Source organism: Pantoea conspicua (assembly GCF_002095315.1).
In the GTDB taxonomy this organism is placed as follows: Bacteria; Pseudomonadota; Gammaproteobacteria; order Enterobacterales; family Enterobacteriaceae; genus Pantoea; species Pantoea conspicua.
In genome coordinates this window covers 1-52,156 of the sequence record NZ_MLFN01000027.1, presented here as the reverse complement: position 1 = coordinate 52,156, position 52,156 = coordinate 1, and the positions used below count along the sequence as shown (strand labels likewise).

Annotated in this window: 45 protein-coding genes, 1 tRNA gene and 3 pseudogenes; 11 read left to right on the top strand and 38 right to left on the bottom strand. The window is 56.7% G+C overall.

All coding sequences use genetic code 11. The features are described 5' to 3' along the window. From rpoS to cysG, 13 genes are all read right to left on the bottom strand, one after another. On the bottom strand, positions 1–872 hold an 872-nt coding region (rpoS, locus tag HA41_RS11220; RefSeq protein WP_094120867.1), incomplete at its 3' end, for an RNA polymerase sigma factor RpoS. A 55-nt stretch (positions 873–927) separates the two neighbouring features. Further along, positions 928–2,028: a murein hydrolase activator NlpD gene (nlpD, locus tag HA41_RS11215; protein ID WP_094120866.1), complete on the bottom strand. Its 1,101-nt coding sequence runs from the start codon at positions 2,026–2,028 to the stop codon at positions 928–930. 162 nt (positions 2,029–2,190) lie between these two features. Then, positions 2,191–2,817 (bottom strand): protein-L-isoaspartate(D-aspartate) O-methyltransferase, encoded by a 627-nt coding sequence (locus HA41_RS11210; protein WP_094120865.1) that lies wholly within the window; start codon positions 2,815–2,817, stop codon positions 2,191–2,193. Then, on the bottom strand, positions 2,811–3,572 hold the full coding sequence (gene surE / locus HA41_RS11205) for a 5'/3'-nucleotidase SurE (RefSeq protein ID WP_094120864.1): 762 nt from the start codon (positions 3,570–3,572) through the stop codon (positions 2,811–2,813). Before surE ends, HA41_RS11210 begins: the two co-directional genes overlap by 7 nt. Before the next feature lie 190 nt (positions 3,573–3,762). Further along, positions 3,763–4,803 carry a tRNA pseudouridine(13) synthase TruD gene (truD, locus tag HA41_RS11200; protein WP_208612759.1) on the bottom strand — a complete coding sequence of 347 codons (1,041 nt, stop codon included), beginning with the start codon at positions 4,801–4,803 and terminating at the stop codon, positions 3,763–3,765. Continuing rightward, positions 4,800–5,282, bottom strand: coding sequence for a 2-C-methyl-D-erythritol 2,4-cyclodiphosphate synthase (gene ispF, locus HA41_RS11195; protein ID WP_094120862.1), 483 nt, complete (start codon positions 5,280–5,282; stop codon positions 4,800–4,802). The genes truD and ispF overlap by 4 nt, the downstream gene beginning before the upstream one ends. Beyond that, positions 5,282–5,998 carry a 2-C-methyl-D-erythritol 4-phosphate cytidylyltransferase gene (gene ispD / locus HA41_RS11190; RefSeq protein WP_094120861.1) on the bottom strand — a complete coding sequence of 239 codons (717 nt, stop codon included), beginning with the start codon at positions 5,996–5,998 and terminating at the stop codon, positions 5,282–5,284. Before ispD ends, ispF begins: the two co-directional genes overlap by 1 nt. A gap of 3 nt (positions 5,999–6,001) precedes the next feature. Next, on the bottom strand, positions 6,002–6,319 hold the full coding sequence (ftsB, locus tag HA41_RS11185) for a cell division protein FtsB (RefSeq protein ID WP_010248545.1): 318 nt from the start codon (positions 6,317–6,319) through the stop codon (positions 6,002–6,004). 178 nt (positions 6,320–6,497) lie between these two features. Beyond that, positions 6,498–6,818, bottom strand: coding sequence for a DUF3561 family protein (locus HA41_RS11180; protein WP_094120860.1), 321 nt, complete (start codon positions 6,816–6,818; stop codon positions 6,498–6,500). 54 nt (positions 6,819–6,872) lie between these two features. After that, entirely contained in the window at positions 6,873–7,478 is a 606-nt protein-coding gene (cysC, locus tag HA41_RS11175) for an adenylyl-sulfate kinase (RefSeq protein ID WP_094120859.1), read from the bottom strand. Further along, the gene (gene cysN / locus HA41_RS11170) at positions 7,478–8,905 is read right to left on the bottom strand and encodes a sulfate adenylyltransferase subunit CysN (RefSeq protein ID WP_094120858.1); all 1,428 of its coding nucleotides are present in this window, start codon (positions 8,903–8,905) and stop codon (positions 7,478–7,480) included. Before cysN ends, cysC begins: the two co-directional genes overlap by 1 nt. Positions 8,906–8,916: 11 nt before the next feature. After that, the gene (cysD, locus tag HA41_RS11165) at positions 8,917–9,825 is read right to left on the bottom strand and encodes a sulfate adenylyltransferase subunit CysD (protein WP_094120857.1); all 909 of its coding nucleotides are present in this window, start codon (positions 9,823–9,825) and stop codon (positions 8,917–8,919) included. 9 nt (positions 9,826–9,834) lie between these two features. Beyond that, the gene (cysG, locus tag HA41_RS11160; RefSeq protein WP_094120856.1) at positions 9,835–11,250 is read right to left on the bottom strand and encodes a siroheme synthase CysG; all 1,416 of its coding nucleotides are present in this window, start codon (positions 11,248–11,250) and stop codon (positions 9,835–9,837) included. A gap of 377 nt (positions 11,251–11,627) precedes the next feature. Here cysG and HA41_RS11155 point away from each other — a divergent pair, with 377 nt between their 5' ends. Then, on the top strand, positions 11,628–12,641 hold the full coding sequence (locus HA41_RS11155; protein WP_094120855.1) for an aminopeptidase: 1,014 nt from the start codon (positions 11,628–11,630) through the stop codon (positions 12,639–12,641). Between the two features lie 9 nt (positions 12,642–12,650). Next, on the top strand, positions 12,651–12,935 hold the full coding sequence (locus tag HA41_RS11150) for a YciI family protein (RefSeq protein WP_094120854.1): 285 nt from the start codon (positions 12,651–12,653) through the stop codon (positions 12,933–12,935). Between the two features lie 47 nt (positions 12,936–12,982). On the opposite strand, the gene HA41_RS11145 is transcribed toward HA41_RS11150, so the two are convergent. Genes HA41_RS11145 through cysJ form a run of 3 tightly spaced genes read right to left on the bottom strand, consistent with a single transcriptional unit; the run spans position 12,983 to position 17,246 of the window. Further along, positions 12,983–13,717: a phosphoadenylyl-sulfate reductase gene (locus HA41_RS11145; protein ID WP_094120853.1), complete on the bottom strand. Its 735-nt coding sequence runs from the start codon at positions 13,715–13,717 to the stop codon at positions 12,983–12,985. Continuing rightward, positions 13,714–15,435, bottom strand: a complete 1,722-nt coding sequence (cysI, locus tag HA41_RS11140; RefSeq protein ID WP_094120852.1) for an assimilatory sulfite reductase (NADPH) hemoprotein subunit — start codon at positions 15,433–15,435, stop codon at positions 13,714–13,716. The genes HA41_RS11145 and cysI overlap by 4 nt, the downstream gene beginning before the upstream one ends. Next, entirely contained in the window at positions 15,435–17,246 is a 1,812-nt protein-coding gene (gene cysJ / locus HA41_RS11135; protein WP_094120851.1) for an NADPH-dependent assimilatory sulfite reductase flavoprotein subunit, read from the bottom strand. The genes cysI and cysJ overlap by 1 nt, the downstream gene beginning before the upstream one ends. Positions 17,247–17,545: 299 nt before the next feature. On the opposite strand from cysJ, the pseudogene queD reads away from it, so the two are divergent. Beyond that, a pseudogene (gene queD / locus HA41_RS11130) lies at positions 17,546–17,904 on the top strand (6-carboxytetrahydropterin synthase QueD). 132 nt (positions 17,905–18,036) lie between these two features. Here the strand turns inward: queD and queE are convergent. The 6 genes from queE to rlmD form a co-directional block, all read right to left on the bottom strand. Then, positions 18,037–18,708: a 7-carboxy-7-deazaguanine synthase QueE gene (queE, locus tag HA41_RS11125; RefSeq protein WP_094120868.1), complete on the bottom strand. Its 672-nt coding sequence runs from the start codon at positions 18,706–18,708 to the stop codon at positions 18,037–18,039. A gap of 415 nt (positions 18,709–19,123) precedes the next feature. Then, a complete protein-coding gene (gene eno / locus HA41_RS11120) occupies positions 19,124–20,419 on the bottom strand; it encodes a phosphopyruvate hydratase (RefSeq protein ID WP_094120850.1) in 1,296 nt (431 codons plus the stop codon). 76 nt (positions 20,420–20,495) lie between these two features. After that, entirely contained in the window at positions 20,496–22,133 is a 1,638-nt protein-coding gene (pyrG, locus tag HA41_RS11115; protein WP_094120849.1) for a glutamine hydrolyzing CTP synthase, read from the bottom strand. Positions 22,134–22,362: 229 nt separating this feature from the next. Beyond that, positions 22,363–23,151, bottom strand: coding sequence for a nucleoside triphosphate pyrophosphohydrolase (gene mazG / locus HA41_RS11110; protein ID WP_094120848.1), 789 nt, complete (start codon positions 23,149–23,151; stop codon positions 22,363–22,365). Between the two features lie 114 nt (positions 23,152–23,265). Further along, positions 23,266–25,497, bottom strand: coding sequence for a GTP diphosphokinase (gene relA / locus HA41_RS11105; protein ID WP_094120847.1), 2,232 nt, complete (start codon positions 25,495–25,497; stop codon positions 23,266–23,268). A 20-nt stretch (positions 25,498–25,517) separates the two neighbouring features. Further along, positions 25,518–26,846, bottom strand: a complete 1,329-nt coding sequence (gene rlmD, locus HA41_RS11100; protein WP_094120846.1) for a 23S rRNA (uracil(1939)-C(5))-methyltransferase RlmD — start codon at positions 26,844–26,846, stop codon at positions 25,518–25,520. A 92-nt stretch (positions 26,847–26,938) separates the two neighbouring features. Here rlmD and barA point away from each other — a divergent pair. Continuing rightward, positions 26,939–29,667: pseudogene (barA, locus tag HA41_RS11095) on the top strand (two-component sensor histidine kinase BarA). Between the two features lie 122 nt (positions 29,668–29,789). Here barA and HA41_RS11090 read toward each other — a convergent pair. The 6 genes from HA41_RS11090 to HA41_RS11065 form a co-directional block, all read right to left on the bottom strand. Next, positions 29,790–30,929, bottom strand: coding sequence for a glycerate kinase (locus tag HA41_RS11090; protein WP_094120845.1), 1,140 nt, complete (start codon positions 30,927–30,929; stop codon positions 29,790–29,792). 75 nt (positions 30,930–31,004) lie between these two features. Beyond that, complete coding sequence (gene garR, locus HA41_RS11085; RefSeq protein WP_094120844.1) at positions 31,005–31,889, bottom strand: 2-hydroxy-3-oxopropionate reductase; 885 nt, start codon at positions 31,887–31,889, stop codon at positions 31,005–31,007. 19 nt (positions 31,890–31,908) lie between these two features. Beyond that, positions 31,909–32,679: a 2-dehydro-3-deoxyglucarate aldolase gene (gene garL / locus HA41_RS11080; protein ID WP_094120843.1), complete on the bottom strand. Its 771-nt coding sequence runs from the start codon at positions 32,677–32,679 to the stop codon at positions 31,909–31,911. 47 nt (positions 32,680–32,726) lie between these two features. Continuing rightward, positions 32,727–34,058, bottom strand: coding sequence for a glucarate dehydratase (gudD, locus tag HA41_RS11075; protein ID WP_094120842.1), 1,332 nt, complete (start codon positions 34,056–34,058; stop codon positions 32,727–32,729). A 10-nt stretch (positions 34,059–34,068) separates the two neighbouring features. Then, complete coding sequence (locus tag HA41_RS11070; RefSeq protein WP_094120841.1) at positions 34,069–35,415, bottom strand: enolase C-terminal domain-like protein; 1,347 nt, start codon at positions 35,413–35,415, stop codon at positions 34,069–34,071. An 11-nt stretch (positions 35,416–35,426) separates the two neighbouring features. After that, positions 35,427–36,773: an MFS transporter gene (locus HA41_RS11065; protein WP_094120840.1), complete on the bottom strand. Its 1,347-nt coding sequence runs from the start codon at positions 36,771–36,773 to the stop codon at positions 35,427–35,429. 590 nt (positions 36,774–37,363) lie between these two features. Between HA41_RS11065 and garD the strand changes: the two genes are divergently transcribed. Continuing rightward, positions 37,364–38,923 (top strand): galactarate dehydratase, encoded by a 1,560-nt coding sequence (garD, locus tag HA41_RS11060; protein WP_094120839.1) that lies wholly within the window; start codon positions 37,364–37,366, stop codon positions 38,921–38,923. A 101-nt stretch (positions 38,924–39,024) separates the two neighbouring features. Here garD and HA41_RS11055 read toward each other — a convergent pair whose 3' ends face one another. From HA41_RS11055 to syd, 4 genes are all read right to left on the bottom strand, one after another. Continuing rightward, positions 39,025–39,471 carry a flavodoxin gene (locus HA41_RS11055; protein WP_094120838.1) on the bottom strand — a complete coding sequence of 149 codons (447 nt, stop codon included), beginning with the start codon at positions 39,469–39,471 and terminating at the stop codon, positions 39,025–39,027. Between the two features lie 12 nt (positions 39,472–39,483). Beyond that, positions 39,484–40,263 (bottom strand): tRNA pseudouridine(65) synthase TruC, encoded by a 780-nt coding sequence (gene truC / locus HA41_RS11050; protein WP_094120837.1) that lies wholly within the window; start codon positions 40,261–40,263, stop codon positions 39,484–39,486. Further along, positions 40,263–40,592 carry a YqcC family protein gene (locus tag HA41_RS11045; RefSeq protein WP_094120836.1) on the bottom strand — a complete coding sequence of 110 codons (330 nt, stop codon included), beginning with the start codon at positions 40,590–40,592 and terminating at the stop codon, positions 40,263–40,265. Before HA41_RS11045 ends, truC begins: the two co-directional genes overlap by 1 nt. A gap of 590 nt (positions 40,593–41,182) precedes the next feature. Beyond that, complete coding sequence (gene syd, locus HA41_RS11040; protein WP_094120835.1) at positions 41,183–41,731, bottom strand: SecY-interacting protein; 549 nt, start codon at positions 41,729–41,731, stop codon at positions 41,183–41,185. A gap of 62 nt (positions 41,732–41,793) precedes the next feature. On the opposite strand from syd, the gene queF reads away from it, so the two are divergent. From queF to xni, 3 genes are all read left to right on the top strand, one after another. Continuing rightward, positions 41,794–42,639 (top strand): NADPH-dependent 7-cyano-7-deazaguanine reductase QueF, encoded by an 846-nt coding sequence (queF, locus tag HA41_RS11035; protein ID WP_094120834.1) that lies wholly within the window; start codon positions 41,794–41,796, stop codon positions 42,637–42,639. A 169-nt stretch (positions 42,640–42,808) separates the two neighbouring features. Beyond that, positions 42,809–44,173, top strand: a complete 1,365-nt coding sequence (ppnN, locus tag HA41_RS11030; protein WP_094120833.1) for a nucleotide 5'-monophosphate nucleosidase PpnN — start codon at positions 42,809–42,811, stop codon at positions 44,171–44,173. Positions 44,174–44,207: 34 nt separating this feature from the next. After that, positions 44,208–44,963, top strand: coding sequence for a flap endonuclease Xni (xni, locus tag HA41_RS11025; RefSeq protein ID WP_094120832.1), 756 nt, complete (start codon positions 44,208–44,210; stop codon positions 44,961–44,963). A 24-nt stretch (positions 44,964–44,987) separates the two neighbouring features. Here xni and rlmM read toward each other — a convergent pair whose 3' ends face one another. The 4 genes and pseudogenes from rlmM to HA41_RS11005 form a co-directional block, all read right to left on the bottom strand. Further along, positions 44,988–46,088 carry a 23S rRNA (cytidine(2498)-2'-O)-methyltransferase RlmM gene (gene rlmM, locus HA41_RS11020; RefSeq protein ID WP_094120831.1) on the bottom strand — a complete coding sequence of 367 codons (1,101 nt, stop codon included), beginning with the start codon at positions 46,086–46,088 and terminating at the stop codon, positions 44,988–44,990. Then, positions 46,081–46,476 (bottom strand): DUF423 domain-containing protein, encoded by a 396-nt coding sequence (locus tag HA41_RS11015; protein WP_094120830.1) that lies wholly within the window; start codon positions 46,474–46,476, stop codon positions 46,081–46,083. The genes rlmM and HA41_RS11015 overlap by 8 nt, the downstream gene beginning before the upstream one ends. Before the next feature lie 50 nt (positions 46,477–46,526). Next, positions 46,527–47,445 (bottom strand): annotated as a pseudogene (locus HA41_RS11010) (transcriptional regulator GcvA). A 334-nt stretch (positions 47,446–47,779) separates the two neighbouring features. Next, positions 47,780–48,004, bottom strand: a complete 225-nt coding sequence (locus tag HA41_RS11005) for a YgdI/YgdR family lipoprotein (protein ID WP_094120829.1) — start codon at positions 48,002–48,004, stop codon at positions 47,780–47,782. 209 nt (positions 48,005–48,213) lie between these two features. On the opposite strand from HA41_RS11005, the gene csdA reads away from it, so the two are divergent. Beyond that, positions 48,214–49,422, top strand: a complete 1,209-nt coding sequence (gene csdA, locus HA41_RS11000; RefSeq protein ID WP_094120828.1) for a cysteine desulfurase CsdA — start codon at positions 48,214–48,216, stop codon at positions 49,420–49,422. 1 nt (position 49,423) lies between these two features. Then, positions 49,424–49,879, top strand: a complete 456-nt coding sequence (gene csdE / locus HA41_RS10995) for a cysteine desulfurase sulfur acceptor subunit CsdE (RefSeq protein ID WP_094120827.1) — start codon at positions 49,424–49,426, stop codon at positions 49,877–49,879. Here csdE and tcdA read toward each other — a convergent pair. Both tcdA and mltA read right to left on the bottom strand, forming a co-directional pair. Further along, entirely contained in the window at positions 49,858–50,670 is an 813-nt protein-coding gene (gene tcdA / locus HA41_RS10990; protein WP_094120826.1) for a tRNA cyclic N6-threonylcarbamoyladenosine(37) synthase TcdA, read from the bottom strand. The genes csdE and tcdA overlap by 22 nt on opposite strands. 48 nt (positions 50,671–50,718) lie before the next feature. Further along, a complete protein-coding gene (mltA, locus tag HA41_RS10985) occupies positions 50,719–51,867 on the bottom strand; it encodes a murein transglycosylase A (RefSeq protein ID WP_094120825.1) in 1,149 nt (382 codons plus the stop codon). Between the two features lie 203 nt (positions 51,868–52,070). Between mltA and HA41_RS10980 the strand changes: the two genes are divergently transcribed. Further along, positions 52,071–52,147, top strand: a tRNA-Met gene (locus HA41_RS10980). The last annotated feature ends 9 nt before the right edge of the window (positions 52,148–52,156 follow it).

Sequence of the window (52,156 nt, the reverse complement as noted above, 5' to 3'; positions counted from 1 at the left end):
GCCTCTTCAAGCGTTGCCGCTTCATAGCCTAACAGGCCGAAACGACGTGCCAGCACTTCACGCTGCTTAGCGTTCAGTTCAAACAGCCACTTAACGATGCTCTGTTTCATATCATCGTCTTGCGTGGTGTCTTCCGGTCCGTTGTCTTTTTCATCGGCCAGAATATCCAGCAACGCTTTTTCAGAATCTCCGCCTAATGGCGTATCAACTGAAGTGATGCGTTCGTTGAGACGCAACATACGGCTTACGTCATCAACCGGTTTATCCAGCTGCTCGGCGATCTCTTCCGCGCTTGGCTCGTGGTCAAGCTTGTGGGAGAGTTCACGCGCAGTACGCAGATAAACGTTCAGTTCTTTAACAATATGAATTGGCAGACGAATGGTACGGGTTTGATTCATGATCGCCCGTTCAATAGTCTGACGAATCCACCAGGTGGCGTAAGTTGAGAAACGGAACCCGCGCTCCGGGTCAAACTTCTCAACGGCACGGATCAGGCCGAGGTTACCTTCTTCAATCAGGTCCAGCAGTGCTAAACCACGATTGCTGTAACGACGGGCGATCTTAACCACCAGACGTAAGTTACTTTCGATCATGCGGCGACGGGAAGGGATGTCACCTCGCAATGCACGGCGAGCGAAGAGCACTTCTTCCTCTGCCGTTAACAACGGAGAATAGCCAATCTCCCCGAGATAGAGCTGCGTCGCATCTAATACACGTTGCGTCGCACCCTGTGATAACAACTCTTCTTCCGCTACGTCGTTATCACCAGGTTCGTTTTCGACGAGAGCCTTCTCATCAAAAACCTCTGCTCCATTCTCCTCGAATTCCGCGTTCTCATGTAACTCGTTTACTTTCAGCGTATTCTGGCTCATAAGCGGCTCCTACCCGTGATTCCAGGCAGAACATCAAAAAGTGCGTTCTGCCGGATTATCGCTGCGGTAAATAACGCAACGGGTTTACGGATTTCCCCTTGTAACGAATTTCAAAGTGCAATCTTACTGAACTGGTTCCGGTGCTACCCATGGTTGCGATTTTCTGCCCCGCCTTAACTTCCTGTTGTTCCCGGACCAGCATTGTATCGTTATGGGCGTAGGCACTCAGGTAATCATCATTGTGTTTGATGATGATCAGATTACCGTAACCGCGGAGCGCGTTACCTGCGTACACCACCCTTCCTGAAGCGGTAGCGACCACAGACTGTCCACGCGTTCCGGCGATATCGATACCTTTATTGCCGCCTTCAGCAGCAGAGAAGTTATCGATAATCTTCCCATCGGTCGGCCAACGCCAGCTTCCTACTGGTGTCGAGCTATTGGTTGTGCTGCTAACCGTTGGGGGTGCGGTAACCACTGGAGCTGTTGTCGTTGCAACATTTGCTCCTTTCGAAGGCAATAGTTTACTGCCGCTCGAATTATCCGAATCATCAGAATACGTAATAACAGGTTGCTGTGCAACAGCGGCAGATTTAATTTGTGGCGTAGCCGGGACACCACCCTGCGTTGCATCAGCAACGGTAATGGCATTACCGCCAGTGATCGGCTGACCGGAACCGTTACCAATCTGCAAAGTTTGCCCGACATTCAGGCTGTAAGGCGCCGGAACGTTGTTACGCTGGGCTAAATCGCGGAAATCGTTGCCGGTAATCCAGGCGATGTAAAACAACGTATCGCCACGTTTTACGGTATATGTTTCGCCGGAGTAGCTACCTTTAGGAATATTCTGATAACTGCAGTTGTACACGATTCGGCCATTCTGCGTCTCCACATTATTATTGGCACTAATCATTCCGCCATTGCCAGACGCAGATGCTGCACTTCCGCTTAACATTCCTCCCTGTGAGGGCATCGCAGGGACACCACCAGAGGCGCTTGCTGCGCCACTCTGGCTACTGCTCATGCCGCCGCCATCACCAACGCGGCTAATGGGTGCTTGTGTGTTGTCGCTGGAGCTACAGCCTGCCAGCCAAAAACCTACCAGTGAAAGCGCCGCCAGACGGCGTAACTGAAAAATTGTGCTTCCCGTGCTCATTGATCCCCCGTGATGGCAACCCTGATGTACCTGTTTCACTGTACTTGCCAGCAGAATGCTCTGCGCGGCGCGATAAAATCTGCGTTTTTGTTAATTAAATTGGATAGTAACAATATCAAGTACGTGGTGCTATGAAACAGTTGTGAAGAAATACGAAGCCGGTCAGGCTAGATCGCCCTGAACCAGCGGCACAAACCGTACCGGCTCAATCGTCTCTTCAATAATTTCTTCGCCCTGACGGCGCAGACGTTTCAGTACCTGCTGATCTTCGCCGACCGGCAGCACCATAATGCCGCCTTCTGCCAGTTGCGCTATCAGCGCAATCGGAATTTCTGGCGGGGCCGCGGTAACAATGATGGCGTCGAACGGCCCGCGCGACGGCCAGCCCTGCCAGCCATCGCCATGCCGGGTCGAGACATTGTGCAGATCGAGCTGTTTCAGACGGCGCTTAGCCTGCCACTGCAACCCTTTGATACGTTCAACCGAATAGACGTGATCCACCAGGTGAGCGAGAATTGCCGTCTGGTAGCCAGAACCGGTGCCAATCTCCAGCACCCGGGAATGCGGATTCAGTTCCAGCAGCGCCGTCATTCGCGCCACCATATAAGGTTGTGAAATAGTCTGGCCGGAGCCGATCGGCAGGGCCACATTATCCCAGGCCTTGTGTTCAAAGGCTTCGTCGATAAAACGTTCACGCGGCACATCGCTGATGGCTTTCAGCAGGTTCTCGTCATCAATCCCCTGCTGACGCAGTTGTGACAGCAATGTCTCAATACGCCGATTCACCATGCCAGGTTCACCTCAGCTTTAGCCAGCCACTCATTCAGGACATCCTGGGCGCTGTGTGCGGTCAGGTCGACATGCAGCGCAGTTACCGAGACATAACCCTGATCAACCGCCGCAAAATCGGTATCCGGACCGGCATCCAGTTTTTCCCCCGGCGGCCCAATCCAGTAGAGGGTATTGCCGCGCGGGTCCTGCTGGGCGATAACCTGATCGGCAGGATGCCGGCTGCCACAGCGCGTCACGCGGATGCCTTTCAGCTCGGCCAGCGGCAGGTCTGGTACGTTGATGTTAAGAATGCGGCCGGTGCGCAGCGGTTGCTGCGTCAGCGCCTTGAGAATAGCGCAGGTCACCGCCGCCGCTGTCGCATAATGCTGATAACCATTGAGCGAGACCGCTACCGCAGGCAGACCCAGGTGACGCCCTTCCATTGCCGCCGCCACCGTGCCGGAATAGATCACATCATCACCCAGGTTGGGACCGGCATTGATTCCCGACACCACAATGTCGGGACGGGGCTGCATCAGCGCATTGACGCCGAGATAAACGCAGTCTGTCGGCGTGCCCATCTGCACCGCAATATCCCCATTCTCATGAGTAAAGGTGCGCAGCGGCGTTTCCAGCGTTAATGAGTTCGACGCGCCGCTTCGGTTACGATCGGGCGCAACCACCTGCACCTCAGCAAAGTGCCGCAGGGCTTTCGCCAGCGTTTGAATACCTGGCGCGTGAATGCCGTCATCGTTGCTGAGCAATATCCGCATTTATTCTGACCTTTTTCTATTCGACTGGTCGCCGTGACAGGACCCGTTTAAACAGCATGGCAACAGGTGAAGACCGGACAGCGATTTTTGCATTCTAGCGAGGCATGCAAGGAAGTGGTAGGCGTAAATCATACTACTGCGGGGGTTTGCCGCAACAATACCCACATTCAGGGTAATGTTGCAGCAGGGATTACTCGTCAATATTATCCAGCGCATCAGTCTGGGTCAGCAGCTCTCTGACCACGCTGGTAGCAAAGCTGCCGGCGGGAAGCCAGAAGGCCATCTCCAGCGTCACCTCATCCCACCAGTTCCAGCTCAGATCGCGAGGCACCACCAGCATCGCGCGGCGGGCGGCATCGACGCGCTCGCGCGTGAGCAGGCTAAGCAAGAGAGTGGCATCCGCCAGCGCCTGCTGTTCAAACGCCAGCGCATCCGCCTGCGGTCCGGCCTCGCCACAGCCTGGCAACGGAGCCGTGATGCGCAATTCGTGTTGATCGACGCGGGCCTGCAGTGAGTCGAGCTCCTCAGGCTGAGCGACAAACCAGCTGCCCCGTCCGGTGAGCTGCAGCGCATCGCCGCTCATCACCTGGCTGAGTCCGCCCTGCTGTTGCAGACGCGCACTGGTGACCTGATTAAACAGGGCGCTGCGCGCCGCTGACAGTAGCAGGCTGCGCTTGTTACGATCGCGCATCACAATCTCATTGCGCGCCCATTTCTCCGCCATGATCAGGTTGTTGCCGTTGCGGCCAAAACGCTGTTCACCAAAATAGTTAGGCACGCCGGCATCGCGTATCTGCGCCAGACGGGTTTCCACTGCATCACGATCGCTGATCTGGCGGATCACCAGACGGAACGCATTGCCCGCCAGCGCACCGATGCGCAGCTTACGCTTGTGGCGCACCACCTCAAGGATCTCTATCCCTTCCAGCGCAAAGCCGCGCAGATCCGGCATCGCATTGCCCGGCAGGCGAAAACAGAGCGTCTGCTCGGTCACCGCATGACGATCTTTCATGCCGGCGTAGCTCATATCACGCTGATGTATGCCGAGATACTTCGCCAGCGCCTCTGCGACAAAGCGGGTATTGGCACCCACTTTGCGGATGCGCACCAGCAGATGTTCGCCTTCCCCGTCCGCGCCATAACCGAGATCTTCTACCACCACGAAATCTTCCGGGTTAGCTTTGATCACGCCGGTTGCGGCAGGCGCGCCGTGCAGATAGTGCAGCATCACTGGCTGTCAGCTTTGAGCAACAGGGCTACCGCCTCACAGGCGATCCCTTCGCCACGACCGGTGAAGCCGAGCTTCTCGGTGGTGGTCGCTTTAACGTTAACCGCATCCATATGGCAGCCGAGATCTTCGGCAATATTGATGCGCATCTGTGGCACGTGCGGCAGCATTTTGGGTGCCTGGGCAATCAGGGTCACATCGACGTTGCCGATGCGATAGCCTTTGGCTTCGATACGACGCCAGGCTTCACGCAGCAAACCGCGGCTGTCGGCCCCTTTAAAAGCGGGATCGGTATCCGGGAACAGCTTACCAATGTCGCCCATTGCCACCGCACCTAACAGCGCGTCAGTCAGCGCATGCAGCGCGACATCGCCATCAGAGTGGGCGATAAATCCCTGTTCAAACGGGATTCGCACGCCGCCAATCACCAGCGGACCCTCTCCACCGAAGGCGTGAACGTCAAAACCGTGACCGATACGCATTATGCGCTCTCCTTTAATTGAATCTGACTGAGATAAAAAGCCGCCAGCGCCAGATCTTCTGGCCGGGTAACTTTGATGTTATCGCTGCGTCCGCTCACCAGCACCGGATGGTAGCCACAATACTCCAGCGCCGACGCCTCATCCGTGATGGTGGCGCCTTCAGCCAGTGCGCGCGTCAGGCAGGCAGTGAGCAACGCGTGCGGGAAAAATTGCGGCGTTAAAGCGTGCCACAGATCCTCACGCTCGACGGTATGGGCGATGGCCGCTTTACCCGGCTCGCCCCGTTTCATGGTGTCACGCACCGGTGCCGCGAGAATGCCACCGACGCGGCTCTGCTGACGCACGCTCAGCAGATGCTGAAGATCGTCCGGATGCAGACAGGGACGCGCCGCATCGTGCACCAGTACCCATGAGGCGCCCTGGGCAGCCTGCAATCCGGCCAGCACCGACTCCGCACGCGTTTCACCGCCGGTCACCTGCAATACGCGCGGATCCCGTGCCAGCGGCAGCGCGGCAAAATGCCTATCATCGGGGCTCAGGGCGACAATCACCTGTTTGATAGCGGGATGGGAAAACAGGCGTGCAATGCTGTGTTCCAGAAGGGTGTGCTGACCAATCGTCAGATACTGCTTAGGACAGGTTGCCTGCATGCGGCTGCCAATTCCGGCAGCGGGCACCACGGCAATCACATCCGCAAGGGTGGACAGATTGTTCATGTTTTATCGTTGTTGGTTAAGCGCTGCTTGTTGCGCGTTGCGTTTGTTCTGGTCAGGCACCAGGCGATAGAAGGTTTCACCGGGTTTGATCATGCCCAATTCATTGCGTGCGCGTTCTTCGATCGCTTCAGAGCCGCCATTGAGATCGTCAATTTCGGCAAACAGCTGATCGTTACGCGATTTCAGTTTGGCGTTATTCGCCTGTTGCACCGCGACGTCATCATTGACGCGCGTATAGTCATGGATGCCATTTTTTCCCAGCCACAATGAATATTGCAGCCAGCCAAGCAGCACCAATAGCAGTAACGTCAGTTTTCCCATCCCGCCCCCTAAAAACGGCCCAATCATCCCATAACTTTGCACAGGACTCCACACCAGTGGCGAAAATGGCGCGCTTTGCTGCGCGTCTGCATAAAATATGAATCAGCGGGGTAACCAGACGGGAAAAGTTTTGTAACCTGCCGATGCGTTTGCACATCAGCACGGTGGCACGAGAGGGTTACCAGCCGGAGAGAAAGGAGAACATTAACCAGAACAGGCAAATCACCAGAATGACCGTGGCGAGCGTGGTCCACAACAGTTGTCCGCGCAGCAGCGTGTTAAGCGCGATGCCCATCAGCACCGACACCGGCAGCAGTGCAAGGAAGAACGGCCAGGTATAGAGAAAGAAAAACAGGGTGTTAGAGCCGTACAACAGGAAGGGGATAGCCAGCGCGCACCAGTAGGCGAAAAAGCCGATGATGCCGCCCGGCAGTGACGAACGCGGCTCGTCCGGGGTGCTTTCATCTTTACGAGCCAGCATGGGAGTGATGTTCTGCATAGAGGTCCTGTTGACGCGAAGGCGGCAAATCGACGTCGATTTGCCGCTGTCTGTTCAGGATCTGATGATATCGCGGTCACGCAGCAGGTCTAACAATTGGGCCGCAAGTTTTGTAACCAATTGTTCGCCATCCAGCTGGATTTCCGGGCTTTCCGGTGCTTCGTATACGCTATCGATGCCGGTGAAATTACGCAGCTCACCGGCGCGTGCTTTGCGATAGAGTCCTTTAGGATCGCGCGCTTCGCACACCGCCAGCGGCGTATCCACAAAGACTTCAATAAACTGCCCCGGCTCCAGCAGATCGCGAACCATCTGACGTTCGGCGCGATGCGGCGAAATAAAGGCGGTCAGCACCACCAGCCCGGCGTCCACCATCAGTTTCGCCACTTCACCGACCCGACGAATGTTCTCTTTGCGGTCTTCATCGCTGAAACCGAGATCGCGGCACAAGCCATGACGCACATTGTCGCCATCCAGCAGGTAGGTGCTGACGCCAATGCGGTGCAGCGCCTGCTCCAGCGCGCCCGCCACGGTGGATTTCCCCGAGCCTGACAGCCCGGTGAACCACAACACCACGCCCTGATGGCCGTGCTGCTGTTCGCGGGCGGTGCGGGTCACCGGATGGTCATGCCATACCACGTTGTCATCGTGCCGGGCCATTATTGACCGCCCAGCAGATCGCGCGCGTTCCAGTGTGGGAAGTGACGGCGCACCAGCGCATTCAGTTCCAGTTCAAAGGCACTGAATTCACCCTGATGACCCGGCGCATCGGTTTTCGGCTCATGAATCATGCCGGCACCTACGGTGACGTTGCTCAGACGATCAATAAAGATCATCCCGCCGGTGACCGGGTTATCCCGATAGCTGTCGAGCACCATCGGCTCATCGAAGGTCATCTCAATCAGACCAATGCCGTTGAGCGGCAACGAATCAACCTGACGCGTTTCCAGCGAGTTGATCTCGACCTGATGCAGCACCTTCTCTACCCGGCCACGCGCTTTCTTACCGGCGATTTTGATGTCGTAGCTCTGACCGGCCTGCAAAGGCTGCTCCGCCATCCACACCACATCCACGCTGGCAGACTGTACGGCGCTGAGTTCAGCGCGGGCATCCACCAGCAGATCGCCGCGGCTGATATCAATCTCATCCTGCAATACCAGGGTAATCGCTTCACCGGCTCCGGCTTGCTGCAGATCGCCATCAAAGGTCACAATGCGGGCAATGCTGGATTCGACGCCGGATGGCAGCACCTTCACGCGCTGGCCAACCTGCACGCTGCCTGAGGCCAGCGTCCCGGCGTAGCCGCGGAAATCGAGGTTCGGACGGTTGACATACTGTACCGGGAAACGCATCGGCTGATGATCGACCACGCGCTTCAGTTCGACCGTTTCCAGCACATCGAGCAGCGTCGGACCGCTGTACCACGACATGGTCTGGCTGGCTGACGCCACGTTATCCCCTTCCAGCGCCGACATCGGCACGAAACGGATATCGAGATCGTCCGGCAGCTGCGCGGCGAAATCGAGATAATCCTGTTTGATCTGCTCGTAGCGATCCTGATCGTACTCCACCAGATCCATTTTATTGATTGCCACCACCAGGTGTTTGATCCCCAGCAGCGTCGAGATAAAGCTATGACGACGGGTCTGATCCAGAACGCCTTTACGTGCATCGATCAGCAGGATCGCCAGATCGCAGGTTGAGGCACCGGTCGCCATGTTGCGAGTGTACTGCTCATGTCCCGGCGTATCGGCGATAATAAATTTACGCTTTTCGGTGGAGAAATAGCGATAGGCCACATCAATGGTGATGCCCTGCTCACGCTCGGCCTGCAAACCATCGACCAGCAGCGCCAGATCGAGCTTCTCGCCCTGGGTACCGTGACGCTTACTGTCGTTGTGCAACGAAGAGAGCTGATCTTCATAGATCTGCCGGGTATCGTGCAGCAGGCGACCAATCAGGGTACTTTTGCCATCATCGACGCTGCCGCAGGTGAGAAAACGCAGCAGGCTCTTGTGTTGTTGTGCGGTCAGCCAGGCTTCAACGCCGCCCTGGTCGGCAATCTGTTGTGCAATTACGGTATTCATCTGGCGTCTCCTTAGAAATAACCCTGGCGTTTTTTCAGTTCCATCGACCCGGACTGATCGCGATCGATCACGCGGCCCTGACGCTCACTGGTGGTGGAGACCAGCATCTCTTCGATGATTTCCGGCAGCGTTTGCGCCTCCGATTCCACCGCGCCGGTCAGCGGCCAGCAGCCGAGGGTACGGAAACGCACCATGCGCTGTTTGATCATTTCACCTGGCTGCAGATTGATACGATCGTCATCGATCATCATCAGCATGCCATCGCGTTCCAGCACCGGACGCGGCGCAGCGAGGTAGAGCGGCACGATCTCGATGTTTTCCAGGAAGATGTACTGCCAGATATCCAGTTCAGTCCAGTTCGACAGCGGGAAAACGCGGATGCTTTCGCCCTTGTTGATCTGGCCGTTGTAGTTGTGCCACAGCTCAGGACGCTGGTTTTTCGGGTCCCAGCGATGGAAGCGATCGCGGAACGAGTAGATGCGCTCTTTGGCGCGCGACTTCTCTTCGTCACGGCGTGCGCCACCAAAGGCGGCATCAAAACCATATTTATTCAGCGCCTGCTTCAGCCCTTCGGTTTTCATGATGTCGGTGTGTTTGGCACTGCCGTGGACAAACGGGTTGATGCCCATCGCCACGCCTTCCGGGTTGCGATGAACCAGCAGCTCGGCGCCCATCGCTTTCACGGTACGATCGCGAAACTCGTACATTTCACGGAATTTCCAGCCGGTATCCACGTGCAGCAGCGGGAACGGCAGCGTACCTGGGAAGAACGCTTTACGCGCCAGATGCAGCATCACCGACGAATCTTTGCCGATGGAGTACATCATCACCGGGTTGCTGAACTCTGCCGCCACTTCGCGAATGATGTGGATACTCTCCGCCTCCAGCTGACGCAGATGAGTGAGTCGTTTTTGGTCCATGATTTTCCCTCAAGCCAGATTGACAACGGCGGACTCGCGAGCCCCCTGCTGTGCCGAATGTTGAAACCAGGCGAGTTGCCCGTGCAAATTGACCACTTCTCCGATCACCAGCAGTGCCGGAGTGGGTGCCGAGGCGGCCAGCGCCTCGAGGTGTTCTAAGGTACCGGTCAGCACCTGTTGATCCTGACGCGTGCCGCGACTGATGACCGCCACCGGCGTAGACGGTGCGCGGCCATGCTGAATCAGCGCCTCGCTGATCAGCGCAGCCTTTACCGTACCCATATAGATCGCCAGCGTCTGACGTGCTCGCGCCAGCGATGGCCAGTCAATATCGTCACCATCCGGGCGACAGTGACCGGTAATAAACATCACGCTCTGGGCATAATCGCGGTGGGTCAGCGGAATACCGGCGTAGGCAGTGGCACCGGCGGCGGCAGTAACGCCCGGCACCACCTGAAATGGGATACCCGCCTGTTGCGCCGCCTGCAGCTCTTCGCCGCCGCGGCCAAAGATAAAGGGATCACCGCCCTTGAGGCGCACCACCCGCTTGCCCTGCAATGCCAGCTTAACCAGCATCTGATTGGTCTCTTCCTGCGGTACCGAATGTGCTCCGGCCCGTTTGCCGACGCAGATGCGATCGGCGTCGCGACGCACCAGCTCCAGCACTTCGTCACTGACCAGATGGTCATACAGCACCACATCGGCCAGCTGCATCACCTGCAGACCGCGCAGCGTCAGCAGACCGCTGTCGCCCGGGCCCGCGCCCACCAGAATGATTTCACCCTGACGGGTCGGTTCATCAAGTAACTCACGATCCAGCGTGCGTTTCGCCTCATCCACATTGCCGGCCGACATCTGACTGGCAAACAGGCCGTTGAACGCCCGCTCCCAGAAACGGCGACGGTCAGACATGCGCTGATAACGCTGTTTAACCTTGTCACGCCACTGTCCGGCCACCTCAGCCATCTGGCCCAGGTTAGCGGGCAGCAGCGCCTCCAGCTTTTCACGCAGCATCCGCGCCAGCACCGGCGCAGTACCGCTGGAAGAGATCGCCACCACCAGCGGTGAACGGTCAACAATCGACGGGAAGATAAAGCTACATTTCGGCTGATCGTCCACCACGTTCACCAGCTTCTGACGCGCGTTAGCCGCCTCGAACACGTCAGCATTGAGGGCGTTGTCATCGGTGGCGGCAATTACCAGAAAAACGCCGTCCAGCTGGGCAGGATCAAACCCGGTCGCCAGCCACTCCAGTTGCTGCGTCTCCAGCAGCGCCTGCAGTTCAGGGCAGAGTTCGCGCGCGGCAATCTGCACGCGCGCACGTGCGCGGCGCAGCAGTTCAATTTTTCGCGCTGCGATATCTCCACCGCCGACAACCAGAACCGGGCGACCAGAGAGATCGGCAAAAAGGGGCAGATAGTCCACGTTAACCTTAGTGTTGTAACTTTGCGTTAACGCGACTATACGTCGCTGAGTTTATCCAGATGAAATTACGAATTGGAATGAGTAGTTACCGAATGGAATAACGACTCCGCTAAGTACAGAACAATTTGATCTTAACGACGAAGAATTAAGGGTTTATCCGTGACCACTCTCACAGATTATCCCATGACGGGCGCGGAAAAATAGGGCCTTCCGGCAGCAAAACCAGATTACAGCCAGACAAGCTGGCATATCCTGCCCCTGCCGTCCCTGATTCTGTTCAGCGTGCGCCGGAGCAAAAAGGCTATAATGTCGCCCGGCATGACCGGCCCGGTGGGTTATGCCGGACCGGTATCTGAAAAATGAAAAAAGGACGCACTATGTTTTTTTCCCTCCGATTGAGGGCAGCGGCGACGTTCATTGGCGCGCTACTTTCCCCGCTGGCGCTTGCCAGCCAGCCTGGCCATTTTGCCGAGCAGCAGGTTCGTCACATCGCCACCTGGTTCCCTGGCCGGATGAGCGGTAGCCCGGCCGAACTGATGGCGGCCGACTATCTGCAGCAGCAATTTTCCGCGCTCGGGTTTAAGACCAATACCCGGCAGTTCAACACCGGCTATAACTGGCAGGAAAATGACGGAAAATTACGCTGGCATAAGCTGACGGCGACCTCAGTGATTGCTGCCCGCGCCGGCAGTGAACCGCAGGAGATTCTGATTGTGGCGCATCTGGATACCTGGGCACCGCACAATAGCAGTCAGGTAAACCAGAACCTCGGTGGTTTGCGTCTGCAGGGGGTGGATGATAACGCCTCCGGTCTCGGCGTGATGCTGGAGTTGGCACAACAGCTGAGCCAGCAACCGCTGCACTACGGCGTGCGCTTCGTGGCGCTCAGCGCCGGTGAGGCGGAGATGCACGGCATGGACGATTATGTCGAGCGCATGAGCGCCAGAGAGAAGAAAAACACCCTGCTGGTGATCGATCTCAACAGCCTGATCGCCGGCGATCATCTCTACTTCAACAGTGGAATGAACACTCCGCGTGCGGTGCGTAAACAGACCAGCGAGCGCGCCTTGCTGCTGGCACGCCAGCACGGCATTTCTGCCGCCAGCCATCAGTTAACCCGCCAGGACTTTCCCGGCCTGAACGCCTTTGATAAAGCTGGCTTTCCGCTGCTGGATGTCACGGCCAGCAACTGGACGCTGGGTAACAAAGATGGCGCTCAGCAGCGTCATCGCAGCCGTCATTTTCCCGACGGCATCATCCGCCATCAGACCGATCGCGATAACCTGAACTATCTGGACCGCTGGATGCCAGGCCGGATTACCGCCCGTACCCGCGACAGCGTCAACGTTCTGCTGCCGCTGCTAAGTGAACTCACCAATCCCAAAGTCTGAGGATCTGCTATGTATGTTGTCTCTCTCGATTATTTTCGCCCGATGGAAGAGGTAGAAGCGCTGCTGGCCGCGCACATTGCGTGGCTGGATCGTTATTTTGAGGCAGGAGCAGTGATCGCGGCGGGACGTAAAGATCCGCGGACCGGCGGGTTACTGCTGGTGAAGGAGATGCCGCGCGAGCAGCTGGATGCGCTGCTGGCAGAAGATCCCTTTGTTGCGGTGGCGCACTACGCGGTGACCCGAGTGAACGTCACGCGGGCCGCTGAAGAATTTGCTGGCTTAAAAGGTCAGTGAATAACCGGCTTCTCTGTGAAAGCGCAGAGAAGCCGGAAACCGCACCGTTATCCTTCGTGCAGACCGCACTCGCGCTTCAGGCCGAAAAAGCGGGTCTCTTCTTCTGCCATGCCTGGCTCCCACTTACGGGTGGTGTGGGTATCGCCCACTGAGAGATAGCCTTCATCCCACAGCGGATGGTATTTCAGATTATGCTGCTGCAGATACTGATGAATCTGCCGATTATCCCAGTCGATGATCGGCAGCACTTTAAACACGCCACGCTGCACGCCGAGCACCGGCAGATTGGCCCGGCTGCCGGACTGATCGCGGCGCAGGCCGGCAAACCAGGTCTGCGCACCCAGCGTTTCCAGCGCGCGATTCATCGGTTCCACTTTATTGATGTCGTTGTATTTCTCAATCCCCTCGACGCCCTGCTCCCACAGCTTGCCGTAGCGCGCTTCCTGCCAGGCCGGTGAGGTCTCGGCGCGAAACACCCTGAGGTTAAGATTGAGCTGATCCGCCAGTTCATCAATAAAGCGATAGGTTTCCGGGAACAGGTAGCCGGTATCGGTGAGGATCACCGGAATATCGGGCTGCTGACGCGTCACCAGATGCAGCGACACCGCCGCCTGAATGCCGAAGCTGGAAGAGAGCACATAGGCGCCCGGCAAATTTTCCAGTGCCCAGCTCACCCGCGCTTCCGCTGACGATTTCTCCAGCTGCGCATTGGTGGCCGCCAGCGCCATTGCGCGCTGGACTTTGGACATCTCATTCAGTGCTGCGAGGTCAATCTGACTCATTTTGCCTCCTCCCAGAAATCACGCGCCGGGTCCAGCACAGGCGCAACGATGCCCGCGCGGATCACAAAGTCACCAAAGCCTTCAGCGGCATGGCGCTCTCTGGCCCAGCGTCCCACCAGTTCATCAATGGTGGCGAGAATTTCGTTTTCATTAATGTTTTCACGGTACATCCGCGGGATGCGCGTGCCGATGCGATTACCGCCGAGATGCAGGTTGTAACGGCCTGGCGCTTTACCCACCAGCCCCAGTTCAGCCAGCATGGCACGGCCACAGCCGTTGGGACAACCGGTAACGCGTAACACTATGTGCTCATCACCGACGCCGTGGCTGTGCATGATCGCTTCGACTTTGGTCACGAACGCTGGCAGGAAGCGTTCCGCCTCAGCCATCGCCAGTGGGCAGGTCGGGAATGCCACGCAGGCCATCGAGTTTTCACGCTGCGCCGAAACGTTTTCCATCAGCCCATGCTCACGGGCGATCGCTTCAATCTTTGCCTTCTCGCTTTCCGGCACGCCCGCCACAATCAGGTTCTGGTTGGCGGTCAGACGGAAATCGCCCTGGTGGATTTTAGCAATCTCAGCCACACCGCTTTTCAGCGGACGGCCAGGATAGTCCAGCAGGCGGCCATTCTCGATAAACAGCGTCAGGTGCCATTTATTGTCGATGCCTTTGATCCAGCCAATCCGATCGCCGCGGGTGGTAAATTCGTACGGACGGATCGGTTCAAAGGTGACACCCGCCCGTTTCTCGACTTCCGCTTTAAACGTCTCTACGCCGACGCGTTCCAGGGTGTATTTGGTTTTGGCATTCTTACGATCGGTACGGTTACCCCAGTCACGCTGGGTGGTCACCACGGCTTCGGCCACGTCGAGGATCTTCTCCAGCGGGAAATAGCCGAACTCACTGGCGGTACGGGCGTAAGTGGCTTTGTTACCGTGCTCAATCGACAGTCCACCACCGACCAGCAGGTTAAAGCCCACCAGTTTGCCCTTTTCGGCCACGGCGATGAAGTTGAGATCGTTGGCGTGCAGATCCACATCGTTATGCGGCGGGATCACCACGGTAGTTTTAAATTTACGCGGCAGATAGGTCTCGCCAAGGATTGGCTCTTCGTCGGTGGTCGCGACTTTCTCCTGATCCCACCAGATTTCGGCATAGGCGCGGGTCCGCGGCAGCAGGTGCTCAGAGAGTTTTTTTGCCCACTCGTACGCTTCCTGATGCAGTTCCGACTCAACCGGGTTAGAGGTACAGAGCACGTTACGGTTAACATCGTTGGCGGTGGCCAGCGCATCCAGTCCGACTTCATGCAGCATCTGGTGCGTCGGTTTAACGTTCTTTTTCAGAATGCCGTGAAACTGAAAGGTCTGACGGTTGGTCAGACGAATGCTGCCATAAATAGTTTTATCGGTGGCAAATTTGTCGATGGCCAGCCACTGGGTCGGGGTAATAATACCGCCCGGCAGTCGGCAGCGCAGCATCATGGCATGACGCGGCTCCAGTTTCTGCTCAGCACGCTCGGCACGAATATCGCGGTCATCCTGCTGGTACATACCGTGGAAACGGATCAGCAGGAAGTTGTCACCGGTAAAGCCGCCAGTCAGGCCCTCTTCCAGATCTTCACGAATGGTGCCGCGCAGATAGTTACTCTGCTTCTTCAGGCGCTCAGCATCGGCTAATTTGCCTTCTACAACCAGCGGTCCAGGGTGTTTTTCGCTCATTAGTAAACGTCTCGCTGATAACGGCGCTCAATGCGCAGCTCACTTAAAAATTCGTCGGCCGCTTCACGATCCATTCCGCCGTGCTCGACCACCACATCCAGTAATGCCTGCTCAACGTCCTTTGCCATGCGATTCGCATCGCCGCAGACGTAAAGGTGCGCGCCTTCCTGCAGCCAGCGCCACACTTCCGCTCCGTTAGCGCGGATCTTATCCTGTACGTATACCTTCTCTGCCTGATCGCGTGACCAGGCCAGATCGATTCGGGTCAGCAGCCCCTCTTTCACATATTTCTGCCACTCCACCTGATAGAGGAAATCATCGGTAAAGTGCGGATTGCCGAAGAACAGCCAGTTTTTGCCGCTGGCACCGTCGTTTTCGCGCTGCTGCATGAAGGCGCGGAACGGCGCGATACCGGTACCCGGTCCAATCATGATCACCGGTGCGTCCGGGTTAGCCGGCAGGCGGAAGTTATCGTTGTGCTCGATAAACACCCGTACTTCGCCCTCTTCTTCCACCCGATCGGCCAGCCAGGTAGAGGCGCCGCCGCCACGCTGACGACCTTCAATATCAAAACGTACTGCACTCACGGTGATATGCACTTCAGTATCGGTTTCCGCCTGCGACGATGCGATTGAGTAGAGCCGTGGCGTCAGCGGACGCAGCAATGTAGTCAGTTGCTCTGCGCTGAGCTCCGCCGGGGCCAGACGAATCATGTCGACAATCGGATAACGCTGCGCATATTGTTGCAGCCGGGCTTTGTCATCCACCAGCGCCAGCAGCTCAGCATCACGCGACAGCTGAGCATACTGCGCGACGATCTGCGCCGTATTGACCGTCAGCTCAAAATGTTTTTGCAATGCTTCGGCCAGCGGCAGCGTTGCGCCCTGCACCTGCACCGGCTCATCGCCTTTCAGCCAGACCAGCTCCAGCAGCTCGCTGACCAGCGCGCTATCGTTTTCATACCAGAGACCCAACGCATCACCTGGCTGGTAGCGCAGGCCTGACTCGCCAAGATCGATCTCAATGTGGCGGACATCTTTATCAGAGTCGCGACCGGTAATTTTTTGATTTACCGCCAGCGTGGCGCTGAGTGGCGCCTCTTTGGTATAGGGGCTGGTGGTGACTTCATTCACGCTGCCTGCCGCAGTGGCGGCAGCCTGGGCGGGGGATTCGGTCGGCACGCGCTGCTTTAAAATCTCTGTCAGCGCGCTGCGCCACGCCGTCGCCTGATCGGCATACTCGACGTCGGCATCGACCCGATCCAGCAGTCGCTCCGCGCCCAGCTCCGCCAGCCGGCTGTCAAAATCCTTGCCCGCTTTGCTGAAAAACTCATAAGAGCTGTCGCCGAGACCAAACACCGCAAACGCGGTACCGGTCATCTTCGGGGCCTTTTTTGACAGCAGGAATTTATGCAGCGCCACCGCCTCTTCCGGCGGATCGCCTTCACCCTGGGTGGATGTCACCACCACCAGCAGCTTTTCCTGACCGATTTGCTTGAACTTGTAATCTCCGGCATTCACCAGATTTACATTCAGTCTGGCTGCCTGCAGGTCATCGCGCAACTGCTCAGCCAGGCGACGGGCATTGCCGGTCTGCGAAGCCGACAGCAGCGTAACTGACGGTGCTTCGGCAGCAGCGATGGGCGTCGGAGCGCTGGCGACCGCGCTACCCGGGGTCTGTTCTACCCTGCCCCAGAAATAACCTGACAGCCACGCCAGTTGGGTGGGGGAATAATCGGTCGTCGCCGCCTGTAAGCGGGCGAGTTGTTCCGGGGAGAGCGGAAGCAGTGAACCTGGTGCCTGAGTCGTCATCGCGTTAAAAATTCCAGTATCAGAAGTCCGGACCGTAAAATGGCGGAAGAGTGCGTAGGTTACCGGCCCGTATATTAACGATTAAATACACCTTCGACATATCAAATAACCAAAATGACTAAATGGTTTTCCTGGTAGAATTAATCGGCAAAAGTGGTAAGTAAAGCGGCTATATATCAGTTAATTAGCTGGGTAAAACCCGGCAGGCGGGACGTTTCATAAGGGCATTGTGTGATCCAGGTGCGAAAAAAACAGTTTTCAGGTAGTATTCAGCGGTTTTTTCCTGTCTGAGAACCACTATGTCTACCACTTTATTTAAAGAGTTCCAGTTCGAAGCCGCGCACCATTTACCTAATGTGCCGGCCGGACACAAATGCGGTCGTCTGCACGGTCATTCGTTTCTGGTCCGTCTGGAAATTACCGGCGAAGTGGACGCGCATACCGGCTGGGTGATGGATTTCGCTGAATTGAAAGCGGCGTTTAAGCGATCTACGATCGTCTTGACCACTACTATCTCAATGAGATCCCCGGGCTGGAAAACCCGACCAGCGAAGTGCTGGCAAAATGGATTTGGGATCAGATGAAGCCTCACCTGCCGCTGCTCAGCGCGGTGATGATCAAAGAGACCTGTACTGCGGGCTGCGTCTACCGCGGTTAATGCTGTCGGATCGAACTCTTCGATCCGGCGCTGCTGTTCTTCTGAACCCCCGACGCTATCAATCCCCCTGCGGACCGCACCCCTGCCCGGCCACCCCATGAATGAGGTGCCGCTGCGTATCGTCCGCTTCTGTCAGGCGATATTGAGATACTTGTGAGTCTGCATCGACAGACGCCAGTTACGCGCAATGCAGATCTCGATACAGAGTCGGGTTGCCTCATCTTTGCGGCTGATCGGCTGTAAGGCGATGATGCGGGCCTTATCGTCATCAAGACCGGCCAGCAGTTCATCCAGCGCCTCAACATCACGCATACGCGCCACCGGGTGCTTGATCTCATCCGCGCGGACCAGCGCCTGCGGCAGCACGTCATAGCCGCCACGCATATTCACTTTGGGTGAAACCGTCACCCAGGTCTGCTCGGAACAGCGAATGTCATGGGTGCCGCTGGTCTCAATCTGGCACTGAAAACCGTGCTGCTCCAGCGCCGTGGTTAACGGACGCAGATCGTAGATTGCCGGTTCGCCGCCGGTGATCACCACATGGCGCGCGGTCCAGCCCTGCTGCTGGATGGCATTAAGTAAGGTGGCCGCATCGGCATCGCCCCAGGCGTCACTCTCTACCGTTTTAATTAAAATATCGCCCAGCGACGTTTCCCGATCCGCCCGCTTCTCCCAGGTATGTTTGGTATCACACCAGCTACAGCCCACCGGACATCCCTGTAAGCGGATGAAAATGGCGGGTACGCCGGTATAAAAACCTTCGCCCTGCAGCGTCTGGAACATTTCGTTAATCGGGTATTGCATTACGGACTCGCTTGAAAAAAACAGGGCGCTGATTATGGCAGATTTGCCGCACAGCTCAACCACGCGTTGTGCCTTTTCTCCGCGCCGGACAAAAGCCAAAACGTCACAAAAGAGGGACATCAGACGGCTAACAGGTTCAAACGTGGATGGCCAGGACCGAAGAGCAAAGCGCCCCGCGCTTAGGACAAAAACGCCGGGAGCGTTTTTGAACAACGCAAAGCGTTGGCCGGTAACGGGCGCACCTCAGGGATGAGGTGCGTAATCGCGCGGGCCGAGCCAGCAGGGATGCCGCTTTTGCCTCTTTGCGATCGGGCCTTGCCATCCCCGTCTGCACACCGCCACCAACAAAAAGCCCCGCACAAGGCGGGGCTTTCAGATTATGCGATGTCGCTTTACGCGACATCTGCACAGGTCATTACTGACCTTTCACTTCTTTCAGGCCGTTGAATGGCGCTTTTGAACCCAGCGCTTCTTCGATACGAATCAGCTGGTTGTACTTCGCCACACGGTCAGAACGGCTCATTGAACCGGTTTTGATCTGGCCCGCTGCAGTCCCTACCGCCAGGTCAGCGATGGTTGCATCTTCGGTTTCGCCTGAACGGTGAGAGATCACGGCAGTGTAACCCGCGTCTTTCGCCATTTTGATCGCTGCCAGGGTTTCGGTCAGAGAACCGATCTGGTTGAATTTGATCAGAATGGAGTTAGCGATACCTTTGTCGATACCTTCTTTCAGGATTTTGGTGTTGGTCACGAACAGGTCGTCACCCACCAGCTGGATTTTGTCGCCCAGGACTTTGGTCTGGTAAGCAAAGCCATCCCAGTCAGATTCGTCCAGGCCATCTTCGATAGAAACGATCGGATACTGTTTGGTCAGATCTTCCAGGAAGTGGGTGAACTCTTCTGAAGTGAACGCTTTACCGCCTTCACCGGCCAGCACGTATTTGCCATCTTTGTAGAACTCAGAGGCCGCACAGTCCATCGCCAGCGTAATGTCTTTGCCCAGCTCGTAGCCCGCTGCTTTTACTGCTTCAGCGATAACGGCCAGCGCTTCGGCGTTAGAACCCAGGTTTGGCGCATAGCCACCTTCGTCACCGACTGCGGTGCTCATGCCTTTGCTTTTCAGCACTTTTGCCAGGTTGTGGAACACTTCTGAACCCATACGGATCGCTTCTTTCACGCTTGAAGCGCCAACCGGCTGAATCATGAATTCCTGGATATCAACGTTGTTATCGGCATGTTCGCCACCGTTGATGATGTTCATCATTGGCAGTGGCATAGAGTATTTGCCTGGGGTGCCGTTCAGTTCAGCGATGTGCTCATACAGCGGCTGACCTTTAGAGGCTGCAGCTGCTTTCGCCGCCGCCAGTGAGACGGCCAGAATGGCGTTCGCACCGAAGTTGGATTTGTTCTCAGTACCGTCCAGGTCGATCATGATTTTATCGATGTTCGCCTGATCTTTCGCGTCTTTGCCTTTTACCGCTTCAGCAATCGGGCCGTTTACCGCAGCAACCGCTTTGGTCACGCCTTTGCCCAGGAAACGAGATTTGTCACCGTCACGCAGTTCCAGTGCTTCGCGAGAACCGGTAGAAGCCCCTGATGGCGCTGCTGCCAGACCAACGAAACCGCCTTCCAGATGCACTTCTGCTTCAACAGTCGGGTTACCACGTGAGTCGATAATTTCGCGACCGATGACTTTTACGATTTTGGACATTACGTTTTTCCTCAGTACAAGTTAGTCAATCCTAAGACAAACAACGCGCGAAAAGTTCGCGCGCTGCTCGTGAATCTTACTTCGCTAAACGCTTCTGATGCTCATGTGCCGCTTTCACAAAGCCGGCAAACAACGGATGGCCATCACGAGGGGTCGAGGTAAACTCCGGGTGGAACTGGCAGGCCACAAACCACGGATGGTTCGGGATTTCAATAATCTCAACCAGTTGATCATCACCAGAACGACCCGCTACGCGCAGACCGGCTGCTTCAATTGGCTTCAGCAGCATGTTGTTGACTTCATAACGGTGGCGATGGCGCTCAACGATGGTGTCAGAACCGTACAGCTGGCGGACCTGGCTGCCCGGCGTTAACTGACACTGCTGGCTGCCCAGACGCATGGTGCCGCCCAGATCGCTCTGCTCGCTGCGAACTTCCACGTTGCCGTCTTCGTCACGCCATTCGGTAATCAATGCCACTACCGGATATTTACAGTCTGGCACAAATTCGGTGGAGTTGGCGCCTTCCATCCCGGCGACGTTACGGGCGAACTCCATCAGTGCCACCTGCATACCAAGACAGATGCCAAGATACGGCACGTTGTTTTCACGTGCGTACTGCGCGGTCATCAGCTTGCCTTCGACGCCACGGTAACCGAAGCCACCCGGAATCAGAATCGCATCCAAATCTTTCAGTAATTCGACACCGCGTGATTCGACATCCTGCGAGTCGATCAGTTTGATGTTTACGGTGACGCGATTTTTCAGGCCACCGTGCTTCAGCGCTTCAATCACTGATTTGTAGGCATCCGGCAATTCAACGTATTTGCCGACCATCCCGATGGTGACTTCACCCCCCGGATTGGCTTCTTCGTAAATCACCTGTTCCCACTCGGCCAGATTGGCTTCCGGCGCATTCAGGTTGAAGCGTTTGCAGATATAGTCATCCAGGCCCTGCGACTTCAGCATGCCAGGAATCTTGTAAATGGAATCCACATCTTTCAGTGAAATAACTGCTTTCTCCGGCACGTTACAGAACAGCGCGATTTTGGCGCGTTCGTTGGCCGGCACAGCGCGGTCAGAACGGCAGATCAGCACGTCTGGCTGAATACCGATAGAGAGCAGCTCTTTGACCGAGTGCTGGGTCGGTTTAGTTTTCACTTCACCGGCAGCGGCCATATACGGCACCAGCGTCAGGTGCATATACATGGTGTGCTCACGACCCACATCTACTGCCATCTGACGAATCGCTTCAAGGAACGGCAGGGATTCGATATCGCCGACCGTGCCGCCGATTTCAACCAGTACCACATCGTGGCCTTCGCCGCCTTCAATAATGCGCTCTTTGATAGCGTTGGTGATGTGCGGGATCACCTGGATGGTAGCACCCAGATAGTCGCCGCGGCGCTCTTTGCGCAGCACATCGGAGTAAATACGGCCGGTGGTGAAGTTGTTACGACGCGACATTTTGGTGCGAATGAAGCGCTCGTAGTGACCCAAATCGAGATCGGTTTCAGCCCCATCATCAGTGACGAAAACTTCACCGTGCTGAGTCGGGCTCATGGTGCCCGGATCCACGTTGATATACGGGTCCAGCTTCATGATGGTCACATTAAGACCACGGGCTTCGAGAATGGCTGCGAGGGAGGCTGCGGCAATGCCTTTACCCAGAGAGGATACGACCCCGCCGGTCACAAAAATATAATTCGTTGTCATGCTGAACCTGAGAGTTTAGGTTTAAAGACGGTGGAATAACCAGGACGGGAAAACAGTATACTGGAAACCGCTATCAGCCACAATTGATGAATCACCGCCATCCTCCAACGCATTGCTGCGGCTAACATAGCGGATAGCCGTTAATGAAATGTTGATGTACGTCACAAAGTTGTCGCCGCGCTGAATCGTGTAAGCGCAATCGGCGATTTTATGCACAGCGCTGGAATAATCAGCATTTCTCGGCGCTTTTTACCTGCTGCCAGGCCGCTTCCATCTGTTCCAGCGTAGCGCCAGGCAGGCTCAGCCCCTGTGCGGCGATAATCGCCTCGACCTGGCGGAAGCGGCGCTCAAACTTATCGTTGGCCTTTTGCAGCGCGGTTTCCGCTTTGCTGCCGAGATGGCGCGACAGGTTGACCGTAGCGAACAGCAGGTCACCGATCTCCTCTTCCAGCTTATCGCCGTCTACCACGCTTTGCTGCGCCTCGTGCATCACTTCATCGATCTCTTCATGCACTTTTGCCACCACCGGTCCTAGTGTGGTCCAGTCGAAACCGACGTTGTGGCAACGCTTCTGGATTTTATGGGCGCGCATTAGCGCCGGCAGCGCTTTGGGAATGTCGTCCAGCGCCGAATGCTGGGCCTTCTCTGCCCGTTCAGCGGTCTTGATCGCTTCCCAGTTTTTCAGCACCTCGCGGCTGGTTTCCGCGCTGGCGTCAGCAAAAATATGCGGGTGACGGCGCTCCAGCTTGTCGCTGATGGCGTGGCAGATATCCTCAAAGGTAAAGCGATCCTGCTCGCTGGCCATCTGGGCATAAAACACCACCTGGAACAGCAGATCGCCCAGTTCGCCGCGCAGATCGTCGAAATCTTCCCGCTGGATAGCGTCCAGCACTTCGTAGGTCTCTTCCAGCGTATACGGGGCGATGGTGGCGAAGGTCTGCTCACGATCCCACGGGCAGCCGTGTTGCGGATCGCGCAGGGTTTTCATAATGCCAAGCAGGCGATCAATGGCGTTCATTCAGGAAATCCTTTGCGGTTGGTCTTGAGGTGGCACATCAATAGCGCCGTTGGTGCGGCGCGCCTGCCCGGCGATTCACATCAGCGGCGAATCCCGGACAGACGGCCAGAGGTATCAGTGTAAACGGCGGGCGTCGATGATATCAGAGACCTGATTCAGCCGTGCCAGTACCCGTCCCAGCACCTGATGATTATAAATTTCGATATCCATGTCGATGGTTGCCAGCTGCTTTTTAGTATCGCTGCGGCTCGACACGCCCAATACATTGACCTTTTCATTGGCGAGGATGGTGGTAATGTCCCGCAGCAATCCGCTGCGATCGTTAGCCGTCACCCGTACCACCAGCGAATAACCGCTGGAGTAACTTTCGCCCCATACCGCGTCAACAATGCGCTCCGGCGCATGGGAGATCAGCTCCGCCAGCTGGTCGCAGTCGGCACGGTGAATCGAAATGCCGCGCCCTTGGGTGATGAAGCCGACGATATCATCACCCGGAATCGGCTGGCAGCAGCGCGCAATGTGATGCATCAGGTTGCCCACACCTTCCACCACTACGCGTCCGCTCTCTTTACGTGACGGCGGGGTGTAAGATTTCTGGGTCAGCTGGCGCAGCGCTTCGCGATCTTCCTCTTCGGCGCTCGGCTTGTTGAGCTTCGCCTGCAGGAAGTTAACCATCTGATTGAGGCGGATATCGCCACCGCCAATCGCCGCCAGTAACTCCTCCAGTGAGGTGACGTTATAGCGCGGCAGCAGCAACTTCTCCGCTTCACGCAGGCTGATATCCAGCTGGTTCAGTTCATTATCCAGGATCTGTCGTCCGGCGATGATGTTCTTATCGCGATCCTGCTTACGGAACCAGTTGTGAATCTTTGAGCGGCCACGGCTGGTAGTGATGTAACCGAGGTTGGGATTGAGCCAGTCACGGCTCGGGTTCGGCTGTTTCTGGGTGATCACTTCAACCTGATCGCCCATCTGAAGCTGGTAGGTAAACGGCACAATGCGGCCGCCGATTTTGGCGCCGATACAGCGGTGACCGATATCACTGTGAATGTGGTAAGCGAAGTCGAGCGGCGTTGAGCCGGCTGGCAGATCCACCACATCGCCTTTTGGTGTAAAGACGTAGACCCGGTCGTCAAATACCTGACTGCGCACCTCTTCCAGCAGTTCACCGGAGTCCGCCATCTCTTCCTGCCAGCTGATCAGCTTACGCAGCCAGGCGATACGCTCTTCGTGCCCCGCCGCGCCGCGGGCGCTGCTGGAGGTCGGGCCTTCTTTGTATTTCCAGTGCGCTGCCACGCCCAGTTCGGCATCTTCATGCATCTGGCGGGTACGGATCTGGATCTCAACCGTTTTGCCCTGCGGGCCTAACACCACGGTGTGAATCGACTGGTAACCATTGGGCTTGGGATTCGCCACATAGTCATCGAACTCGCTGGGCAGATGACGATAGAGCGTGTGTACCGTGCCCAGCGCGCCATAACAATCCTGTAAGCGTTCGGCCACGATGCGCACCGCCCGCACGTCGAACAGCTCATCAAACGCCAGCGACTTCTTCTGCATCTTGCGCCAGATGCTGTAGATGTGTTTAGGCCGGCCATAGACTTCGGCGCGTACGCCCTCTTTCGCCATCTCTTTGCGCAGGTTGCTGACGAAGTTGTCGATGTACTGTTCACGGTCAATGCGCCGCTCATGCAGTAATTTGGCAATGCGTTTGTATTCATCGGGATGGAGATAGCGGAAGCAGTAATCTTCCAGCTCCCACTTCAGCTGACCAATGCCGAGCCGGTTGGCGAGGGGGGCATAGATGTTGGTGCTCTCTTTGGCGGCCAGTACCCGCTCATCTTCCGGCGCGTCTTTCATTTCGCGCAGGTTCATGATGCGCTCGGCCAGTTTGAGCACCACGCAGCGGAAATCTTCCACCATCGCCAGCAGCATCCGGCGAACGTTATCCACCTGCTCGGAAGCCATCGAATCATTGTGAATCGCTTTCAGCTGACGGATCGCATCCATATCGCGCACGCCATGCACCAGCGAAACAATGCCTTTGCCGATGGTTTTTTCCAGATCCTCTTCGCTCACCACTTCGTCGTTAGCCAGCGGGAAGATCAGCGCCGCACACAGGCTTTCGATATCCATACTGAGCATCGAGAGGATTTCGACCATCTCGATGCCGCGCCACAGCAGCAGCGATTGATCGGGATGGCCCTGGGTTTGCGCTTCACAGTAGCGCCAGGTTTCGGCGACGCGTTGACATGATTGCGGGTTAGCAATACCGAGACTGGCGATCCACTGGTCGAGGGCAAATTCCCCCTCAGTATTTAAATGCGCACTTCTGACCGCAACCATATCCTCTCCTGCACAGCGACTTAGCCCATCGCTTCTGTTTTCTTGAACAGCACCATGGATTCGAGATGACGGGTATGTGGGAACATATCCAGCATCGCGACCCTTTCCAATTGGTAGCCCGCCGACAGCAATGTCTGGCTGTCGCGCGCGAGTGTGGTGGGATTACACGAAACATAGACCACGCGTTCGGGTGCAAGTTTTACCACATGCGCCATCACACCTGCAGCCCCGGCACGGGCCGGATCGAGTAATACCTTGTTAAATCCCTGTGCCGCCCACGGCTGGCGCGACACCTCTTCCTCCAGGTTATGCTGGAAAAAGCGGACATTTTTAAGATTATTCAGTTCAGCATTATACGCTGCCTGCCTCACTAATGCTGCAATGCCCTCCACACCAACCACATTTTGTACGAAGATTCCGATAGGAAGTGTGAAGTTTCCCATACCGCAAAACAGGTCCAGCACCTGGTCTTCCGGCTGCAGATCGAGCCAGTCAATCGCCTGTGCCACCATTTGCTGGTTCACTGCATCGTTAACCTGAATAAAATCCTGTGGACTGAAGGTTAGCTTAAGTTGATGCGAGTGATAGAACGGCGTTGCTGCGGTTAACGGCGTTAATTTCTCATCACCCGCATCCAGAAACAGCATCAGCTGATGCTTATGCGAAAACTGTTCCAGCTTTTCACGATCGTCAGCCTGCAGCGCATCAAGATGGCGCAGTATCATCAGCGGACCGTTGTCCGCCTGCACCAGTTCAACATGACCGAGACGCCTGACGGCGTGTAATCCGCTCAGACAGTGGCGTAGCGGGATAATTAACGCCTCAAGTTCGGGCATCAAAATGGGGCACTGCTGGATATCGACCAGATCGTTGCTCGCTTCCTGACGGAAACCCATCTGCAGGCGCTGCTGCTTATTCTGCCACTGCAGCCCCAGCCGGGCACGGCGGCGATAGCCCCAGGGTTCACCGGCAATCACCTCATCGACCGCCACCGGCTGCTGTGCCGCCTGACTCAGCATCCGGCTCAGCGCCTGGGCTTTACTCTGTTGTTGCAGTGCCACCTCCACATGCTGCTGCTGGCAGCCGCCGCAACGCTCAAAATGGGGACAGCGCGGCGTGACGCGTGCCGGACTGCGGTTTAACAGCCGCGTCACTTTCGCTCGGGCAAATTGCCGTTTATCCTCTGTCAGCATAATTTCGGCCTGTTCACCAGGCAGCGCACCGCTGACAAAAATGGTTTTACCTTTATGACGCGCCACCCCCTGACCGAACGGGTCCAGCTCGTCGATGGTAACGGTAATACGTTGTTGCGGGGTGGTGCGCTGTTTTGCCGCGTAAAATTGCGCCATAGTATGGTTAATTCTCTTTCTCTGAAACGATGTGCACAGGTTCGTCGACGGATGCACAGGGACGTTAATGCCGGAGTAGCCAGGCGACTATTATGACCAAATACAGCCTGCGGGCGCGAATGATGATTTTAATTCTGGCACCCACCCTGATGGTTGGCCTGCTGCTCAGCTCATTTTTTGTGGTGCATCGCTACAACGAACTGCAGCGGCAGGTAATGGATGCCGGCGCCAATATTATTGAACCGCTGGCGATCTCCAGCGAATACAGCATGACCTGGCATAACCGCGATGCGATGCGTGAGCTGGTCAGCCTGCTGCATCGCCGTCACTCCGGCATCGTCCGGGCGATTTCGGTGTTCGACAACCATAACCAGCTCTATGTCACCTCCAATGACAAACAAAACCTGAGTCTGCTGCAACAGGATGATATCCGCGCCCTGCCCGATGATGTCTCAATGGAACGGCACGGCAGCGTACTGATTCTGCGTACCCCGATTACCACTGAACGTTATGACATCGATGAACTGCCGGATGCAGATGCCAAACCGGCCGGTAATCCACTCGGCTATGTCGCCATCGAACTCGATCTGCAATCGGTACGGCTGCAGCAGTACAAAGAGGTGTTTGTCGCTACGCTGATGCTGCTGTTTTGCCTCTGTATTGCGATGCTGTTCGCCTATCGCCTGATGCGCGACGTCACCGGCCCGATCCGCAACATGGTCACCACCGTGGACCGGATTCGTCGCGGACAGCTCGACAGCCGGGTTGAGGGTTACATGCTGGGCGAACTGAGCATTCTGAAAAATGGCATTAATGCGATGGCGATGTCGCTCACCGCCTATCACGAAGAGATGCAGCACAATATCGACCAGGCCACTTATGATCTGCGTGAGACGCTGGAACAGCTGGAGATCCAGAACGTCGAGCTGGACCTGGCAAAAAAACGGGCACAGGAAGCGGCCCGCATTAAGTCAGAGTTTTTAGCCAATATGTCGCATGAACTGCGTACTCCGCTTAACGGCGTGCTGGGCTTTAGCCGACAAATGCTCAAGACCCAGCTGCGCGCCACCCAGCGTGATTACATGCAGACCATCGAACGCTCGGCCAACAATCTGCTCAGCATTATCAACGACGTGCTCGACTTCTCTAAGCTGGAAGCGGGCAAGCTGATGCTGGAAGCGATTCCCTTCCCGCTGCGCGCCACGCTGGATGAAACCCTGGTGCTGCTGGCACCGTCGGCCCATGACAAAGGTCTGGAGCTGACGGTGGTGTGCGACAGCAGCGTGCCGGATAACGTGATTGGCGATGCGCTGCGGCTGCAGCAGATCCTGATTAACCTGATTGGCAATGCGATTAAATTTACCGAAAAGGGCACCATTGGCCTGCGCGTCGGACAGCGGGTGATCACCCATACCCGGGTCGAGCTGGAGATTCAGGTCGAGGATACCGGCATCGGCATCTCGGAGCAGCAGCAGACCCAACTGTTCCAGGCGTTTCGTCAGGCTGACGCCAGCATTTCACGCCGCCACGGCGGCACCGGGCTGGGGCTGGTGATCACCCAGAAGCTGGTAAGGGAGATGGGCGGCGAAATCACCTTCAGCAGCCGGCCGGATCACGGCTCGACCTTTGTGATTCGGGTACAGCTGGATCTCAATCCGAATGCGCCAGGTATGCCGCGGGTGCTGGAGGCGCTGTCGCATACACGTATCGCCTATGTGGAAGCCGATCCTGCTGTCGCCCGGGCGGCGCTGGAGATGTTAAGCGCGACGCCGCTACAGATCGATTACAGCGAGACGCTGGAAGGATTAAGCGAGACGCACTATCCGCTGCTGTTGATGGCAATGCCGGTCACCGTCAGCCAGCATCAGTTACTGGATGAAAGCCAGATTAACGCGCTATTGGATCGGGCCGATCATGTTCTGATAGCACTCCCCAGCCCGATGATGCTGCTGGCCGATGAGCTGAAGGTCCGTGGCATTGATGGCTGTATCGCTAAACCGGTCTCCCTGACCCGCCTGCTGCCAATGCTGGTTGATTTGCACACCCGCCAGATCAGCGAAATGCCGCTGTCGCCACGCTTGCCGTTGACCGTGATGGCGGTGGATGACAATCCGGCCAATCTCAAGCTAATCGGGGCCTTACTGGAGGAGCAGGTGCAGCGCATCGTGCTGTGTAACAGCGCCGAACACGCGATTCGCGAAGCCCGCCAGCAGGCGCTGGACGTGATTCTGATGGATATTCAGATGCCGGACATTGATGGTATTCGCGCCAGCGAAATCATCCGCAGCCTGCCGCACCATGCCAGCACGCCGATCGTCGCCGTTACCGCCCATGCGATTGATGGCGAGCGGGAACAACTGATTAAGGCGGGGATGAATGATTATCTGGCGAAGCGATTGATGAAAGCAAATTAAGCCAGCTGCTGGCACGCTACACCCGGCCGCCCGCTGCGACCGTGCCGGAACTGTCCCACATACTGCCAACGCTCGACTGGCAGCTGGCGCTGCGACAGGCGGCAAACAAGCCGGATCTGGCGCGCGATCTGCTGCGGATGCTGCTGGAGTTTTTACCTGAAGTCCACGCAAAGATGGCGCAGTCTATGACCAGCAATGAGGTCAGTGCGCTGCGTGAGATCATTCATAAACTGCACGGTAGCGCCAGCTACAGCGGTGTGCCGCGCATGAAGCAGCTTTGTCATCAGCTGGAGCGCGAACTGCACCACGCCAGCGATATTGCTGCACTGGAACCTGAACTGCTGGAATTGCAGGATGAGATGGAGAACGTTGCCAGAGAAGCCCGGCGGGTGCTGGGCATCGGGTAGCCACCGCCTGCGGTGGCGGTGGCGGTGGCGGTGGCCAGTATCGTGGCCTGCAGGGCGGCCGCCGCGTGCTCCTTCATCAATCTTAGCGACGCAGGTCATGGCCGCCCTGTCGCGCCAGCGGGTTAGCGGAAACCGGCCAGCTTCAGCGTAGCCGCAACGTTACGTGCGGTCAGCTGAACGTTATTACCGGCGCTGGCCAGCGCATCTTCCAGCGAACAGATGCTGTAGAGCACGCTGAACACCGCATCCAGACCGTGCTGATGCACCACGCCGACATCTGCCGTCAGGCTGCCGGCAATGCCAATCACCGGTTTATTAAAGCGCTTTGCCACGCTGGCCACGCCAATCGGCACCTTGCCATTAATACTCTGACTGTCGATGCGCCCTTCACCGGTAATCACCAGATCGGCATCCTTTACCTGCTCAGCCAGCCCCAGCGCTTCGGTGACAATCTCAATCCCGCGGCGCAAATCGGCCTGACAAAATGCGTGCAGCGCAGCGCCCATGCCGCCTGCCGCACCGCCGCCGGGAATATGCAGCACATCCATATCGAGATCGCGCTGAATAATCGCTGCGTAGTGAGTCAGTGCCTGATCGAGCTGCTCCACCAGCGCCGGCGTCGCACCTTTTTGCGGGCCAAAAATCGCCGATGCGCCCTCTTTACCAGTCAGCGGATTGGTCACATCACACGCCACCTCGATGCGGCACTCTGCAATGCGGCTATCCAGCTGGCTGATATCAATGCTGGCGAGATCGGGCAGCGCGCCGCCGCCATAACCGATTTCACTGCCCTGCGCGTCCAGCAGTCGGGCACCCAGCGCCTGCATCATGCCCGCACCGCCGTCGTTGGTGGCACTGCCACCGATGCCGATAATGATATGATCAACACCCTTATCCAGCGCGCTCTTAATCAGTTCGCCGGTGCCGAAGGAGGTAGTCACCAGCGGATCGCGTTGCGCAGCAGGCACCCGTTCAAGGCCGCTGGCCGCCGCCATTTCGATGTAGGCGGTGCGTTCATCACCCGACAAACCATAAAACGCGTCGACCTGCGCGCCAAGCGGCCCGGTAACCTTCAACCTGACGATTTTTCCTTTCGTCGCCGCCACCATCGCTTCTACCGTGCCTTCGCCACCGTCGGCGACCGGTATTTTCAGGTAGTGTGCATCGGGAAAGATTTCACGGAAACCCGCTTCAATCGCCGATGCCACCTCCAGGGCGGATAAACTCTCTTTATATGAATCCGGTGCGATTACGATTTTCATAGGCAATCCGAGCGCTGTTAAATGATTGAAATGCTCTGAAACCAGTCCGGCATCCGCAGATACCGGCACCGGGTTTTAGCGGGCGATTTCAACCTTCGCTAACTTCTCATAATAGCAGGCAAGTGCACTGTGGTCGGCGGAGCCCTGACCATCATTACGCAGCGCCTGCATCATCTCCATTACCGCCGCCGTCAGCGGCAGATGCGCGCCAATGCCGTGTGAGGTATCCAGCGCATTCGCCAGATCCTTGATATGTAAATCGATACGGAAGCCTGGCTTAAAGTTGCGATCCATCACCATCGGCGCTTTGGCATCCAGCACAGTACTGCCGGCCAGGCCGCCCCGGATCGCCTGATAAACCAGATCCGGGTTCACGCCCGCTTTGGTTGCCAGCGATAACGCCTCGGACATTGCGGCAATGTTCAGCGCCACAATTACCTGGTTTGCCAGTTTGGTGACGTTGCCCGCGCCGATGTCGCCGGTATGGACTACCGAGCCCGCCATCGCTTTCATGATGTCGTAGCAGTGATCAAATACCGCCTTATCGCCGCCCACCATCACCGACAGCGTGCCTTCAATCGCTTTGGGCTCGCCACCACTGACCGGCGCATCCAGCATTTTGATCTGCTTTGCCGCCAGCGCATCGTGAATCTCGCGGCTGGCCAGTGGCGCAATGGAACTCATGTCGATCACAATCAGGCCCGGCTTCGCCCCGGCGATAATGCCCTGTTCGCCGAGACAGGCCTCTTTAACCTGTGGCGAGTTAGGCACCATGGTGATCACCACGTCACACTGCTCCGCCACTTCTTTCGGTGATTTCGCAACGGTCGCGCCCAGCTCAACCAGTTCCGCTTCGTTCTCTGAATGATGGTCACGCACCACCAGTGAATAACCGGCTTTCACCAGGTTTTTACTCATGGGTTTGCCCATGATGCCGAGGCCGATAAATCCAATTTTCATTGCGTTTCCCCTTGATTGATTAACGCTTAAATTTGTCGCAAAGCGCCTGTGTGGCGTTGCGGAACACACCGAGATCGCTGCCGACCGCCACGAAGGTCGCGCCCCATTCCAGATAGCGGCGTGCATCTGCTTCTACCGGTGCCAGAATGCCGCTCGGTTTGCCTGCGGCTTTAGCGCGTTCAAAGATATGTTTAATAACCTTCAGCACTTCCGGGTGCGCCGGCTGGCCGAGATAGCCGAGCGCGGCGGAGAGATCGCCTGGCCCCACGAAGATGCCATCAACGCCTTCAACCGCGGCAATGGCGCCAATGTTGTCCACCGCCTGCTGGGTTTCGATCTGCACCAGCACTGTAATGTTGTCGTTGATGCTGCTGTTGTAATCTGGCAGGGTGCCGTACATGTTGCTGCGATGAGAGACCGACACGCCACGAATGCCAGCGGGTGGATAGCGGGTGGAGGCCACTGCGCGCAGCGCTTCCTCTTCAGTCTCAACAAATGGCACCAGGAAGTTACTGAAACCGATATCAAGCAGGCGCTTGATGATCACCGGCTCATTGCAGGGCGGACGCACCACCGGTGCGCTGTGGCTGCCCTTCAGCGCCATCAGCTGCGGCACAAAGGTGGTGATGTCGTTTGGCGCGTGTTCACCATCCAGAACCAGCCAGTCAAAACCGGCCAGCCCTAAAATCTCAGTGGAGATCGGGCTGGCCAGCGCACACCAGCTACCAATCAGGGTTTCACCCGCTAATAAACGACGACGAAATCCATTTGGCCAGGCTGCATTACTCATGGTTAACTCCTGTGGCGGTGGCTCCGCAAGGGGAGCCGAAGAAAAGGTTAACGTACCAGGCAGGGACGTTTATTGTCGTAGGTCCATCCTGGCACCAGAAATTGCATCGCCTGCGCATCATCACGCGCGCCAAGGCCATGTTTCTGATACAGCGCATTGGCCTGCATCACCTGATCCATATCCAGCTCAACGCCGAGACCCGGTTTCTGCGGCACCTGCACCATGCCGCCTTTTATCTGGAACGGCTCTTTGGTCAGGCGCTGATTGCCTTCCTGCCAGATCCAGTGGGTATCAATCGCGGTGATGGCGCCTGGCGCGGCGGCGGCAACGTGAGTAAACATCGCCAGTGAAATGTCGAAGTGGTTATTGGAGTGCGAGCCCCAGGTCAGGCCGAAGTCGTGACACATCTGTGCCACCCGCACCGAGCCCTGCATGGTCCAGAAATGGGGATCGGCCAGAGGAATATCGACCGACTGTAGCGACAGCGTGTGCCCCATCTGCCGCCAGTCAGTGGCGATCATATTGGTGGCGGTCGGCATACCGGTCGCGCGGCGGAACTCCGCCATCACTTCGCGGCCCGAGTAGCCCTGCTCCGCCCCGCACGGATCTTCAGCGTAAGCCAGCACATCTTTCAGCTGTTTACCCAGCATGATCGCTTCATTGAGTGACCAGGCACCGTTAGGATCGAGCGTAATCCGCGCCTCAGGAAAACGCTTCGCCAGCGCGGTAACCGCTTCGGCTTCCTCGCCACCACGCAGTACGCCGCCCTTGAGTTTAAAATCGTTAAAGCCATATTTTTCGTACGCCGCTTCCGCCAGCCGCACCACCGTATCCGGGGTTAACGCCTCTTCGTGACGCAGGCGATACCAGTCGCAGGGATCGCTCTCCTGGCTCTGATAAGGCAGAGAGGTTTTGCGACGGTCACCGACATAGAACAGATAGCCAAGCATCTCAACGCGGTCGCGCTGTTGTCCGTCACCCAGCAGGGTTGCCACGTTAACGCCCAGATGCTGCCCCAGCAGATCCAGCATCGCCGCTTCAATGCCGGTCACGACGTGGATGGTGGTGCGCAGATCGAAGGTCTGCGTGCCACGCCCGCTGGCATCGCGATCCGCAAAGGTCGTGCGCACCAGGCTGAGAATATTTTTGTATTCGCCCACGGTTTTACCGATCACCAGCGAAGCCGCATCTTCCAGCGTCTGACGGATTTTTTCGCCGCCCGGAATCTCCCCGACGCCGGTATGACCGGCGTTATCTTTGATAATCACAATATTGCGGGTAAAAAACGGCGAATGCGCGCCGCTGAGGTTCAGCAACATGCTGTCGTGACCGGCAACCGGAATCACCTGCATGGCAGTCACTTTCGGGGTTGAACTCATCTCCTGCTCCTTATGCTGTTGCGCGGCCAAAGACCGGGCGCTTACGGTCGAATGTCCAACCGGGAATCAGATATTGCATCGCCGTGGCGTCATTGCGGGCGCCAGCAGGCAGTGACTGATAAAGCTGGTGGGCCTGATGCACGCGGTCCCAGTCAAGCTCAACGCCGAGGCCCGGCGCGTCCGGTACCCTGATTTTGCCGTTGCGAATTTGCAGAGGGTTTTTGGTCAGGCGCTGATCGCCCTCCTGCCAGATCCAGTGAGTATCAATCGCGGTCGGATTACCTGGCGCGGCGGCACCGACGTGGGTGAACATCGCCAGCGAAATATCGAAGTGGTTATTGGAGTGGCAGCCCCAGGTCAGGCCCCAGTCGTCGCACAACTGCGCCACCCGTACGGCACCGCTCATTGTCCAGAAATGCGGATCGGCTAACGGGATATCGACCGCGTTAAGCATCACCGCGTGGTTCATCTCGCGCCAGTTGGTGGCGATCATGTTAGTAGCGACCGGCAGACCGGTGGCGCGGCGAAACTCCGCCATCACCTCGCGCCCCGAATACCCCTGCTCGGCGCCACAGGGATCTTCGGCGTAAGTCAGCACATCCTGCATCCCTTTACAGAGCGCGATGGCTTCATCCAGTAACCAGGCACCATTGGGATCGACGGTAATGCGCGCCTCGGGGAAGCGCTGTTTCAGCGCCGCGGCGGTCGCAATCTCCTGTTCGCCCGGCAGCACGCCGCCTTTTAGTTTGAAATCTTTAAAACCGTATTGATCCGCAGCCGCCTCCGCCAGTCGCACTACCGCCTCGCTGGTCAGTGCTTCCTGATGACGCAGGTGATACCACTCATGGCTGGCCTGATCGCCGCTCAGATAAGGCAGATCGGTTTTGCGCCGGTCGCCGAGGTAAAACAGATAGCCCAGCACCGTAACCTCATCACGCTGCTGGCCGGGACCAAGCAACTCCGCCACCGGTACGCCCAGCGACTGACCCAGCAGATCGAGCAGCGCCGCTTCCAGCGCCGCCACCGCATTGACCCGCAGTTCAAACGTCCAGGCGCCGTTGCCGAAGGTGGTAAAGTCAGCCGACTGGTTGCCCTTATGCACCTGCTGTACCAGCCGATTCATCCGGGCAATCTGCTGGCCTTTCACCTGCGGAATCGCCTCGACCAGCGTCTGATAGATGGTATCGCCACCGGGCGCTTCGCCGACGCCGGTATGCCCGGCGCTGTCGGTGAGCACCACGATGTTACGGGTGAAGCAGGCGTTGTGTGCGCCGCCAATGTTAAGCAGCATGCTGTCATAACCGGCGACCGGGATAACCTGCATCTCTGTGATCACCGGTGAACTTTGCGTATTCATATTGCCTCCTTTTATGGCCGGGTTTTCAGTTCGACACGTTTGATATCGCCTGCAATCACCAGGAAGCTGAATGCGGCCATAAAGGCGTGAATACCGACATAAATCAGCGCGCCTTCGAAGGATCCGCTGGTGGCGATGATGTAACCGATGGCGATGGGGGTCACAATGCCAGAAAGATTACCGAACATATTGAACAGACCGCCGCTCAGGCCACTGATCTCTTTCGGTGCGGTATCCGCCATCACCGCCCAGCCCAGCGCACCAATCCCTTTACCAAAGAAGGCCAGCGCCATGAAGAACACTACCACCCATTCGGTTTCGGTGTAGTTACACATCACCATCGAAATGGAGAGCAGCATGCCGAGTACGATTGGCGTTTTACGCGCGATATTCAGCGAGCCGGTTTTGCGCATCAGCCAGTCGGAGATCACCCCGCCCAGCACGCCGCCGAGAAAGCCGCACACCGCTGGAATCGAGGCAATAAAGCCTGCTTTAAGAATCGACATGCCGCGCGCCTGCACCAGATAGACCGGGAACCAGGTAATAAAAAAGTAGGTTAAGGCGTTAACGCAGTATTGACCGAGATAGATACCCAGCATCATGCGTGAGGTCAGCAGCTGTTTGATCTGGAACCACTTCTCGTTCCAGCTCACTTTGCGGCCCGCCTTTTTGACATCCATGTTGATCAGCGCACCGCCCTGCTCCATATACTCCAGTTCGGCTTTATTCACGCCGGGATGATCGTTGGGATCGTGGATCACTTTCAGCCAGATGAAGCTGAGGATGATGCCAAGTCCACCCATGAACCAGAACACGTGCGCCCAGCCCACTGAGGAGACCAGCCAGCCCATGATCGGTGCGAAGATAACGGTGGCGAAGTATTGCGCCGAGTTGAAGATTGCCACCGCCGTGCCGCGCTCCTGCGCCGGAAACCAGGCCGCGACAATGCGGCTGTTGCCAGGGAAGGAGGGCGCTTCGGCCAGTCCCACCAGGAAACGCAGGATAAACAGAGACATGATAATACCGAAGCCGCTGAACAGATCGACGAACCCTTGCAGGAAGGTAAACAGCGACCAGGTAAAGATGCTCCAGAAATAGACGCGTTTTGAGCCGAAGCGGTCAAGCAACCAGCCGCCCGGAATCTGACCAATAACGTACGCCCATGAGAAGGCAGAGAAGATATAGCCAAGCCCGACTGAATCGAGGCCAATATCTTTAGACATCGCCGAACCGGCAATCGAAATGGTGGCGCGGTCGCCGTAGTTGAATGAGGTGACAATAAATAACATCACCACAATCCAGTATCGGGCATTGGTGCGCTTCTGCACCGTTTCCGCGGTCTGGCTGAAACTATTCATGATGCACTCCTGAAATATAGCGTGAGCTACATTCGCTCTGACTGCATACACATCGCGTTGGGTATCAGAGAGAAGTTGGGTTAAACACGGCGATCTTTTTGTTTTGGCAAACTTTTCTTTACCCTTACTGTTTTGCGGCAGCCTGCCGGTAAAGGGTGCTGGCCGGGGAACCGCGGCCGATGCAACCTGCGACAGAATGGGTAAAGCGTCGTGACGGATAACCTGACTTTGGCTAACGGAAATCAGTATAAGAACACCCTGCGGCGATGACATTGGAGCATCGCCCTGGAATAGGGTTGATGTTTACTGGATTATTTGGCGTTTGCACAGAATCCTGCGGCATGGCTCACGGAACCTGTAAATAACCGCCTCTCAACAGGCCGGAAAGCCGTTTTCCCCCGCTGTTTGTGAGGTTCTTCACTTGCTTTTGGAGAATCGACCCAAAACGCCGCGACAAATCTTTTCAAAGCCGGTCAATTGCACAATGCACAGCCTGCAGCGCCTCCTTATACTGAAACTGGCAAACTGTGACAGCGACTATCACAACAACGCACCGCAAAAGTACGGTGCGACAGACCGGAAGGTGAGCGATGACCCCTACAACAACCGAACAACCGCTCTATATCAAAGTCCATGAGCTCGACAATGTCGCGATTGTGGTCAACAGCCTGGGACTGCCCGCTGGCACCCGTTTCGCTGATGGCCTGACGCTGACAGAGCATGTGCCTCAGGGTCATAAAGTGGCGCTGAGCGCGATTGCGCAGGGCGCACCCATTCTTCGCTACGGTGAAGTGATCGGTTATGCGCTACGCGACATCGTCGAAGGCAGCTGGATAGATGAGTCGCTGGTGGCTCTGCCGGAAGCTCCACCGCTTGAGAGCCTGCCGCTGGCAACCCAGGTACCAGCCGAACTGCCGGCGCTGGAAGGCTACACCTTTGAAGGCTATCGCAACGCCGATGGCAGCGTCGGCACCCGTAACCTGCTCGGCATTACCACCAGCGTACACTGCGTGGCAGGCGTGGTTGACCATGTGGTGCAGCTGATTGAACGTGATTTACTGCCGCGCTATCCCAATGTTGATGGCGTGGTGGCACTGAACCATCTTTATGGCTGCGGCGTGGCGATCAATGCGCCAGCGGCTGTGGTGCCGATTCGCACCATCCACAACCTGGCGCTGAACGCCAACTTCGGCGGCGAAGTGATGATTGTCAGCCTCGGCTGTGAAAAATTACAGCCGGAACGGCTGCTGACCGGCACGCCAGACGTACAGCCGATCTCGCTGGAGGAGCATGATATTGTGCGGCTGCAGGATGAGAAGCTGGTAGGATTCGGCGCGATGGTTGATGAGATTTTGCAGGTTGCCGAGCGCCACCTGAAGCGACTGAATCAGCGCCAGCGCGAAACCTGTCCAGCCTCTGAACTGGTTGTCGGCATGCAGTGCGGTGGTAGCGATGCCTTCTCAGGCGTGACGGCCAATCCTGCGGTCGGTTTCGCCTCCGATCTGCTGGTGCGCTGTGGCGCTACGGTGATGTTCTCGGAGGTCACTGAGGTTCGTGATGCGATTCATCTGCTGACGCCGCGCGTCATTAATGAAGAGGTTGGTAAGCGCTTACTGGAGGAGATGGCCTGGTATGATGACTACCTGAATCAGGGTCAGACCGATCGCAGCGCCAACCCGTCGCCTGGCAATAAAAAAGGCGGACTGGCGAACGTGGTGGAAAAAGCGCTCGGCTCGATCGCTAAATCGGGTCGCAGTGCGATTGTCGAAGTGCTGTCGCCGGGTCAGCGCCCTACCCGACGCGGCTTAATCTATGCCGCAACCCCAGCCAGCGATTTTGTCTGTGGCACCCAGCAGATGGCTTCCGGCATTACTCTGCAGGTGTTTACTACCGGACGCGGTACGCCGTACGGACTGGCGGCCATTCCGGTGATTAAGATGGCAACGCGTAATGCGCTGGCCGAGCGCTGGCACGATCTGATGGATATTAATGCCGGTACCATCGCCACCGGCGAAGAGAGCATTGAGCAGGTGGGCTGGCGGCTGTTTGAGTTGATTCTGGATATCGCCAGCGGTCGCAAACAGACCTGGTCAGATCGCTGGGGAATCCGCAATCAGCTGGCTGTGTTCAATCCGGCCCCGGTGACCTGATGGGTGCCGGACCCGGATCGCCGTGGCGGCGATCCGGGCCAGCCTCGTCTTCCCGCCCGCATCAGCTGAGAAGACGATGGACGCGGGCAGGCCTGGCGAAATTACAGCAGCGCGCCCCAGGCCTCAACCCACGGAGAGGTAACCGCTTCCGGCTCCGGATTCTCACTGGCATCAACCAGCAGAACGTCGCCAACGCGCTGGGCGCTGTGCTCCTGCAGCAATGCATCAAAGGTTTTACCCGCGCCACAAAAGTGGTCGTAGCTGCTGTCACCCAACGCAATCACACCATAGCGCAGCGTCGGCTGATGACCCAGCTGATCTTTTACCGCGTGAAACAGCCCGGAAATGGTATCAGGAAAGTCGCCGTGTCCGGTTGTGGAGGTCACAATCAACGCAACGTCGCTGGCGTAAGCCTGCCAGTCTGCCAGCGTCGGATCTTCAAATACCGTCACGCTGTGGCCCTGTTGTTGCAGAATCGGCTCTGCCTCTTCCGCCACTAACAGCGCATTGCCATATACCGTGCCTACAAAAATGCCAATCTTTGCCATCTGCCTTCTCCGTTATTCTGAAACCTTATCCTCTCCTGGCGCCGCCGCAAACTCAACCCGCGGTACCTCAGGAATGCAATCCTGCCAGCCAAACTGCGTCATCAGGTTCTGCCAGACGCTATCCAGCCCGGCACGAATCAGCAGCGGCTCGCCGGTCACCGGATGGGTCAGCGCCAGGCTGCTGGCGTGCAGCATCAGGCGGTTAGCCCCGAAGTGCTCTGCTGCGCCGCGGTTCTGGCGCAGATCGCCGTGGGCGGAGTCGCCGATTATCGGATGACGCAGGTGCGACATGTGTCGCCGCAACTGATGTTTACGCCCGCTTTTCGGTGACAGTTCCACCAGGCTATAGCGCGACGTGGGATAACGGCCAATGCCCACCGGCATCTCCACCGTCGACAGCGACTGATACTCAGTGACCGCTGGCTGCGCGGTGCGTTCTTCAGTGGCGTGCTTATCAGCAATTTTGTCCAGCTCTTCCACCAGCGGGTAGTCCAGCGTACCGCGGGTTTCCAGCCAGCCGCGTAACACCGCATGGTAGGTTTTCTGCATCTGATGTTGCTCAAACTGCTGCGACAGCAGGCGTCCGACTTCACTGGATAATCCCATCAGCAACACGCCGGACGTAGGGCGATCCAGCCGGTGCGCGGTAAATACATGCTGACCGATCTGATCGCGCACCGTCTGCATCACAAACACCGTTTCATGCCGGTCCAGCCAGCTGCGGTGCACCAGCCAGCCGCTCGGTTTGTTGACCGCTACCAGCCAGTCGTCCTGATAAATGATTTCCAGCATCAGACAGCTGCATCCTTCAATAACGCATCAAGCTGACGCAGCGTCAGTAACAGCGGCGCAACGCCGGGCTGATCAGGCACCAGCGCTATTTCATAATAGGGGGCAACCGCAAAGTTTTGCGGCAGCGGATGCCGGGCAGCAATCAGGGCGTGCATACGGGGAATCAGCACCCATTGCAGCCATTGCAGCGGTTCAAGGGTATCCAGGCAAAACGGTTCACGGCTGTCGAAGGCGCTGGCTTCAGGGGGCGTGCTTTGCCAGAGATCGTGCTCACGCAATACCGCTTCAACCTGTTCCAGCCGTTGCGTAATCAATTGTTCAGGCGTCATGCGCCACCTCCAACGGGCAGTAAAAAAACGGGCGGCAAGCATATCACTTGTTGGCGCAGGCACAAAAAAGGGAGCACTGTATAAACAGTGCTCCCGGTTCGTTTGCAGCCTTCCCGCTACGTTAATGCTCCCTGCTCTTCCCTGACAACTTTTCCAGTGCGAACTCCTGTCGCGCATCATCCTGATGAATCCTTAGCATCCTGGCCCACCACCTCTTCTGAGGGGCTCTCATTCTCCATCCTGGAGGTGTCCCTTGCTCCATCCTGAGCTCTCCTGTTTCGTCCTGAAACCTTCCCTGTGCCGTAAACTCCGTTACGTTCCTGCCTCATGGCTTATCCTCAATCCTGAGAATATCTGTTGTCCCCAGCGTCCTGCCAGTGCGAAACATTCTGACAGAACGCTTTGTGCATACAAGGGACTAAAAGTGTAAGTTCAGTGCCTTAGAGCCACAATTTCAGATTAACGCCATTAAGTCGATGATTCACAATCTATTTACATCCGGGCTATCCGGATGTCTCAAGTGATATCTGTCGATCTCGCACACACCTTGTAAGAGATATCTCACAAGAAAGCCGGGCGATCACTACAAATCATCCGGTAACCGGCTGTAATGACTTAAGAAATATCTCAAGACTTTCCGCTAAAACGTCTCGCTGCTTACCACCCGGCTGCTCCAGCACCACTTCCCCGCTGAGATTCGATAACGAGATGATCGCCTGCTCTGAATCGGTGGTGGCGATAAACAGCGTGGGCGACTGACGCAGCCGACGCTGCATCAGTAAATGACCAATCAGATTCTCCTGTAACCGCAGAAAATCCTCTTCGCTCCAGACCTGCAACAGCGTCAGATTTTGTTGACCGAAACGGGCCTGCATGTCTCCGGCAAACTGGGTGGTATAGAAAGCGGTAATCTGCGGTTGCAACTGCAGGTCGATCGCTCGCCCCACCGCATCAAGGCTCGGTGGCAGCGTAAAGGGCTGGGGCTGCCACAGGACCTGCTGGTCACGCTCTTCCAGCGCACAGGGCGAGGGTACGCCATAAAGATCGCTGCTGGCAGGCGCATGGCCGGCGTGCTGATGCCAGTACTGACAATAGCGGGTAGTAAAGTCTCGCAATGCGGCGGCAGTGTGCTGCGTCATTCATATTCTCACTTCTGATGGGTTACACTTAGCCACTTTGATTAATTTTGGTGGTAACCGCAATGACTACTCACGAACAGGATCAGGCCCTCAGCAACCTGACGCTGGGCAAACCCACAGCCTATCACGATCGCTACGACAACAGTTTGTTGCAGGCGGTACCGCGTAGCCTGAACCGTGAACCGCTCGGCCTGTTTCCTGAAAGTCTGCCGTTCAACGGCAGCGATATCTGGACGTTATATGAACTGTCGTGGCTGAACAGCAAAGGGCTGCCGCAGGTGGCCGTCGGTGAGGTGGTTCTGGATGCGCACAGCCGCAACCTGATCGAATCGAAAAGTTTTAAGCTCTACCTGAACAGTTTTAACCAGACCCGCTTCGCCGACTGGGGCGAGGTGCGCCAGACACTGGAACGCGATCTCAGCGCCTGTGCTGACGGTGAAGTGCGGGTCGCACTGTTCCGGCTTAATGAAGTTGAAGGGCAGCCAATCGGCCACTTCGACGGTTACTGCATTGATGAACAGGATATCGCGATTGACGATTACCGCTTCAATGCAGATTACCTGGCTGACGCCACCGGCAGCGAAACCGTGGAGGAGACGCTGGTCAGCCATCTGCTCAAATCGAACTGCCTGATTACCCATCAGCCCGACTGGGGTTCGGTGATGATTCGTTACAAAGGCCCGCGTATCGACCGCGAAGCGCTGTTGCGCTATCTGGTTTCGTTCCGCCAGCACAACGAATTTCATGAGCAGTGTGTCGAGCGCATCTTCAATGATCTGCTGCGTTTCTGTCATCCTGAGACGCTGACGGTCTATGCGCGTTATACGCGTCGTGGCGGGCTTGATATCAATCCGTGGCGCAGTAATGTGCCCTTCTCTCCCGGTTATTCGCGTCTGGTGCGTCAGTAGTTTGCGAGATCACTCTCAGGCTGTGCGCGACAGGCGTGGTTCCACTTGAGCTACGCGGGCCGACAAGGCTACTCTGGAGATGGCGGCAGTCTGCGGATTGCCGACCAGGGATTTTCGCCACTGCATTTGCAGTGTCAACAGTCACCCAGGCGGGTGTAAAGGAGTTCATTTGATTACCCATATCAGCCCTCTTGGCTCAATGGATCTGCTCTCGCAGCTGGAAGTCGATATGCTGAAACGCACGGCCAGCAGCGATCTGTACCAACTGTTCCGCAACTGCTCGCTGGCCGTGCTGAACTCCGGCAGTCAGACCGACAGCAGCCATGAATTACTCTCCCGCTTTGAGAATTTTGATATCAACGTGCTGCGCCGTGAGCGCGGCGTCAAACTGGAACTGATCAACCCACCGGAAGAGGCGTTCGTTGATGGGCGCATCATTCGTTCATTGCAGGCCAACCTGTTTGCCGTGCTGCGCGACATTCTGTTTGTCAGCGGTCAGCTTAATGCACCGGGCCGTTTAAGCGCCGCAGAAGAGAATGATTCTGCCGCCATCACCAACACCGTGTTTTCTATTCTGCGTAATGCCCGTGCGCTGCACATCGGCGAATATCCCAACACCGTGGTGTGCTGGGGCGGCCATTCGATCAATGCGGTGGAATATCAGTATTGCCGTAATGTCGGTACCCAGCTGGGACTGCGTGAACTGAACATCTGTACTGGCTGCGGACCCGGCGTGATGGAAGCACCGATGAAAGGGGCCGCAGTGGGCCATGCTCAGCAGCGCTACCGTGACAGCCGCTTTATTGGTCTGACAGAACCCTCAATCATTGCGGCTGAGCCACCTAATCCGCTGGTGAATGAGCTGATCATCATGCCGGATATTGAGAAGCGCCTTGAGGCCTTTGTCCGTATCGCCCACGGCATCATTATCTTCCCTGGCGGGGTCGGTACCGCAGAAGAATTGCTCTATCTGCTCGGCATCATGATGAATCCGCACAACAGCGATCAGGTGTTACCGCTGATCCTGACCGGGCCTGAAGAGAGCGCGGATTACTTCCGGGTGCTGGATGACTTCATCGTCAGTACGCTGGGCGAACAGGCGCGCAAGCACTATCAGATCATCATTAACGATGCCGCTGAAGTGGCGCGTCTGATGAAGAAAGCGATGCCGCAGGTGAAAGAGTATCGTCGCGAAACGGGCGACGCCTACAGCTTTAACTGGTCGATTCGCATCGCGCCGGATCTGCAGGTGCCTTTCCTGCCGACCCATGAAAATATGGCGAACCTCAACCTCTACACCAACCAGCCGCCGGAAAAACTGGCCGCCGACTTACGTCGCGCCTTTTCAGGCATCGTCGCCGGTAACGTGAAAGAGATGGGAATCCGCGAAATCCGCGAAAAAGGCCGCTATAAACTGCATGGCGACGCCGATATCATGCATCGCATGGACGAACTGCTACAGGGATTTGTTGCGCAGCAACGTATGAAGCTGCCGGGCACCGCCTACATCCCCTGCTACGAAATCATCAAATAAACCAGGAGGCAGCCGTCAGGCTGCCAGGATGCTCATGGCTCTACATCTTCTTATCGTGGATGCGTTAAACCTGATACGCCGACTGCATGCGGTGCAGGGGTCACCCTGCATCGAGGGCTGCGTGGCGGCACTGCGCCAGCTATTAGGGCATACCCGTCCAACGCACGTCGTGGCGGTGTTTGATGGTGAAGCCCGCCATCATGGCTGGCGCCATCAGCGCCTGCCGGATTACAAAAGCGGCCGTCCACCGATGCCCGACGATCTGCAGGCGGAAATGCCAGCGCTGCAGCAGGCGTTTCGTGACGCGGGCGTCAGTTGCTGGATTGCCGAACAGGATGAGGCGGATGATTTAGCTGCGACGCTGGCGGTAAAAATGGCGCAGGCCGGACATCAGGCCACCATCGTCTCCACGGATAAAGGTTACTGTCAGCTACTGGCACCCGAAATCCGCATTCGTGACTACTTTCAGAAGCGCTGGCTCGATCTGCCCTTTATCGAGGCTGAGTTTGGCGTGGCACCGCAACTGTTACCTGATTTCTGGGGATTGTGTGGCATCAGCAGCAGCAAGATCCCTGGCGTTACCGGCATCGGGCCAAAAAGTGCGAAACAGCTGCTGTCAGATTTTCATTCGCTGGACGGGATCTATCAGCAACTGGATCATGTGCCACCAAAATGGCGTGACAAATTAGCCAGCGGTCAGCAGATGGCGGAGTTGAGTCGCGAGGTGGCGACGCTGAAGCGGGATCTGGTCCTGCAGGGCAATCTGAATACGTTGCGATACAGCGGCTGAGTGCCGAAACACTCAGCCGGTTAATCAGCGCTCGTCGCGACGGCCACCGGCCGCGGCCCAGATACGACGAATGTGTACCGTGACTTCTTCGCGATCGTGATAGAGCTGGCGTGCCCGAATCTGCGCATTGATGCCGTTCTCATTGAGCCGTTCCTGAATCATCGCCAGATTCTGCGTCACCTCTTCATAACGCTTTTTCATCGGCAACTTGAGGTTAAAGATCGCCTCACGGCACCAGCCGTTGACCAGCCAGTCGGTCATCAGATTCGCTACCCGCACCGGTTTCTCAACCATGTCGCATACCAGCCAGCTGATATTGGTGCGCGGCGGACGGAATTTAAATCCATCGGCGCGTTCGTGCATCACCTGACCGGTATCCATCAGGCTCGGTGCCATCGGACCGTTGTCGACCGCATAGACCATCATGCTGCGCTGCACCAGTTGATAGGTCCAGCCGCCAGGACAGGCACCGAGATCGACGGCATACATGCCGCTGGCCAGACGCTCATCCCATTCGTCAGCCGGAATAAAGACGTGAAACGCCTCTTCCAGTTTAAGGGTTGAACGACTCGGCGCATCAGACGGGAATTTAAGCCGCGGAATGCCCATGTAGAACGGAGAACTGTTTTCCGGCAGCGAATAGCCGACATAACAGGTGCCCGGCGCAATGAAAAACACATGCACGACCGGACGTTTTGGGCTTTCATAGTTGAGCAAAATTTTGCTTTCACGCAGCGCGGTACGGAGCGGTACGGTGAACTTGCGGCAGAATTTAGTCAGCTCTTTCGCTTCGTTGGTATCCGGCACCTCAACGCGCAGTTCGCCGCCCTTTTCCACCACGCCGGTCAGCATACCGACAATCGGTGTAATCCGATCTTCCTGCGGCAGGTCGCGCAGCAGTTCGCCCACCACCAGCATCTGTCGTGCAAAAATCAGATCGTCAAAGGGTAACTCACGCGCCAGTCGTTCGGCGTCCTCAAACTGATAACACTCAAACAGCACATAACCGGAATTTTCTTTAACCCGCGGAAAGCCGTAGATCTCGCGTTCAGCGGCTTTAGCACTGATTTCTGCCGCACACTCTTTTTCAAAACCGGGACGGCAATAGAGTAAAACTTTATTCATGGCGTTCTGCCCTTCGTTTAAGACGCAGCGCGCCAATCAACATCAATACCCAACCGGCAAGGAAGCATAATCCTCCCACTGGCGTGATAAAAACCCAAAACTTCAGATGCGACAGCGCCAGACAGTAGAGGCTGCCGCTGAACAGTACGGTGCCGAGCGCCATCAGCGCACTGCTCCAGTAAAACCAGATATTGGCGCGGCGCAGCATCGCGGCACCCAGCCCCATCACCGCTAAGGTGTGATAAGCCTGATATTCCAGCCCGGTATGAATCCAGGCCATCTCAGCCGGTCCGAGCGATTGACTCAATACGTGGGCACCAAAAGCCCCAAACGCCACCAGCAAAAATCCGCTAATGGCAGCAAAGATAAACATGGCACGACTGGACATGAAACGATCCTCAGAGTGCGTTTGCATCGCAATGCAATAAAATCAAGGCGTTATTGTTGGTATCGAAAGCGGAATTTTTCTTGTTCAGTTGCAGCTTTTTCCAGGATCCACTGTCGAAAGGCGGCTATTTTACCCAGTTCTGCCTGACTGTCATGACAAACCAGATAAAAAGCGTTTTTACTGACTAACACGTCATTAAACGGACAGATTAAACGCCCGGCCTCAATTTCGCTCTGCGCCATCACATTATTAGCCAGCGCGACGCCCTGACCGTGGATCGCAGCCTGTAATACCATCGCGCTGTGGCTGAAGATAGGCCCCTGCTGAACGTTGATATGCTGCAAGCCGAGCTGGCGTATATAGGATTGCCAGTCACGCCGTGAGGCATCATGCAGTAGCGTGAAGCGCGACAAATCCATCGGGGTTTTAAGCGGGTTGTCGCCGGTCATCAGCGAAGGCGAGCAGACGGGTAATAAATATTCAGCGTAGAGCTTCTCAACCCGCAGGCCTGGCCAGTTGCCGCGGCCATAAAAAAATTGCCACGTCGACATCATCGGCCAGTTTCTCTTCATCACGGTCAACAGCCTGAATCCGCACGTCGATCCCCGGATAAGCCATATTAAAGCTGGAGAGGCGTGGAACCAGCCACTGAATCGCAAAGCTCGGCAGTAAACTGACGGTCAGCGCCCCCTTGGCACTGCGTGCCTGCAGTTTACGCGTCGCTTCATTGAGTGCCGAGAAGATCTCTTTGATATCCAGATAGTAGCTTTGCCCTTCTTCAGTCAGCAAAAGCGAACGATTCCTCCGGCGAAACAGCTTAAGACCGAGAAAATCTTCCAGGGATTTAATCTGATGGCTTACAGCTGCCTGGGTGACGAAAAGCTCTTCAGCGGCTTTGGTAAAGCTTAAATGGCGCGCGGCGGCATCAAATACCCGCAGGGCGTTGAGAGGAGGAAGGCGTTTCGACATGGTTTTCCGTATCCGGATCGGCAAAAAACACGTGGGCTAATACTCACCCTTTACGTATTAGAATTTTTAATCCGAGACATTATAATTTGTCCGTTGAGGAACCTCCAGCAAATACCTATAGTTGCCGCACTTCCTGAGCCGGAACGAAAAGTTTTTAGAATTGTGAGTGAGTTCGCAGATTTTCTGAAAGCTTTTGGCTTGTGGTCGTGATGTTGTGTTTGCAATTTTTGATCCGACGATTGCGGATCAAACTCTTAATTCCTGTAGATTTACCCTGTCTGTCCATAGTGATTTTTAAATAGCACCGCAAAATGCGGTGCTTTTTTTTGCTCAATTACTGGCCCATCTCAACCATTTCTTTGACATCTGAACGATTGATCTGCTGCTCGTTGCCATTGGCATCTTTATAGCTGATCATACCGGTTTCATCGTCTACCGTTGGCTTACCGTCGGCAACAATGGTTCGGCCATCATTAGTGTGCATCACATAGTTGCTGGAACAGGCAGTCAGGGTAAAGGCCAGGGTACACACGGCCAGCACTGCGGTGAGTTTTTTCATCTTCTATCTCCTTGCAGATTGATTGCATCAAACCACCCGCGTTACGCTAACCAGAGGCAGCAGATAAGTGTGATCGACCAGATATTGTTCGATCGTTGTGCGGGTTTGGTTTAAACCTTGCAATAATCAGCATAACGCGCTTTTCCAGCTTTGCCAGACAGAGACCATTCTTTCAGTCTGGTCCTATTTATTCTCATCATGGGCCGAGCATGACCGTATTTAACCCAACGGCGTTTCGCCAGCAGTTTCCCGCACTCGCCGATGCCGGTGTCTACCTTGACAGCGCCGCGACCACTCTGAAACCGCAGGCGGTCATCGACAGCATTCAGCAGTTCTACAGCCTGAGCGCTGGCACCGTACACCGCAGCCAGTTTGCCGCCGCACGCGCCTTAACCGAGCGTTATGAGCAGGCGCGACGCCAGGTGGCCCACTGGCTTAACGCCGCTGATGGTCACCAGATTGTCTGGACGCGGGGTACTACTGAAGCCATTAATCTGGTGGCAAACAGCTGGCTGCGTCCACGCATACAGCCGGGCGATGAGATTGTGGTGAGCGAAGCCGAGCACCACGCCAATCTGGTGCCGTGGCTGATGGCCGCAGAGGCGTGCGGTGCCCGGGTCGTCAAATGGCCGTTGGGTGTCGATCGGTTGCCGGATATCGCCCAACTGCCCGCCCTGCTGAACAGCCGTACCCGCCTGCTGGCGGTGAGCCAGATGTCCAATGTGACCGGCGGCTGTCCCGATATTGCTCAGGCGATCCAGCTGGCACATGCGGTTGGTGCCAGGGTGATGGTGGACGGAGCGCAGGGTGTGGTGCACTGCCCGCCCAATGTGCAGGCACTCGATATCGATTTCTACGCTTTTTCCGGCCATAAAATTTATGGCCCGATGGGCATTGGCGTGTTGTATGGCAAAGCGGAGCTGCTGGAAGAGATGGTGCCGTGGCAGGGTGGCGGAAAAATGCTGACGGCGGTCGATTTCAACGGTTTTACGCCGCAGCCGGTGCCGTGGCGCTTCGAAGCCGGTACGCCAAACGTCGCGGGCGTGGTCGGGTTAAGTGCGGCGCTTAGCTGGCTGGGTCAGCACGATCAGGCCAAAGCCGAAATGTGGAGCCAGCAGCTCGCCAGTCTGGCGGAAGAGCAACTGGCTGAACTGCCGGGCTTTCGTAGTTTTCGCTGCGGCCATGCCAGCCTGTTAGCCTTTGAATTTAGCGGTCTGCACCACAGCGATATCGTCACCCTGCTGGCTGAGCAAGGCATCGCGTTGCGTGCCGGTCAGCACTGCGCCCAGCCGCTTCTGGCGGCGCTGGGGGTTAGCGGAACGCTCCGCGCCTCATTTGCGCCCTATAATAATTTGCAGGATGTTGATGCCCTGGTGCGCGCTATGCGCAGCGCCATTTCGCTGTTATCGGAGTGTTAAGATGAGTTCACCGCTGTTAGCGCCACATCCGTTTGGCGAGTTGATTACGGTTGAAAGCCTGAAGGAGACCTTTAGCCGCTTTCACCAGTGGGAAGATCGCTACCGCCAGCTGATTCAGCTGAGTCGTCAGCTGCCAGCATTACCGGAGACGCTTAAAAAAGCAGAGATTGAGTTAAGCGGCTGTGAAAACCGGGTCTGGCTGAGCAGCCAGCTGCGTCCGGATGGCACGCTGCACTTCTATGGTGACAGTGAAGGCCGCATCGTTCGCGGTCTGCTGGCGGTACTGCTTACCGCGGTGGAAGGTCAGACGCCGCAAACGCTGCTGGAAAACGATCCGCTGGCGCTGTTCGATCAGCTGGGTCTGCGCGCCCAGCTCAGCGCCTCACGCAGCAGCGGTTTGCAGGCGCTCTCAACCGCGGTCCTGCAGTCGGCGCGTCAGGCGCTGGATCCGGCCTGACGGGCAGCACGTGCCAGATATTTCTTCAGCGCGTGCGAGACGGCGACAAAACCAAAAGTGGCGGTCACCATCGTGGCCGAGCCAAAGCCGGCGGCGCAGTCCATTCTTTTCGGTCCTTCTGCAGTGCTGCGTGAGGCACAAACGCTGCCATCCGGCTGCGGATAGACCAGCGCCTCGGTAGAAAAGACGCAGTCGATGCCAAGTTTTCCCTTGCTGTTTTTCACCACGCCAAAGGTTTTCAGCCGCTCGCGCAACTTAGCCGCCAGCGGGTCCTGAATGGTTTTCGCCAGATCGGCCACCTGAATCTGCGTCGGATCGATCTGACCGCCCGCGCCGCCGGTGGTGATCAGGGGGATCCTGTTCCGGCGACACCAGGCGATCAGTGCCGCTTTAGGCCGCACGCTGTCGATGGCATCGATGACATAATCGAAACCCGCCGCCATCAGTTCGGCAGTGTTATCCGGCGTAATAAAGTCATCGACGCAGATCACCTCGCAATCGGGATTTATCGCGCGCAGGCGTTCTGCCATCACCTCTGTTTTGGCTTTGCCGACGTTGCCATTGAGCGCATGAATCTGCCGGTTGGTATTGGTGATACAGACATCATCCATATCGATCAGGGTGATTTTGCCAATACCGGTGCGCGCCAGCGCTTCAGCCGCCCAGGAGCCGACGCCACCAATCCCGATGACGCAGAAATGCGCATCAGCAAAACGCTGCAACGCATCCTGACCATACAGACGCGCTGTACCACCAAACCGCTGGTGCCAGGCATCATTTAACACTTTCATAATTGGACCTGTAACGTCGTGCGGGCCGGCAGGCCCGCAGAGAGGAAATTAATTAGAACCGAGTAGCAGTGAGCCATTATTACCGTTTTGCGGACTGGAGAACAACGGTTGTCCGGCACCCGGTGCGGCTTTCAGTACCCAGACGCGGCCATAATGGTTATAGAAGCCCGCCAGATGGGCAGCATCCGGCCCGATCCCCTGATAGATGTCGAAGTGCTGGCCTTTAATCGCCCCGCCTACATCCAGTGCCACCATCAGGCGCATCTCATACTTGCCGTTGAATTTGCCTTTCTCGTTGAGCTGTGGCACTTCCGCCAGCAGTGCCGTTCCGGCCGGAATGATTGAGCGGTCAGACGCAACCGAGGCTTTGGCGACCAGCGGCACCGCGCTGGCGCCCCGTACTGGCGTAAACGGCTCCGGCTTAAAGAAGACAAAAGAGGGGTTAGTTTCCAGCAGGGAGCGGACTTCCTGCGGTGAGTGTTCCTGCGCCCACTGACGAATCGCCTGCATCGACATATCTTCACGCTTCACTTCGCCGCGATCGATCAGCTCTTTACCGATGCTATGGTAACCCCAGCCATTTTTCCCGGCGTAACCAAAGAAGGTCATCGGACGGCCATCGCCAAAATCAACGTAGCCACTGCCCTGCACATCCATCATGAAGTTATCAATCAGCGAGTTGCTGTAGGCGATGACGTAGCGGTCATCGAGGCCGCCACTATAGATAGAGGCGCGGCTTGGCAATTTCTCTCCGCGCTTACGCGGCGGCATACGGTAGATCGGGTACTGGAATTCCCCCTGACGGGTATAGCGCGCTTCAACCACCGGGGTATAGTAACCGGTGAACTGCACGTTACCGTAGTTGTCGGTGCCTTCCATCTGCCAGGCATTCAAACCAAACTGCTGCAGCTGGCGGGTGTCTGCACCGGCCATCAGCCAGCTTTCAATCGCGCTGTAGGTGCCGTTCTGACGGCTGTACAGCCCGGAGGAGGCGGTCTGAATCTGGCGCACCTGTTCGCCAAAGTCGCGGCCATTGACCGGGCTGCCTTTGGCATTCGGCTGATTAACCAGCGCCAGCGGCTGTTCAAGTTTGCCATCTTTATATTGCTGACCGCGATCGGTCGGTTTAGAACTACAGCTCGCCAGCAGCGCGATCAACGCGCCAGTCACAGCAATCCTGGCCCAGTGTGCTTTCATTGTGGTCTCTTTTTATAAATGTTCGTCCCGCGACGATAGCAAAGCCCCCGCAAGAATGAAATCCATCCGCTTTCCCTGCGTCCTCATCAGTTCAATAATTCACCAGATGGTTGAATAGTTCAGCAACTGACTGTAAATTTGACCTTTGTGTGCAAAAAGGGGTTGCATCAAATAACGCGCGGAGTATAGTGCGCATCCACGGACGCGGGGTGGAGCAGCCTGGTAGCTCGTCGGGCTCATAACCCGAAGGTCGTCGGTTCAAATCCGGCCCCCGCAACCAATACTTCTG

Bases quoted from the DNA above. Each gene is read 5' to 3' on its own strand.
- cysJ (WP_094120851.1), bottom strand. From the start codon at position 17,246: ATGACGACTCAGGCACCAGGTTCACTGCTTCCGCTCTCCCCGGAACAA.
- syd (WP_094120835.1), bottom strand. From the start codon at position 41,731: ATGACGCAGCACACTGCCGCCGCATTGCGAGACTTTACTACCCGCTAT.
- HA41_RS11015 (WP_094120830.1), bottom strand. From the start codon at position 46,476: ATGTCCAGTCGTGCCATGTTTATCTTTGCTGCCATTAGCGGATTTTTG.
- ispF (WP_094120862.1), bottom strand. From the start codon at position 5,282: ATGCGTATCGGTCACGGTTTTGACGTTCACGCCTTCGGTGGAGAGGGT.
- HA41_RS11065 (WP_094120840.1), bottom strand. From the start codon at position 36,773: ATGAATAGTTTCAGCCAGACCGCGGAAACGGTGCAGAAGCGCACCAAT.
- HA41_RS11005 (WP_094120829.1), bottom strand. From the start codon at position 48,004: ATGAAAAAACTCACCGCAGTGCTGGCCGTGTGTACCCTGGCCTTTACC.
- queE (WP_094120868.1), bottom strand. From the start codon at position 18,708: ATGCAATACCCGATTAACGAAATGTTCCAGACGCTGCAGGGCGAAGGT.
- csdA (WP_094120828.1), top strand. From the start codon at position 48,214: ATGACCGTATTTAACCCAACGGCGTTTCGCCAGCAGTTTCCCGCACTC.
- rlmD (WP_094120846.1), bottom strand. From the start codon at position 26,846: ATGGCGCAATTTTACGCGGCAAAACAGCGCACCACCCCGCAACAACGT.
- garD (WP_094120839.1), top strand. From the start codon at position 37,364: ATGACCCCTACAACAACCGAACAACCGCTCTATATCAAAGTCCATGAG.
- mltA (WP_094120825.1), bottom strand. From the start codon at position 51,867: ATGAAAGCACACTGGGCCAGGATTGCTGTGACTGGCGCGTTGATCGCG.
- rlmM (WP_094120831.1), bottom strand. From the start codon at position 46,088: ATGAATAAAGTTTTACTCTATTGCCGTCCCGGTTTTGAAAAAGAGTGT.
- garL (WP_094120843.1), bottom strand. From the start codon at position 32,679: ATGAGTAATGCAGCCTGGCCAAATGGATTTCGTCGTCGTTTATTAGCG.
- HA41_RS11155 (WP_094120855.1), top strand. From the start codon at position 11,628: ATGTTTTTTTCCCTCCGATTGAGGGCAGCGGCGACGTTCATTGGCGCG.
- cysN (WP_094120858.1), bottom strand. From the start codon at position 8,905: ATGAATACCGTAATTGCACAACAGATTGCCGACCAGGGCGGCGTTGAA.
- ispD (WP_094120861.1), bottom strand. From the start codon at position 5,998: ATGAACAATCTGTCCACCCTTGCGGATGTGATTGCCGTGGTGCCCGCT.
- HA41_RS11070 (WP_094120841.1), bottom strand. From the start codon at position 35,415: ATGAATACGCAAAGTTCACCGGTGATCACAGAGATGCAGGTTATCCCG.
- cysD (WP_094120857.1), bottom strand. From the start codon at position 9,825: ATGGACCAAAAACGACTCACTCATCTGCGTCAGCTGGAGGCGGAGAGT.
- mazG (WP_094120848.1), bottom strand. From the start codon at position 23,151: ATGAACGCCATTGATCGCCTGCTTGGCATTATGAAAACCCTGCGCGAT.
- HA41_RS11090 (WP_094120845.1), bottom strand. From the start codon at position 30,929: ATGAAAATCGTAATCGCACCGGATTCATATAAAGAGAGTTTATCCGCC.
- garR (WP_094120844.1), bottom strand. From the start codon at position 31,889: ATGAAAATTGGATTTATCGGCCTCGGCATCATGGGCAAACCCATGAGT.
- truC (WP_094120837.1), bottom strand. From the start codon at position 40,263: ATGCTGGAAATCATTTATCAGGACGACTGGCTGGTAGCGGTCAACAAA.
- pyrG (WP_094120849.1), bottom strand. From the start codon at position 22,133: ATGACAACGAATTATATTTTTGTGACCGGCGGGGTCGTATCCTCTCTG.
- eno (WP_094120850.1), bottom strand. From the start codon at position 20,419: ATGTCCAAAATCGTAAAAGTCATCGGTCGCGAAATTATCGACTCACGT.
- HA41_RS11055 (WP_094120838.1), bottom strand. From the start codon at position 39,471: ATGGCAAAGATTGGCATTTTTGTAGGCACGGTATATGGCAATGCGCTG.
- surE (WP_094120864.1), bottom strand. From the start codon at position 3,572: ATGCGGATATTGCTCAGCAACGATGACGGCATTCACGCGCCAGGTATT.
- HA41_RS11210 (WP_094120865.1), bottom strand. From the start codon at position 2,817: ATGGTGAATCGGCGTATTGAGACATTGCTGTCACAACTGCGTCAGCAG.
- HA41_RS11145 (WP_094120853.1), bottom strand. From the start codon at position 13,717: ATGAGTCAGATTGACCTCGCAGCACTGAATGAGATGTCCAAAGTCCAG.
- cysC (WP_094120859.1), bottom strand. From the start codon at position 7,478: ATGGCCCGGCACGATGACAACGTGGTATGGCATGACCATCCGGTGACC.
- HA41_RS11150 (WP_094120854.1), top strand. From the start codon at position 12,651: ATGTATGTTGTCTCTCTCGATTATTTTCGCCCGATGGAAGAGGTAGAA.
- csdE (WP_094120827.1), top strand. From the start codon at position 49,424: ATGAGTTCACCGCTGTTAGCGCCACATCCGTTTGGCGAGTTGATTACG.
- HA41_RS11045 (WP_094120836.1), bottom strand. From the start codon at position 40,592: ATGACGCCTGAACAATTGATTACGCAACGGCTGGAACAGGTTGAAGCG.
- HA41_RS11180 (WP_094120860.1), bottom strand. From the start codon at position 6,818: ATGCAGAACATCACTCCCATGCTGGCTCGTAAAGATGAAAGCACCCCG.
- xni (WP_094120832.1), top strand. From the start codon at position 44,208: ATGGCTCTACATCTTCTTATCGTGGATGCGTTAAACCTGATACGCCGA.
- queF (WP_094120834.1), top strand. From the start codon at position 41,794: ATGACTACTCACGAACAGGATCAGGCCCTCAGCAACCTGACGCTGGGC.
- cysI (WP_094120852.1), bottom strand. From the start codon at position 15,435: ATGAGCGAAAAACACCCTGGACCGCTGGTTGTAGAAGGCAAATTAGCC.
- ftsB (WP_010248545.1), bottom strand. From the start codon at position 6,319: ATGGGAAAACTGACGTTACTGCTATTGGTGCTGCTTGGCTGGCTGCAA.
- nlpD (WP_094120866.1), bottom strand. From the start codon at position 2,028: ATGAGCACGGGAAGCACAATTTTTCAGTTACGCCGTCTGGCGGCGCTT.
- relA (WP_094120847.1), bottom strand. From the start codon at position 25,497: ATGGTTGCGGTCAGAAGTGCGCATTTAAATACTGAGGGGGAATTTGCC.
- gudD (WP_094120842.1), bottom strand. From the start codon at position 34,058: ATGAGTTCAACCCCGAAAGTGACTGCCATGCAGGTGATTCCGGTTGCC.
- tcdA (WP_094120826.1), bottom strand. From the start codon at position 50,670: ATGAAAGTGTTAAATGATGCCTGGCACCAGCGGTTTGGTGGTACAGCG.